General features: G+C 61.5%; 55 protein-coding genes and 2 pseudogenes (1 of these 57 running past the window's edge). 18 read left to right on the top strand and 39 right to left on the bottom strand.

Annotation, left to right across the window (positions count from 1 at the left end; translation table 11 throughout):
- From AB1576_10960 to AB1576_10920, 9 genes and pseudogenes are all read left to right on the top strand, one after another.
- Positions 1-1514: the 3' portion of a hypothetical protein gene (locus AB1576_10960; protein MEW6082270.1), read on the top strand. 1024 nt of this gene lie to the left of the window's left edge; 1514 of the gene's 2538 nt are visible here — the last part of the coding sequence; its start codon lies off the left edge, out of view; the stop codon is at positions 1512-1514.
- Positions 1511-5095: a helicase C-terminal domain-containing protein gene (locus AB1576_10955; protein MEW6082269.1), complete on the top strand. Its 3585-nt coding sequence runs from the start codon at positions 1511-1513 to the stop codon at positions 5093-5095. Before AB1576_10960 ends, AB1576_10955 begins: the two co-directional genes overlap by 4 nt.
- A 15-nt stretch (positions 5096-5110) precedes the next feature.
- Positions 5111-6976 carry a hypothetical protein gene (locus AB1576_10950; GenBank protein ID MEW6082268.1) on the top strand — a complete coding sequence of 622 codons (1866 nt, stop codon included), beginning with the start codon at positions 5111-5113 and terminating at the stop codon, positions 6974-6976.
- Positions 6977-6982: 6 nt separating this feature from the next.
- Positions 6983-7531 carry a phospholipase D family protein gene (locus AB1576_10945; protein ID MEW6082267.1) on the top strand — a complete coding sequence of 183 codons (549 nt, stop codon included), beginning with the start codon at positions 6983-6985 and terminating at the stop codon, positions 7529-7531.
- A gap of 304 nt (positions 7532-7835) precedes the next feature.
- Positions 7836-8732, top strand: a complete 897-nt coding sequence (locus AB1576_10940; GenBank protein ID MEW6082266.1) for an IS1595 family transposase — start codon at positions 7836-7838, stop codon at positions 8730-8732.
- Positions 8733-8734: 2 nt separating this feature from the next.
- A pseudogene (locus AB1576_10935) lies at positions 8735-9130 on the top strand (hypothetical protein).
- A 251-nt stretch (positions 9131-9381) separates the two neighbouring features.
- The gene (locus tag AB1576_10930) at positions 9382-10344 is read left to right on the top strand and encodes an IS1595 family transposase (protein ID MEW6082265.1); all 963 of its coding nucleotides are present in this window, start codon (positions 9382-9384) and stop codon (positions 10342-10344) included.
- 31 nt (positions 10345-10375) lie between these two features.
- Positions 10376-10540: pseudogene (locus tag AB1576_10925) on the top strand (helix-turn-helix domain-containing protein).
- A gap of 446 nt (positions 10541-10986) precedes the next feature.
- A complete protein-coding gene (locus tag AB1576_10920; GenBank protein MEW6082264.1) occupies positions 10987-11253 on the top strand; it encodes a hypothetical protein in 267 nt (88 codons plus the stop codon).
- A 20-nt stretch (positions 11254-11273) separates the two neighbouring features.
- On the opposite strand, the gene AB1576_10915 is transcribed toward AB1576_10920, so the two are convergent.
- Entirely contained in the window at positions 11274-11408 is a 135-nt protein-coding gene (locus AB1576_10915) for a hypothetical protein (GenBank protein ID MEW6082263.1), read from the bottom strand.
- Positions 11409-11524: 116 nt separating this feature from the next.
- Here AB1576_10915 and AB1576_10910 point away from each other — a divergent pair, with 116 nt between their 5' ends.
- Positions 11525-11707, top strand: coding sequence for a hypothetical protein (locus tag AB1576_10910; protein ID MEW6082262.1), 183 nt, complete (start codon positions 11525-11527; stop codon positions 11705-11707).
- Positions 11708-12157: 450 nt separating this feature from the next.
- On the opposite strand, the gene AB1576_10905 is transcribed toward AB1576_10910, so the two are convergent.
- The 7 genes from AB1576_10905 to AB1576_10875 all read right to left on the bottom strand — a co-directional run bounded on the left by AB1576_10905 (position 12158) and on the right by AB1576_10875 (position 19071).
- Positions 12158-12850 (bottom strand): RodZ domain-containing protein, encoded by a 693-nt coding sequence (locus AB1576_10905; GenBank protein ID MEW6082261.1) that lies wholly within the window; start codon positions 12848-12850, stop codon positions 12158-12160.
- The gene (pilO, locus tag AB1576_10900) at positions 12847-13422 is read right to left on the bottom strand and encodes a type 4a pilus biogenesis protein PilO (protein MEW6082260.1); all 576 of its coding nucleotides are present in this window, start codon (positions 13420-13422) and stop codon (positions 12847-12849) included. The genes AB1576_10905 and pilO overlap by 4 nt, the downstream gene beginning before the upstream one ends.
- Positions 13419-13976 (bottom strand): PilN domain-containing protein, encoded by a 558-nt coding sequence (locus tag AB1576_10895; GenBank protein MEW6082259.1) that lies wholly within the window; start codon positions 13974-13976, stop codon positions 13419-13421. The genes pilO and AB1576_10895 overlap by 4 nt, the downstream gene beginning before the upstream one ends.
- Complete coding sequence (gene pilM, locus AB1576_10890; GenBank protein ID MEW6082258.1) at positions 13973-15001, bottom strand: type IV pilus assembly protein PilM; 1029 nt, start codon at positions 14999-15001, stop codon at positions 13973-13975. The genes AB1576_10895 and pilM overlap by 4 nt, the downstream gene beginning before the upstream one ends.
- A 77-nt stretch (positions 15002-15078) precedes the next feature.
- On the bottom strand, positions 15079-16296 hold the full coding sequence (locus tag AB1576_10885; protein ID MEW6082257.1) for a type II secretion system F family protein: 1218 nt from the start codon (positions 16294-16296) through the stop codon (positions 15079-15081).
- Positions 16297-16306: 10 nt separating this feature from the next.
- Positions 16307-17374, bottom strand: coding sequence for a type IV pilus twitching motility protein PilT (locus tag AB1576_10880; protein ID MEW6082256.1), 1068 nt, complete (start codon positions 17372-17374; stop codon positions 16307-16309).
- A 14-nt stretch (positions 17375-17388) separates the two neighbouring features.
- A complete protein-coding gene (locus tag AB1576_10875; protein MEW6082255.1) occupies positions 17389-19071 on the bottom strand; it encodes an ATPase, T2SS/T4P/T4SS family in 1683 nt (560 codons plus the stop codon).
- 383 nt (positions 19072-19454) lie between these two features.
- Between AB1576_10875 and AB1576_10870 the strand changes: the two genes are divergently transcribed.
- The 4 genes from AB1576_10870 to rbr all read left to right on the top strand — a co-directional run bounded on the left by AB1576_10870 (position 19455) and on the right by rbr (position 22357).
- Positions 19455-19844: a type II secretion system protein gene (locus AB1576_10870; GenBank protein MEW6082254.1), complete on the top strand. Its 390-nt coding sequence runs from the start codon at positions 19455-19457 to the stop codon at positions 19842-19844.
- Positions 19845-19882: 38 nt separating this feature from the next.
- Positions 19883-20284 (top strand): hypothetical protein, encoded by a 402-nt coding sequence (locus AB1576_10865; protein MEW6082253.1) that lies wholly within the window; start codon positions 19883-19885, stop codon positions 20282-20284.
- A 6-nt stretch (positions 20285-20290) separates the two neighbouring features.
- Positions 20291-21319 (top strand): hypothetical protein, encoded by a 1029-nt coding sequence (locus tag AB1576_10860; GenBank protein MEW6082252.1) that lies wholly within the window; start codon positions 20291-20293, stop codon positions 21317-21319.
- Between the two features lie 468 nt (positions 21320-21787).
- Positions 21788-22357 (top strand): rubrerythrin, encoded by a 570-nt coding sequence (gene rbr, locus AB1576_10855; GenBank protein MEW6082251.1) that lies wholly within the window; start codon positions 21788-21790, stop codon positions 22355-22357.
- A gap of 793 nt (positions 22358-23150) precedes the next feature.
- Here the strand turns inward: rbr and AB1576_10850 are convergent.
- The 6 genes from AB1576_10850 to AB1576_10825 all read right to left on the bottom strand — a co-directional run bounded on the left by AB1576_10850 (position 23151) and on the right by AB1576_10825 (position 29353).
- The gene (locus AB1576_10850) at positions 23151-23537 is read right to left on the bottom strand and encodes a prepilin-type N-terminal cleavage/methylation domain-containing protein (GenBank protein ID MEW6082250.1); all 387 of its coding nucleotides are present in this window, start codon (positions 23535-23537) and stop codon (positions 23151-23153) included.
- 1155 nt (positions 23538-24692) lie between these two features.
- Entirely contained in the window at positions 24693-25193 is a 501-nt protein-coding gene (locus AB1576_10845) for a hypothetical protein (protein MEW6082249.1), read from the bottom strand.
- A gap of 297 nt (positions 25194-25490) precedes the next feature.
- A complete protein-coding gene (locus AB1576_10840) occupies positions 25491-27167 on the bottom strand; it encodes a hypothetical protein (protein ID MEW6082248.1) in 1677 nt (558 codons plus the stop codon).
- The gene (locus AB1576_10835) at positions 27164-27889 is read right to left on the bottom strand and encodes an ABC transporter ATP-binding protein (protein MEW6082247.1); all 726 of its coding nucleotides are present in this window, start codon (positions 27887-27889) and stop codon (positions 27164-27166) included. Before AB1576_10835 ends, AB1576_10840 begins: the two co-directional genes overlap by 4 nt.
- Positions 27890-27914: 25 nt before the next feature.
- Positions 27915-28622, bottom strand: coding sequence for a DUF3108 domain-containing protein (locus tag AB1576_10830; protein MEW6082246.1), 708 nt, complete (start codon positions 28620-28622; stop codon positions 27915-27917).
- Entirely contained in the window at positions 28619-29353 is a 735-nt protein-coding gene (locus tag AB1576_10825; protein ID MEW6082245.1) for a hypothetical protein, read from the bottom strand. The genes AB1576_10830 and AB1576_10825 overlap by 4 nt, the downstream gene beginning before the upstream one ends.
- A 491-nt stretch (positions 29354-29844) precedes the next feature.
- Here AB1576_10825 and AB1576_10820 point away from each other — a divergent pair, with 491 nt between their 5' ends.
- Genes AB1576_10820 through AB1576_10810 form a run of 3 tightly spaced genes read left to right on the top strand, consistent with a single transcriptional unit; the run spans position 29845 to position 34146 of the window.
- Positions 29845-30552, top strand: a complete 708-nt coding sequence (locus AB1576_10820; protein MEW6082244.1) for an ABC transporter ATP-binding protein — start codon at positions 29845-29847, stop codon at positions 30550-30552.
- A gap of 10 nt (positions 30553-30562) precedes the next feature.
- Positions 30563-32908, top strand: a complete 2346-nt coding sequence (locus AB1576_10815) for an FtsX-like permease family protein (protein ID MEW6082243.1) — start codon at positions 30563-30565, stop codon at positions 32906-32908.
- 14 nt (positions 32909-32922) lie between these two features.
- A complete protein-coding gene (locus AB1576_10810; GenBank protein ID MEW6082242.1) occupies positions 32923-34146 on the top strand; it encodes an HlyD family efflux transporter periplasmic adaptor subunit in 1224 nt (407 codons plus the stop codon).
- A 134-nt stretch (positions 34147-34280) separates the two neighbouring features.
- On the opposite strand, the gene AB1576_10805 is transcribed toward AB1576_10810, so the two are convergent.
- Positions 34281-34628, bottom strand: coding sequence for a helix-turn-helix transcriptional regulator (locus tag AB1576_10805; GenBank protein MEW6082241.1), 348 nt, complete (start codon positions 34626-34628; stop codon positions 34281-34283).
- Positions 34629-34819: 191 nt separating this feature from the next.
- On the opposite strand from AB1576_10805, the gene AB1576_10800 reads away from it, so the two are divergent.
- Complete coding sequence (locus tag AB1576_10800; protein ID MEW6082240.1) at positions 34820-35065, top strand: hypothetical protein; 246 nt, start codon at positions 34820-34822, stop codon at positions 35063-35065.
- A 19-nt stretch (positions 35066-35084) separates the two neighbouring features.
- Here AB1576_10800 and AB1576_10795 read toward each other — a convergent pair whose 3' ends face one another.
- The 24 genes from AB1576_10795 to AB1576_10680 form a co-directional block, all read right to left on the bottom strand.
- Positions 35085-36557 (bottom strand): 4-hydroxyphenylacetate 3-hydroxylase N-terminal domain-containing protein, encoded by a 1473-nt coding sequence (locus AB1576_10795; protein ID MEW6082239.1) that lies wholly within the window; start codon positions 36555-36557, stop codon positions 35085-35087.
- A gap of 124 nt (positions 36558-36681) precedes the next feature.
- The gene (locus AB1576_10790) at positions 36682-37647 is read right to left on the bottom strand and encodes a leucyl aminopeptidase (protein MEW6082238.1); all 966 of its coding nucleotides are present in this window, start codon (positions 37645-37647) and stop codon (positions 36682-36684) included.
- A 53-nt stretch (positions 37648-37700) separates the two neighbouring features.
- Complete coding sequence (locus tag AB1576_10785; GenBank protein ID MEW6082237.1) at positions 37701-38939, bottom strand: pyridoxal-phosphate dependent enzyme; 1239 nt, start codon at positions 38937-38939, stop codon at positions 37701-37703.
- 9 nt (positions 38940-38948) lie between these two features.
- The gene (locus AB1576_10780; protein MEW6082236.1) at positions 38949-39266 is read right to left on the bottom strand and encodes a 2Fe-2S iron-sulfur cluster-binding protein; all 318 of its coding nucleotides are present in this window, start codon (positions 39264-39266) and stop codon (positions 38949-38951) included.
- Complete coding sequence (locus AB1576_10775; GenBank protein ID MEW6082235.1) at positions 39267-40940, bottom strand: FAD-binding protein; 1674 nt, start codon at positions 40938-40940, stop codon at positions 39267-39269.
- A gap of 31 nt (positions 40941-40971) precedes the next feature.
- Complete coding sequence (locus tag AB1576_10770; protein ID MEW6082234.1) at positions 40972-41766, bottom strand: putative hydro-lyase; 795 nt, start codon at positions 41764-41766, stop codon at positions 40972-40974.
- Positions 41767-41790: 24 nt separating this feature from the next.
- Positions 41791-42564: a 5-oxoprolinase subunit PxpA gene (locus AB1576_10765; protein ID MEW6082233.1), complete on the bottom strand. Its 774-nt coding sequence runs from the start codon at positions 42562-42564 to the stop codon at positions 41791-41793.
- Between the two features lie 39 nt (positions 42565-42603).
- On the bottom strand, positions 42604-43554 hold the full coding sequence (locus AB1576_10760) for a biotin-dependent carboxyltransferase family protein (protein ID MEW6082232.1): 951 nt from the start codon (positions 43552-43554) through the stop codon (positions 42604-42606).
- Complete coding sequence (gene pxpB / locus AB1576_10755) at positions 43551-44297, bottom strand: 5-oxoprolinase subunit PxpB (GenBank protein ID MEW6082231.1); 747 nt, start codon at positions 44295-44297, stop codon at positions 43551-43553. Before pxpB ends, AB1576_10760 begins: the two co-directional genes overlap by 4 nt.
- Before the next feature lie 47 nt (positions 44298-44344).
- Positions 44345-44752: a methylmalonyl-CoA epimerase gene (gene mce, locus AB1576_10750; protein MEW6082230.1), complete on the bottom strand. Its 408-nt coding sequence runs from the start codon at positions 44750-44752 to the stop codon at positions 44345-44347.
- Between the two features lie 41 nt (positions 44753-44793).
- The gene (locus tag AB1576_10745) at positions 44794-45654 is read right to left on the bottom strand and encodes a 3-hydroxyacyl-CoA dehydrogenase NAD-binding domain-containing protein (protein ID MEW6082229.1); all 861 of its coding nucleotides are present in this window, start codon (positions 45652-45654) and stop codon (positions 44794-44796) included.
- 54 nt (positions 45655-45708) lie between these two features.
- Positions 45709-46731 carry an electron transfer flavoprotein subunit alpha/FixB family protein gene (locus AB1576_10740; GenBank protein MEW6082228.1) on the bottom strand — a complete coding sequence of 341 codons (1023 nt, stop codon included), beginning with the start codon at positions 46729-46731 and terminating at the stop codon, positions 45709-45711.
- Positions 46728-47531: an electron transfer flavoprotein subunit beta/FixA family protein gene (locus AB1576_10735; GenBank protein MEW6082227.1), complete on the bottom strand. Its 804-nt coding sequence runs from the start codon at positions 47529-47531 to the stop codon at positions 46728-46730. The genes AB1576_10740 and AB1576_10735 overlap by 4 nt, the downstream gene beginning before the upstream one ends.
- Positions 47528-48664, bottom strand: coding sequence for an acyl-CoA dehydrogenase family protein (locus tag AB1576_10730; protein ID MEW6082226.1), 1137 nt, complete (start codon positions 48662-48664; stop codon positions 47528-47530). Before AB1576_10730 ends, AB1576_10735 begins: the two co-directional genes overlap by 4 nt.
- A gap of 63 nt (positions 48665-48727) precedes the next feature.
- The gene (locus AB1576_10725) at positions 48728-48946 is read right to left on the bottom strand and encodes a 4Fe-4S dicluster domain-containing protein (GenBank protein MEW6082225.1); all 219 of its coding nucleotides are present in this window, start codon (positions 48944-48946) and stop codon (positions 48728-48730) included.
- Positions 48943-49494, bottom strand: coding sequence for a 2-oxoacid:acceptor oxidoreductase family protein (locus AB1576_10720; GenBank protein MEW6082224.1), 552 nt, complete (start codon positions 49492-49494; stop codon positions 48943-48945). The genes AB1576_10725 and AB1576_10720 overlap by 4 nt, the downstream gene beginning before the upstream one ends.
- 31 nt (positions 49495-49525) lie before the next feature.
- Entirely contained in the window at positions 49526-50260 is a 735-nt protein-coding gene (locus AB1576_10715; protein ID MEW6082223.1) for a thiamine pyrophosphate-dependent enzyme, read from the bottom strand.
- Positions 50257-51345, bottom strand: coding sequence for a 3-methyl-2-oxobutanoate dehydrogenase subunit VorB (gene vorB / locus AB1576_10710; protein ID MEW6082222.1), 1089 nt, complete (start codon positions 51343-51345; stop codon positions 50257-50259). The genes AB1576_10715 and vorB overlap by 4 nt, the downstream gene beginning before the upstream one ends.
- A 32-nt stretch (positions 51346-51377) precedes the next feature.
- Positions 51378-52175, bottom strand: coding sequence for an IclR family transcriptional regulator (locus tag AB1576_10705; GenBank protein ID MEW6082221.1), 798 nt, complete (start codon positions 52173-52175; stop codon positions 51378-51380).
- A 141-nt stretch (positions 52176-52316) separates the two neighbouring features.
- On the bottom strand, positions 52317-53495 hold the full coding sequence (locus AB1576_10700) for a CaiB/BaiF CoA-transferase family protein (protein MEW6082220.1): 1179 nt from the start codon (positions 53493-53495) through the stop codon (positions 52317-52319).
- Positions 53495-55174 carry a methylmalonyl-CoA mutase family protein gene (locus AB1576_10695; GenBank protein MEW6082219.1) on the bottom strand — a complete coding sequence of 560 codons (1680 nt, stop codon included), beginning with the start codon at positions 55172-55174 and terminating at the stop codon, positions 53495-53497. The genes AB1576_10700 and AB1576_10695 overlap by 1 nt, the downstream gene beginning before the upstream one ends.
- Before the next feature lie 36 nt (positions 55175-55210).
- On the bottom strand, positions 55211-56704 hold the full coding sequence (locus AB1576_10690) for an acetyl-CoA hydrolase/transferase C-terminal domain-containing protein (GenBank protein MEW6082218.1): 1494 nt from the start codon (positions 56702-56704) through the stop codon (positions 55211-55213).
- A gap of 1 nt (position 56705) precedes the next feature.
- The gene (locus AB1576_10685) at positions 56706-57302 is read right to left on the bottom strand and encodes a 2-oxoacid:acceptor oxidoreductase family protein (protein ID MEW6082217.1); all 597 of its coding nucleotides are present in this window, start codon (positions 57300-57302) and stop codon (positions 56706-56708) included.
- The coding region (locus tag AB1576_10680; GenBank protein ID MEW6082216.1) for a transposase at positions 57299-57671 on the bottom strand (373 nt) is incomplete at its 5' end. The genes AB1576_10685 and AB1576_10680, both read right to left, overlap by 4 nt.

Genomic DNA, 57671 nt, shown 5'->3' with positions numbered 1-57671 from the left:
CCCACTCGCCGAGTCTTCACGCTGTGCTTCAGGACGCGGCGGATGCGCTTGCCTCCGCCCACGATCTACTCGGTTCGTCCGGGTCCCCCCTGTGGCTGGGATTGGCGAATCTCTGCGTCGAGTCCACAGAGCAGCGCAGGATCGTGTTCGCCTCCAAGTCGAGGCGAGAGATGTTCGCCCTCTGCCTACTGGCACGCTTCAATATCAGCGAGGACGATTTGAGAGACGTCGGGGTCGAGCTGGCTTACTTGAAGGAACTCACTGAGGTTGATGTTGATACTCTCGGGGAGCAGCCCCGTGGCCAGCACGCGGCCAACAACCCGTCGCCCTTGTTGGTCGGCATGCCGAGCCGATTTGCAGAAAGACACCTCGACGGGCTCCTAGACTCAGGGCAGCTCGAAGTTCTCCTCTGGCCGCACCAGGAACCAATCCTCGAACGCCGCATACGCCATCTTTCCTCAAAGCTGAGTCTCTCCTCTCGCAATCTCGGCCACTGGCTTCCGATTTTGGACGAGCCCGAGCAGCGCACGCTTGAACCGCCCACGTCTGCGAGACGCGCCCTACGACTTGGCGGACGGCATAGCGCAACCGCAGGCGCTCTTGGCGAGGAGCTTCGTCGCAAGGCGGAAACGGTGAGCCTCTGGAAGCGCCCAGATGCAGCAGAAGCGATTGCAGATCTGTTCGGAACGGCACCGCCGGTTGAGGACGACGAAGGCTATGTGCCTCAAGCTGTGCTCCCCGAAGCTGCTGCGGGTTCTGAAACCTGGGCATCTCCCGAAAACCCATGGGTCCAAGAAGCGCTTGAGATATGGCTGGAAGGTGGCTTGCACGTCCTCCTTCCCACTGACGAGACAGTCAACGTCATTGTTCGCGTTCAGGGAAGCGCTCAGATCGAGGAAAGGTACGTGCGCTCATTGCGGGTCGGAGATGAGATTCTGCTCATTTCAGGGCAGCGTCGGCAGAGCCTGTACGAACTTCTCGTCTCGAGGGTTCATCGTGACCCGGTGATTGCACAGTACCTTGCCCTTGTTCGACGGTGGCAAGATGACTTCGTGCGTGCTTTCACGGAGGCCGAGCGTCTAGGCCGAACCACCCCGGAAGGCCTGCTCCAGGATCTGCAGGCGAAGGGTAGCCGGCTGACTTCGCCTCATACAGTTCGCTCGTGGTCGCGTCGGCTCGTCCTAGCACCCAGCGATCCGGAAGACCTGAAACGCATTGCCGAGGTTCTCTCCCTCGGATTCGTGAAGAGCTATTGCAGGCAGATCAATACCGCTGCTAAACGCCTTAGGGGGCTACACATCAGTCTCGCAGCGCGCCTTAATCGTTGGCTCACGTCCAGCGGTGCAGGCACAGTAGCCGTTGGCACGGCCGACGAAGTGATCGACGTTGAGCTCGGACTGACTGTAGAAGATTTCCGACACTCTTTGCTCCGTGCCCGAGTTCTCGAAGTCAGGCAGCAGAGTGGGCCGTTCTACCGACCGCACTTGGGTCGCCTCGAGGGAGGAAGGTCATGACGTTCGTGAGTCCCGACTGGGTGACGCGTGATGAGGAACCCCGCCTCGCAGAGTACCTCGTGAAGCGGGTGTGCGGCCGCGCTGCAGGAACCTTCGAGGCGGAGTGCACTCACAGTGCACCAAGGGACAAGTACTTCATTGGTTCGTTGAGGCCGTGTCCCCCTGATCCTGAGCGGGAACCTGGCGCTGCGGTTTACCGTGCGGGGTTCCCCGACGAACTCCTCACGAAGCTGGCCCCCATGGCCATTGGCGCCGAGTTCCGAGTGAAACCGGAGGGATCCGACTTTCTGAGCCGCATCCGACTCGAGTGGAGTTGCTACTATCGAGTGTTTCCAGCCCTAGACGAACAGCGCGAGCACCAGCGGCACGCCTCAGCGGTCGCGGGCTCCACGGCGTCCGGAGAATCAAGTCAGCCGACAGAGGTATCAGAGGGACGTTCGACTGACGTTGAAGAGGAGGCCGACGGGGATTCTGATGACCCCGTGCAGAGTCCTTCGGGACCTGCTCCCACGCCCCCTGGCCGCAGAGGCCGTCGGCCGACGGACGTGCTCTTTCCGAAGTACCGCAAGATCCGATGCTCTGCTCAGGGTTGCATAGCGCTCCGGAAAGCCAGCGCCGCGGACGAGTCATGGTCCATCGACGTCGCTGACCTTCAAAGAGCAACTGAGCGCGAGGTTGCGGGCGTACGTGACGTCATCCTGGCCGACCCTGATCACCTTCGGACAGGACCGAACCCCGAAGAACGAGTGCGGGTGCCACCCGAAGCTCTTGAATCAGGATCTGCCTATGCTGAGTTTAAAGAGCACCTATCGACGGATCTCGCGCCACCATGGCGCTGGGCCATTGGCTCACAACTCCGGCCCGCAGACGAGCCGGATGAGGTTATCTTCTCGCTTGAGGCGACCAACTCGTCGCCGATCGACACCCGCGCTTGGCACAGCGAGGGTTTCTTCTTCGATGTGAGGGCCACCCTGACCTTCGAGCATGCAAACGTCCTGCCCTTCGAACTCGACGTAGCTCCGCGGAGCTTCCGATACGATCGCCAACTCTGGGGGCGCGGCTTTAACTGTGCGGTCGTGAGGACCCAGCCCGACAGCACGCAGTGCGCTTTCGAAACAACAAACGTGCCGGTCTATTCGCAGGCTCGCTACAGCACCAATACCAAGCCACGCGCATCTTTCCAAGACTTGAGCACCAATCCCGTCCCCGTACTCCAACGCGTTCTCGACGCGATGCAGGAGTACAATCGCGAGTGGATTGCCCAGCGGGACCGGTATGTTGCCGAGGACCCAGCCTGGAAAGCTCGGCACGGTGACGAGTACGAGCGCGACCACCGCTTGTTCCGTGCTGAAATCGAGCGATTCGCGCAAGGGTGTCGTCTCATCGAACAGGACGCAGACGCTCGGCTCGCCTTCCAGCTGGCGAATCAGTCCTTCGCGCTCGGCGGCCAGAAGACTGAATGGCGTCTCTTCCAAGTCATCTTCATCGTGTCTCAGATTCCGGGCATTCATGCACTGAAGTCTAGTGAGCAATCAGCCATGCTCGACCGAAGCGTGGTGGACATCATCTATTTCCCGACGGGCGGTGGTAAGACGGAAGCCTACCTCGGCGTCATTGTCTTTCACTGCTTTTTTGACCGCCTCCGAGGGAAGGCATCCGGCATCACTACATGGACGCGCTTCCCGCTCCGGTTGCTTACACTGCAGCAGACACAGCGTGTCGCAGATGTTATCGGCGCCGCGGAACTAATCCGCCGGGCGCACTCTGATCCTCGGCTCTCTGGACGTGAAGTCGATGGTTTCGCCGTAGGGTACTTCGTTGGCCAAGAGGCCACGCCGAATGAATTGACTCCTCCCCGTCGAGGGGAGCCGCCGGACCTCAACTGGAGCACTGCCAACGATCCGGACGCTCGCCAACGTTGGAAGAAGATTGTCAAGTGTCCCGCATGTCGGACCTCGAGTGTGGTAGTGGAATTCGACCCGGATCGGGTCCGGTTGACCCACAGGTGCTGCAACCCAGGATGCAGATTTCCAGGCGGAATTCTTCCTGTCTATGTGGTTGATAATGAGATCTACCGTTTCCTACCAGCGGTGCTCGTGGGAACAATCGACAAGCTCGCCGGCCTTGGCAATCAACGAAAACTGTCTCTCGTCCTCGGTCAAGTTACGGGGCGTTGTGTACAGCACGGGTACTACAACGGCAAGTGCTGTCAGAAGGACTGTTCGGATGTGAGCCGGCTTCGCCCCGGATCTCCCCCCGGCGTGAGCGGACCCACCCTGTTCATTCAGGATGAGCTGCATCTTCTGAAGGAGGGGCTGGGGACATTCGATGGACACTACGAAACCTTTCTTCAAACTCTTCTCCAAACCTACGGTCAACATGCACCGGTCAAGATCATCGCGTCCTCGGCAACAATCGAGGCGTTCGATCGTCAGGTCCGCCATCTCTACGGCAGAGAAGCCCGAGTTTACCCTGGCCTCGGCCCGACATTGAGTTCGTCATTCTATGCCAGGACCCTCGACTACCCACAGCGGCTCTTCGTCGGCTTGCTGCCGCACAACAAGACGATCTTCAACGCTGTCTTGGAACTCGTGCAGTATTACCATGAGGAGACCGAAACGCTGGTTCGCTTACCGGCAGCTGCCGTGAATCCCTTCGGGGGGGGGCAGTGCAGGCCCGCCACTCCACTCTGGCGCAGCCTGGTCGACTCATACGCCACCTCCCTCTGCTACTTTTCTGCAACACGAGAGCTGAGCTCCATCCGCACAGATCTCGATGCTCACGTGAACAATGAGCTCGAAAGGGCCGGGTTTTCGCCTTTGAGGATCGCGGAACTCTCCGGGAGTACGAGCACTGACAATGTTACGCGAACCTTGGAACTCCTCGAGACCGCTCAGCCCGGTCACCCCACGGCACCGAACGCGATCTTAGCCACCAGCATGATCGCTCATGGTGTCGACATCGACAGACTCAATTGTATGATCCTCTATGGTATGCCCAAGCAGAACGCCGAGTACATTCAATCCTCGAGCCGAGTCGGTCGATCCCACGTTGGCATCGTCTTCACGTGTCTCAAGCCGGCTCGCGAACGAGATCAGAGTCACTTCGCGTATTTTCAGAAGTACCATGAGTTCCTCGGCCAACTCGTCGAACCGGTTGCCATCAACCGGTGGTCGAAGTTCAGCATTCAACGTACATTGCCAGGCCTCTTCATGGCGGTCCTCTTACAACGAATTGCCAACAACTCCGGCCAGGACAATCCCAATCGCTACTACATGGTTAATTTCGTGAAGAGACTGATTAGCGAGGGAACCCTTCGCGCGGAGAACTTCCTGGGAATGCTCGACGAAGCTTACCTGATAGACCGCTGGCCGGGGCCGGGCACTGCGGCGTTTCAGGAGGAGATCGGTAGACGTGTGCGCCAGTTCCTGGATCAGATCCTTGGTGCTGGGGACCATGCCAAATTCGTTTCCGAGGCATTGGTTCCTCAGCCTATGCGTAACCTTCGAGATGTCGACGAGCAGATCGAGATTGAGCTGGATCCGAACGGCAGTGCGTGGGCCTCAAGAGCGGGGCGATAGGCGGGGGGCTTAGCGATGGGGCGCCGGATGAACCGTGGGAAGCAGCAGGTCCTCCTGAACTACCTTCCGGGGAAGACCTTTGACTTCGAGAAGATCGGCACTATCGCCCGAGTGGACCGGATTCGCGGCGTTCCGCGGACAGACCTCAACACGCGCCTGATCTTGCGAGCGGTCGAGGAGCAGGCTCGCGCATGGTCCGAAGAGCATCGCCCCGTATTTCGCGACCTCGAGCAAACTGCCGATCGCTTCGTACTCTTGGAACCTCGGGGCGCAGAGGCGGCCATGTTCCCCCTCGTGTTCTGGTGCCAGAATCCTTGCTGCGGCGTCATCGTTGAGCCGCGAGACGGCGTGCCGAACTCCGAGGGCTGCAGCGTTTGTCGCGTCGGGCGGCTCGTGCAACTGCGCTTCGTAAGGGTTCACCGCTGCGGCGCTCTGGAGCCTCTCTCAAGTCAGCACTGCAAGAACTGTAACGCCCGACAGAGGATGGCCCTGGACACTCGAGGAAGCGAGCGCGTCTCCGATTTCCAATGGGTCTGCAGATCCTGCGGCGCAACCGCGTCCGTCTTCGCGGGCCGATGCTCGTCGTGCAACTGGCCAGGCGGTGATCCATCGCTGAAGAATATGAGCGTGGAGGTTCATCGCGCCGGGCGAACCTTCTATCCCCACTACACCGTCCTGCTCAACCAGCCTGGCAGGGAATGGAGTGCGTTCCTGAGGATCTCACAGTGGCAGGCGGTGGCGGCGTCGGTATTCCTTGGAATACCGGAATCCCGAGGGCGCCGCTTGGTCGACTTTGCCGCATCGACAGCCGCCCCAGCAGTTGCTCCATTCACTCTTAGCGAAGCGGAGCGGGCTCGTCTCCGAGCACAGGGGAGAAGCGAGGAGATGATCGCGCAGTTCGAAAAGATGCAGGCCGACCTCCAAGCATACCGAACTGAGGCCGAGGTCGCTGGATCGCCACAGGACCTCGCGGCTGCGCTGGTCCGACGGTCCGGAGTCCCAGGGGACGTCTGGGCAAGATCTGGGCAAGAGATGCTGGAAGCTGTCATGCTACTCGAGTCAGGTAACGTCGTAGAGCTATTCGCAGAGCAGGAGGCGGAGGCTGAGGATCGCACCCGCGCACGTGAGGTTGCGCACCGTCTTGGTATGAGTGGCGTGACCCTCGCAACGGATTTCCCCATTACTACTGCAACGTTCGGATATAGCCGCGCTGGCTACCAACCTGATGAATGCAGGCTCAATCCTTTCCCCGCCGAGCGAGACCATGGAGGAAAGTTCCCGATCTTCGTGGACGTCGTACAGGCGGACGCCATTTTGCTTCGGTTGAACCACGACGCGGTGCTGCGGTGGATGTCAGCGAATGGTCTCGTGCCTCGAATCCCTCGAGGCGAGGAGCCTACCGTGAGCGCCAGGGCCTACTTCGTTGAACTTCTCGACGGAGTCCCACTCCGTCATACGGTCCAGGTGCCGGAGGCACGGCTCGTCTTCGGTCTGCTTCACACTCTTAGTCATCTCGCGCTCAGGCGTGCCTCGCTCCTGTGCGGCCTAGAGGGAACAAGCCTTTCCGAATATGTGCTTCCCCGGACCCTCACGTGCGCCATCTACTGCAACCATCGATACGGCGCGACGATCGGCGCCCTATCTGCCCTGTTCGAACAGTCCCTGGCCGAATGGCTTGCAGAGATCCGCTCTAGCCGGAGATGCGTGTACGATCCGGTCTGCATCGACAGAGGGGGCAGCTGCCATGCCTGCTCGCATCTCGCCGAGACGAGTTGTCGATTCTTCAATCTGAATCTCAGTAGGTCCTTCTTGTTCGGCGGCCGCGACTCTGTTGTGGGGGAGATCCGAACTGGCTTTCTCGATTTCGTGGTGGGGAGGTGACCGAAAGTGGCCGTCCGCCGCCCCGAGCTGGTGGTTGAAGTCGTCGTGACCGTGCCGGAACCGTTCGGGGCCGAACTCGCTTCCCGAATCGGCGCCAGGACCACGTTAGGCGTGCTGACTGAGCTGTTGGCTTCAGCGCGGAAGCATGTCGTGATCGCTGCGCCGTTCATCCAGGGAGCGGAGGGACTACAGGCTGGGCCGTTGGGCATGGCGCTGATGGCCGCTCTGAAGAGAGGCGTAAACGTCGACCTGATCACTACGGGGACAAGCCTCGCCGGACTGGCTCTTGGGAGTCTTCGGGAGATGGCGGGGACACGCTTCCGCACCTTCCAACCCCGTGGAAATGTCGAAGATCCCCGGATGCTCGGGTCCCACGCGAAGTTTTGCCTGTGCGACTCCGAGCACGCGTACATCGGGAGCGCCAATATCACCCAGAAAGGAATCTCGGGCCACCTGGAGATCGGGGTGTTGCTGCACGGGAAGCCGGCGCGGCAGATTTGGGACCTTGTTCGCGCGTTGACGGAATCCGACTACTTGGTGGAGTGCCGTCCGTGAACACGTCACCCGGCAGATGCTGCTAACGCTCTTTGGCGCTCGTAAGGGGAGATATGGTCACGCTCAGTGACAAGGTGTGGGTGAAGGGTTGGCGGAACCAGAATCAGGTGACCCCGGTTTTTGTTTGCGTGTGAGAATGAGCGGAACCCCCGGGTAAAGAGTTTCGCTGCTGGACCCCCGAGGGTTCCCCACCGGCCCTATCCGCTGACATGACTATCCAGCTAGCTCAGGAAGTCCTTCCCCGAAGCGAACATATGTGCTATCATGAGGGGAGAACGCCCGTTCGCTGAGGGGGGAATTGTTGATGGCCCGGCAAGAATCCTTGACTCTGTTGGATTTCCAGCAACGTTTCCCAGACGAACCGGCAGGTGAGAGATACCTTTTCGAGGTCAGGTGGCCCAACGGATTCTGTTGCCCAGTGGGTCAGAATAGCCGGTACTACCACATCAGCAAGCGGGACCTCTACCAGTGTACCACCTGCAGATATCAGGCCTCCGTCACTGCCGGTACGGTGATGTACCGCACCCGGACCCTGTTGCAGAAGTGGTTTTGGGCCATCTACCTGGTCGCCAGTGACAAGCGCGGTTGCTCGGCCCTGTCACTCAAGCGACATCTTCGTGTCAGCTACCAAACGGCCTGGCACATGCTGCACAAGGTCCGCCATGCTATGGCGGCGCGGGATGGACGCTATCGACTGGGAGGATTGGTGCAACTGGACGATGCCTTCGTCGGCGGTCCGAACGGGAAACAAGGGAGAGGCACGGAGAAGACGCCGATCTTGGTGCCTGTGTCCGTTACTCCCGATGCAAAACCCCTGTACGCCAAGATGGCCGTGGTCGACACCGTCAACTGCCAGCATGCACATGACTTCCTGCTTGAAGCAGTCTTACCCGGCAGCCACCTGATAACCGACGGGCTTAGCGTCTACTCCACGCTTACAGCCGCAGGCTACACGCATGAACGGCACGTGGGGAGCAGCCAAGCCCAAGAGCATCTACACTGGGTACATACCATCGTCTCCAACCTGAAGGCTTTTGTGGCCGGGACCTACCATGGGCTGTCAGAGGACCACTTGGCAGCGTACTTGGCCGAGTTCTGCTATCGGTTCAACCGCCGTGCCCGGCCAGACCAGCTGTTCTCACGACTGCTGTCTGCCTGCACCGCGTGCCCAGCACTGACTTGTGCTGAGTTGACTGGATAGTCATGAAAAGCGATTACCTTAGGGATATGCTGGAACAAGACTATCTGTCGGATCATGAGCTCCAAAGGCGCACGGCGCTCTTGGGTATCAACGCATCCCTGCCAATCGTCGTACTGATCGCAAGTTTTGACTCGGACATCGCCCCCCAGATCCACTTTAAAATCGAAGCACTGGTAAAGCAGTACGATTCGCAGGCAGCGCTGATCAGCCGGACGAACGAAATTGTTATCTTTCTTCACTCAGCGAATGGGCCTAAGGTCCCGGTACTCCAGGCAACCCGGTTGGGGCAATCAACAGTCTCCATGGCGCAATCAGAAGGATGCACCTGCAGGGTAGGGGTTGGCCGGTCGTATGAAGGCGTGCGCAAGCTCAAGGAGAGTTACGCCGAGGCCAAGCGGGCACTATCAGTGGCTGCAAGCATGGGTAAGAGCGTACTTGCGTTCAGTGAAATGGGCCTACATAGACTGCTGTCTTTCATCCCGGACGATGTAGAGCTGGTCGCATTCTGCCAAGATGTGCTCGGGGATCTCATAGAATACGATACGCAGCATGGCGCTTCCCTCATGGAAACGTTATCTTGCTACCTGAGTCTTGGATGCAAAGGGGGTATTCCCTTGACTCCAGTAACCCCAACATGTAGTGGTGTGGTATGGAGGACTACCCCCGAACTCTGCGGGAGCTGGAACAGCGTTTCGCCACGGAACAGGCCTGCCGTGACTATCTGGCGCAGTTGCGGTGGCCACAGGGCTTTGTTTGTCCCGCGTGTGGGGCGGGAGAGTCCTGGCTGACCAGCCGTGGGCTTTGGATGTGTGCAAGCTGCGGGCACCAGACGTCGGTGACGGCGGGGACCATCTTCCAGGACACCCGCACGCCGTTGACGGTCTGGTTCCGGGCGATCTGGTGGGTCGTGAGCCAAAAGAAGGGTGTCAGTGCCCTTGGACTCCAGCAAGTGCTCGGTCTGGGCAGCTATCGAACCGCCTGGACGTGGTTGCACAGGCTGCGCCGCGCGGTGGTCCGGCCCGGCCGCGAGCGGCTGTCGCAAGTGGTGGAGGTGGACGAAACCTTCGTTGGAGGCGTAGAGCCGGGGACTGGACGCCGACGAGTGGGGAACAAAGCATTGGTCGCCATTGCCGCCGAGGTACGCGGCCGGGCCGTCGGCCGTATTCGCATGCGCCGGGTGCCGGACTCCTCCGGAGAGAGTTTGCTGCCCTTCGTAGAGGAAGCCGTGGAGCCCGGTACAGTTGTAATCACTGACGGGCTGCAAAGCTATCGCGCCCTTCCCAGCCTTGGCTACGTGCACGATCGCCGGGTTCTTCTCGGCAGCGGAGAAACGGCAGCTGCGGTGCTGCCTCGTGTTCACCGGGTGGCCTCGCTCCTGAAGCGCTGGCTACTGGGTACTCATCAAGGCGCTGTCAGCCGTGAGCATCTCGACTACTACCTGGATGAGTACACCTTCCGGTTCAACCGTCGGACTTCGCGTCACCGCGGCAAACTGTTCTACCGGCTCCTCGAGCAAGCGGTAGCCGTGGACCCGGCACCCTATGCCGCGATGGTCAAGGGCGTGCGCGGCCGGAAAAGGAAGCGACCACCACTACCGGTAGTAGGTACTTGAGTGAAGGGAATACCCCCTTGGATGCAACCGAGCGGAGACCGCTCGAAAACTACACCTCCATGTAAACAGTCTCCGTTATCGTCTGGAACGTATCAGCACAATACTCCATTCTGACCTGGATGATACAGATTCCTGCTTCCTCCTGCACCTTGCCATCAGGCTATGGGAACATGTCACCCGGCCAGTCCCTAGATGAACACGATGCGACACCTGGTCAGCAGTTGCCCTACATGGAAATTCGGTCAAGCCCCGAAAGCCCCAGTACGTGGTAGTGGTGCCATATTATGCACGGGAATTGGCAACCAGGGGGATTTGGGCAACCCATGTCTGTCCTCAGGCGGAGAAGTGGGATGTGTGAAAGAGTATGTAATCGAGATTCCCCACGCAATAGAAGAGATGTCCAGTAAGATGTCCAGCCCCGAGCGGCTGCGGGAGACAGCTTCCAAGGTGTCAAATGCAAACACGAGATCGATCCGGTTGCGTTTTTCTGGGTGCTGCGTTTTGTGACTGGAGTGGAAAGGACCTTGGCTTCTTTGCACCAGGCCTATAAAACGGCGCCTGTGAAGTCCATCGCGCCTTCGGTCTTTACGACCGTTTTTGCCGCAGCTGGTGGCCTTCTTAAAGGAGTGCCTGACCCATGACATGGCCGAGTTGGCCAAGAGCAGGAGCCTGGCCCTGTCCAGTAAGCTGCAGGGGTTTAAAGACCCGGTGATAGCTGGTGGGACACTGATCAGGCTTCATAAGAACCTTGCGCCCCGTTTCCTGGTGCCACGAGTGAGGCCCAGAGGTAAAGACCATGCGAACAGGGCCATGGGTCAAGGATATAACCCCCTATTTGACCTGGGCTACTTCAAGTACCAGCTGTTCAGCCGTATCACGCGTAATGGGGGCCACTTTGTGAGTTCTTGAAGAAGACCGCCAACCCACCGTTATCTCTGTACTCCAAAGATATCGCGGGCGTGCCGTTGACCTGGGCCGGTAAGAGCCTCAAGGAGATACTGCCTCAGTTGAAGCGACAGGTCGACCTCGCTGGTGGAAATCTCCTTCAAACGCTGTTCCTGCAACGAGATTGCCTCTTTGGCCACTGAGACCTATCGCCTTGTGGGGGTATTGATCAAGGAAACCGGAGAATACCACCTGTACTTCACAAGTTTCCCCGGACGAGTTGGGCGCGGAGGATGTGGCCCTCTGGAGCGATGGAGCACCGAACTGGGCATTCAAGGAACTAAAACGCGTCTACAAACTGGACGTTATCCATAGCGGGAAAAGAGAGATGGTAGAGGCCCTGGTACTGGTGGCCATGCTTGCCCTGGTGGTAAGCCTCCGGCATACTAAACTTCTTAAGGCAAGTCGCTCCCGATAAAGCCTCTTGCCTCACAAACGGCGGTGGGCGGAGATGTTCCACTTCAGCGCAGGCCGGCTGCTAGAAAATACCCTCAAACCAGGCATCACAGAAGACCATTCTTCCTCGTGCTGTTCTGCCTATTTGATTCCAGACCCCCATATTAACCGCAAACGATCGACCCCCTGCGCCAACACCTTCCGCCGGTGCTTCTAGCACCAAACCACGAGGTGCTTGCACGAATTCGACGTAGCTGTTACTCTTTTCTGCTGCTCCTTACCCATATCATGCAACACGAGGTGGTGCAAGGGAACCCAATGGGACGGCATAACCCCAGCGCTAAAGCGCGAGGCTTATGCCGCCGCAGTTTCGGGTCGGAGAACCCTGAAGCACGAAACGACCTGCCAGGTTTTCCAGCGTTTCAGAGGCTTCAGCCAACTAATCGTCATCGAGACATGATCTGAACCCTGTCTACCCGCTCATAGCAAACTTTAGGCCCACCAGCACCCGGCTCTCAAACCGCTGCCCCAGAGTCACATCTATCGGGCCGGGTGATGTCTCTATGGTACGCTTTCCCTCCTCGAGGCTGGCAGCCACATCCTGAGCCAAGCCTAAGGGCTGGCCGTTGAGGAAGATCTCCAGCGCCCACTCTCGTCCTACCTGTTCCACGGTAATCTCTCGCTCCGCTGACCAGACCAGCGTTGTGCCACCCTCCACGTTGGTCCGGGTTATACGTACACCATCAACCCAGACCTCGAGCCAGCATCGATCGGTTGTCCTCACGGATAGCTCAAACCCGCCTTCAACTGGCCCCATTACCTGCGCGCCTTCCCCTTCCTCCTCTTCCTCGGGTTCCTCTAGAGACCTTCCACGGTCAGGAGCCCGATAGGGAGCCACAGCAAAGGGGTCGGGCCGGCCCTGAGGCGCATTGGCCGGAACCCCCAGGTTCACGGCGAGCCGCTGGTTGAGCAGAACGGTGATCTCCTGCAGGTCATTTGCTGATGCTGGAGGTTCTACGGTCTTCTGAGGAAGGATGGCTTCAAGAGGTGGAGCGGCAAAGGGTTTCAGGAACCACAAGGCACCCGCTGCCGAAGTCGCCAGGAGCAGGAACACCAGCCATCCCACCAAGCGGCCGGGCCCACTCTTCTCCTCGCCCCTACTCATTCGTCAACCCCCTCAGGAAACACGAATGCTCTCATACTGATCCCCACAGTCAGGTTGGCTAAGTCATCCGAGGCCAGAGACAGGTGGTCTATTGTAAGCAACCGGCCCCAGGACTGCAGGTCTGCTATTACCTGGTGCACCGCGCTGTAGGAGCCCGAGATGCTGGCATTCACCAGCATCTCGAAGTAGGGCGGTGTCTCCGTCATCTTGGGATCTGGAACGGTTACCGGCGGCATGGCGCTGAATTGGGCCAGCTCCGCCCCGTGGGTGCGGCAGAAGCCGTTAATCTGTGCCAGCACTTCTCCGGTCTCCGCATCAAGAGCCACCGCCTTGCGCAGGTTGGGAGCCACGGCCGCCAGGGCGTCCCGTCGTGCCCGGAGGCCCGGTAGCGCAGCCACGGTGGCCTCGCCCTGCGCCAGCCTCGCCTCCGCATCCTCCAGCTCAGCCACGGCTTCTACTACCGCATTACGCTGCGGCACCATAACGAAGAAGTACAGAAGTCCGCCGAGGAGGCACGGGACCAGGACGGCGATCATGAAGCGTTCTCGGACTGTCAGGCGCGAAAGGCTCATCGCACTACCTCCTTCTGCTCGGAGGGAACGCCGAGCAGTCTCAGCGCGATGCGGAAACTCACCAGTGCTTCTTCCTGGCTGGCAGAAAGGAGATCGGCGTCCACGAACAGCGAAGACCGTTCCATCTCTACGACCACCTGCGCCGCATCCTCGTAGGTGAAGGCCGCGCCGTCCATGAGTATGCTCCCGTCAGCACTGGCCGTCAGGCTGGATACCCAGGCGTTTTGCGGAATCTGGGTAGCCACCTCGCTCAAGACATCGTGCCAGGGTATCTGGGCGAGAAAAAGACTCTGGAATACCTCCATCTCGCGCGTTATCGTCTGTATCTCCCGTTCCAGGGCCTTGGCCTCAGCCTCGTGCTGGCTCATGCTGGCAATGGTAGCCTCGGTTGCCTTGAGCTGCGCTCTCACTTCTTGGGTCTTCGTGTACATCAGGTAGGCCTGGGCACCCATGTAGAGTACCCCGGCTACCAGTGCGGTGACCACAGCGAACTGGAGCGTGCTCAGGTGCTTCTTTGCCCGTCGTTCCCGGGGGGTAAGATCTATGTAGATCATGCCTGCTTCAACCCCCTCATGGCCAGGCCTACAGCCACAGCAAGCCGCGGAGCCAGGACATCCAACGCCTCATTGGCGATGTTTGCCTCATCCACTCTGATCTCCGAAAGGGGATTAGCTCTCTGGATGTCCCCCACTACGTTCATCTCTATGAAGTCCTGCACACCAACGATGGCAGCCCCCCCGCCTGTAAGGTAGACGCCATCAATGTCCCGCCGGAGCTGGCTGCGGAAGTAGTTCAGGGATCGGTTTATCTCCACGCATATCTCAGACAGGATAGGCTCAATGGCTTCGGCCACAACTTCCTTCCGGTGCATAGCCTCGGACATCACCTGCTGGAATTCGGCGGTACCTGTGCCCAGCGCCCTGTCGATCCGGTCCATCAGGTGGAAGCCAGCCATGTTGATGGACCGGTGGATCCTGAGGTACGGGCCCTCGAAGAGGCTGATTGCGGTGTGGGAGTGACCGATGTCCAGGAGGCAGAAGGCCTCATCACTCGCACCAGCGATGACCCTGCCCGCCGCTAGGGCCTCCATGTCAACTCCCAGCGACGTGAGCCTGGACTGGGACAGGGAGTCCAGAACCGTGACGATCGGGGACTTCCGCGCGGCCACCACCAGGGTCTCCAGCTTCGTCCCGTCAGCCTCAACCTCCTTGATCACCCTGTGCTGCGTAACATAGTCGTTGGCACCAAAGGGGACGAACTTCTCCATTTCCCAGTGCACAGCCTGCTCAATCTCGGATGAGGGTATCTTGGGAAGGTAGAGTATCCTAACGACGCAGTCCTCATTGGAGGCTGCCACCATCACCTCCTTCTTGGAAAAGCTCCCTAGCTGTAACAGGCGGCTAATAGCCCGGGACATCTCGTTGATCTTGAGCGGCCCCTCGCCGAAGATGGGGGCCCTAACGGTGGCCACGGCCCCCAGGGAGATGTTGCCTCCCGCCTCCATGAGCTGGACCGCCTTGAAGGTGTGTGCCCCCAAGTCTAGCCCGATGGGTCCAGACTTCCAGTTATGACCGTTCATCTCTTCACCCCTGTCTCAGCTGGCCGGTGTGCCGGCCCTAAGAACGCGGTTGCCTGCCGAGAGCCCTGCCTGGTACTTTAGAGGGTGTTTATCATGTTCACCAGGGGCAGGAATATGGCGGCCACGATGAAGCCGATGCCGACGCCTAAGACGATGATGATAGCGGGTTCAATAAGGGAGGTCATGCCTCTTACTGTGGCCTCAACCTCAATTTCGTACATGTCCCCCAGCCTGTTGAGCATGTCCTCCACCGCCCCGGTCTCCTCGCCAATGGTCACCATCTGCCCAAGGAGAGCCGGGAACACGTCGTGCCGGGAGAGGGCAGGGCCAAGCCCCTCTCCCCTCTGCACCGCCTCAGCCACCTCGGCCAGGGCCTCCTGGCACCGGGAGTTCCGGACCACCTCTGCGGTGATCCGGAGGGAGCTCATCAGCGGGACGCCGGCGGACAGGAGCATAGCCAGGGTTCTGCTCATCCTGGCCACCAGAACCTGGCGGATCAGGATGCCTAACAGCGGAAGGCGCAGGAACAGCCTATCCAGGTAGCGCCTGGCCCTGGGATCCTTGAGTATGAGGCGAGCCAGCACTCCCATAAGAAGGAGGACCGCGAAGATCAAGGGCCCCCACACCCTGAAGCCCTGGACTCCCTTGACCAGGATTCTTGTGAGAAACGGCAGCTCCATGCCGGAGGATACGAACATGTCCACGAAGGTGGGGAGAATGAATATGCTCATGACTACTACAAGGATGATGGCGACCACTATCACGGTGGCCGGGTAGTACAGGGCAGACCTTACCTTGTTTGTCAGTTCGAGGTCACTCTCCAGGGACTTGGCCAGCTGGTCCAGGACACTGTCCAGGGAGCCTCCGGCTTCGCCCGAGAGAACAGAGTTGATGTATAGAGCCGAAAAGACCCTTGGGTGCTTGGACAAAGCCTCTGAGAAGGAAGAGCCCCGGCTCACACCCAGCCGCACGTCCTCCAGGACCTGCTTCAGGGCCATGTTGCCGGTCTGCTTCGAGAGGCTGTCCAGGGCTACGGCCAGGGTAAGGCCGGCTGATAGCACCGCGCTGAGCTGGCGCGTCAGGACCGCCAGATCCTTTAGCCGAACACCGCCCAGCTTGGTCCCCTTCAGGCGGGACAGGGACTCAGATGCCCCCATCCTCTTGGCGGTCAGCGCTGTGACGGTGTAACCCATCGTCCGGAGCTGCTGTACAGCCTCCTTCTCGGTGCTGGCCTGGATGGAGCCTGTAGAAGGCCTCCCTTGCTTATCTCGCACCCGGTACGCGAACTCGGTCACGGCTATCCCCCTATGACGCCAAGAGCTTCGCCAGTTCGTCGGGATTGAAGGCGTGACTCATGGCCTCCTCGTACGTGATGATGCCATGGAGGCACAAGTCCTTAAGGGCCTGATCCATGGTCTGCATGCCGTATCGAGTGCTTGTCTGTATCACATTGGGGATCATGTGGGTCTTACCCTCCCTGATCAGGTTCCTCACTGCTGGGGTGGCAATCATGATTTCCAGGGCAGCGACCCTGCCATTGCCGCCCCGTCTCACCAGGAGCTGCTGGGAGATGACAGCCTCCAGGGTGACGGAGAGCATGGTGCGGATCTGCTGCTGCTGGTAAGAGGGGAACTGGTCGATGACCCTGTCAACAGTGGATGCGGCGTCCCTCGTGTGCATGGAAGCCATGACCAGATGCCCAGTCTCTGCCGCGGTCAGCGCAGTGGTGGTGGTCTCCAGGTCTCGCATTTCACCCACCATTATAACGTCAGGGTCTTCGCGCAGGGCGCTTCTGAGCCCTGAAGCGAAGGTCTTGACGTCTGTGCCCAGCTCTCGCTGGTTGACGATGCTTCTTTCATGGGGGTGAAGGTACTCGATGGGGTCTTCGACAGTGACAATGTGGATGCACTTGCTCCTGTTGACTTCCTTCACCATGGATGCCAGGGTTGTGGTCTTGCCCACACCCGTGGGGCCCGTCACAAGCACAAGGCCCCTAGGCCTCAGGGCCAAGCCCTTTAGGGTGCTGGGGAGCCCCAACTGCTCGATGGTGGGCACATCCTTGGGAATCGTCCTGAAGGCGATGGCGTGGCATCCGCGCTGGTGATAGGCATTGATCCTGAACCGGGAGACACCGGGTATGGTATGAGGGAAGTCCAGGTCCCTTTCCTCGTCCAGCCTGTCCATCTGCTCCTGGGTGAGGAGGCTCCTCAGGAACCCAAGGGTGTCCTCGGGCTTCAGCACAGGCAGGGCCGTGAGGAACCGAAGCTGCCCATCGATCCTCAGGGCAGGCGGGCAACCCACGGTAAGGTGCAGGTCGGACGCTCCCTCTTTGATGGTCATCCGCATCAGGTCTTCAACGCTCAGGCTATCCATCCTCCTCACCTCCGTCAGAGTCTCGCGACCCTCAGTACCTCATCGATGGTGGTCAGGGACTCCATGGCCTTCATCACACCGGATTCCAGGAGCGTGGCCATCCCCTGTGAACGAGCTATGGCCTCTATTTCAGAAGAGGACTTCCTCTGCAACACTGCTGTATGAACCTCAGCGGATACGGTCAGGACCTCGGTTATGGCAAGTCTCCCCTTGTAGCCCGTGTTGGAACACCTGATACAGCCCTTGGCCTTGACAAACCTGCCATCCTTGATGTTGGCCATGGAGGCTGAGTTGTTAAGGATAGCCTCCACGAACTGCTCGGCTAATGCCTGCGGCTCAGCGCAGTGGGAACACACCTTCCTCACCAATCGCTGAGCCATCACTCCGATGACCGACGATGCCACAAGGAAGGGCTCAATACCCATCTCCACAAGTCGGGTGAGGGCCCCGGAGGCGTCATTGGTGTGGAGGGTACTCAAGACCAGGTGGCCCGTAAGGGCAGACTGCACGGCGATCTCAGCGGTCTCGCCGTCCCTGATCTCCCCCACTAGAATGATATCGGGATCCAGGCGTAATATGGAACGGAGCCCGGCGGCAAAGACCAGTCCCGCCTTCCTGTTCACTGAGATCTGGTTAATCCCCTTCAGGTGGTACTCCACCGGGTCCTCCATGGTGATTATGTGCTTCTCCGTGTCCGTTATGTCGACGAGTGCTGCGTACAGCGTGGTGGTCTTGCCACTTCCCGTTGGACCCGTGACCAGGACCATGCCATAGGGCTGGTGGGTCATGCCCCTGAAACGCTCCAGGTCCTTTTGATCCATCCCCAGGGAAGTTATCCTGAGGAGGGCAGCACTCTTGTCCAGGATCCGTATGGTGGCCTTCTCCCCGTGGACCGTTGGCATGGTAGCAACCCGGAGGTCCACATCGCGCCCCTCTACCAGCATTGTGCAGCGGCCATCCTGGGGGAGGCGCCGCTCCCCGATGTCCATGCCTGCCATGACCTTAATGCGGGAGATGACGGAGCCCACTACACGCTTGGGCAGTCTCATGAAGTCAGAGAGCACCCCGTCTACTCGAAACCTTACCCGGACCTCGGTCTCCTGGGGGTCGATATGGACGTCGCTGGCCTGCTGCCTCACCGCCTGCGTGATGATGGTATTCACCAGCCTCACGATGGGGGCCTCGGCCTCCACCGGTCTTGACACCGGTCCTATCGTCTCTGCTATCTTCTCAGTGCTAACCTCCCGGAGAGTCTTCTCCACGACCTCTTCCAGGCGGTAGGTCTGGTTGACTATTTCGAGAACCTGGCTCTCGAGGGCCATCAAGGGTTCTATCTCCAGGTTTGTTGCCATCCTGAGGTCGTCGATGGCTACTACGTTCAAGGGATCCGCCATTGCCACCCTTAACCTCGAGCCCGCCCTCTCCACGGCAATTGCGCGGTAGCGGCGGGCCATCTCCTCGGGAATGAGCGTGGCCACATCGTCGTCGCACTGTACCTCCATGAGGTCTATGTAGTGCAGCCCCATCTGCTGGGCGACGGCCTTAGCCACAGTCACGTCATTGGCGAGGCCACTGTCAACAAAGGCCTCGCCAACCTGCTTGCCCGTGGTGGAGAAGTACCTCGGGGCGTGATTTGGACCATTTTCGTCGATGACTCCGCCGTTCACATAGATCTGTCCCACAGCGACCTTTTTCACGGCATGGATTCCACCTTGGCAATTAGTGTTACACCCTGAACCAGCTGCCCCTCGTTGGATACACAAAACAGGCCCAGCTGGTCAATTCTACACTCTACTGGAGAAAAACCGAGCCTCTATCAGTTACAATCGTCGAGGCATCTCTTCCTGTTAACGGGTCTTGGTGATGCCAAGGCGTCTCTTTGCGAAAACCCCGCCCAGGAATGCCATCTATTGGCTAGAGACGTCCATTTTCTTGCTTCTTCACCGCAAAAAAACGCCTGCCCAGAATCGATCCCTTGGCCAGTTCCGGAAGGAGAATTCGTTAACAGGAGCACTACTAGGGGGACTCAGAATCCTCGATAAATAGGGTATAGAGTGTCTTCAGGGAGGGACCCGCCCTGGTGCTAAGGCTCAAGCGCCTAACCAAGGGAAAGACTGGGTTCACGCTTCTTGAGGTGGTGCTGGCCCTCGTCATCTTCGGCCTGGTCTTGTTGCCCCTGGCCCTCACTTTTGCCCTTGGTGTCAATGTGGCGGCAGGCGCCAGCCTGATGAACCAGGCCACCGCTGTGGCCGAAGGCAGCATGGAGAACCTCAGGTCGCAAGGTTTCACGGCCTTGACAGACCCTGCTCTCTACAAGAACGAGTGGGCTGATGGACCCTTCAACGTTCAGGTTCAAACCGCCTACCACAAAGGGCCCAACCGGTTGCTGGTAGTAACCGTGGAAGTCACCTGGGAGAACAGGGGGAAACCACAATCGCTAGTACTGGAAAGTTTCATTGGACCAGAATAGCCAAGGGACGTTCTGGGCTAAGCCTCGTTGAGGTCGTGGTGGCGATTACGCTGACCTCCACGATAGTGCTCTTGATAGCCATAGTCTACACGGGGATCACAAACACGTGGTTTGCCATTGAGGACCGGCTGGACCTGAACCAGGACACTCGCCGGACCATGAACCACATAGTGCAGGAGGTCCGCATGGCCAAGTCAGTCACGGTTCCCGCCGCAGGCAAGGTGGACCTGGTGAGCTTTGAGAACGAACCCATCAGCTACGAGCTGAACCGCGGAGAGATCTTCAGGAATAACAAGTCCCTGGCCTCCGCAGTGACTGGTTTCGAGGTTGAGTTAGAGGCCAAAGATGTCCTGAGAGTTAAGATCCAGGCCGAACAGGGAGACCAGTCATACGTGTTAGAACAGCGGATCAAGCTGAGAAACAAAGGGAGTCAGGGGTGACCGGTGTTGAACAGGCTGGCTAGTCAAAGGGGGTCTGTCCTCCTGGGCGTTCTGGCCATGGCCTTGGCCCTGGCCCTCCTGTGCACAACCCTCGTTGCGGCGATGGGCGGGGAAAGCAGGTCTTCCTCCCGCCAGGTGTCTTCCGCTCAGGCCTTGGCCCTGGCTGACGCAGGGGTCGAATACGTCTACGCCCGCCTTGTGGGTGAAAACATCAAGATAGACAAGGTTAAGAACGTTTTCAGCGAGCCGGTGATCCTGCACGACGACTGGACAAAGGGGCGGACCGAGGTCGTGGTGGATAGCCCTGCCCCCGGAACGAATGTGGTGGTGATGACGTCCCAGGGCATCATCGAAGCACCCGAGTACAGACGGACTGTTAAGGCAAGCTTTTTCTACGCACCGGCATTGTCATTCTCCAGGACCGCGGTTTCCTACGATAACGACGGCAGGATCGAATTGGATGGAGGTGTGGTACTTTCCGGGGGACTTCATGCCAACGGTGATATCAACACTTCGGGAAACTCGCAGGCACTGGATGTTACCGGCACCATTACGGCATCGGGTTCCATATCTCCCCTTCTGGGCGGGCACTACTCACATCCCTGGGATGCTCCCACCCAGGCTGACATCGAAGCCCTCAAGGAAAAGGCCATTGCCGATGGAAGGTACTACCCTACTGGCCTGACGGTGAAGCCACCTGGCAATGACCCCAGGGTGTATGAGGGGCTGATCTTTGTTGATGGAAACCTCAAATTCCAGGGCGGCCTAAACGTCTCGGGCTATGCTATATGGGTGGTCACAGGAACCATTGAATTTAGGAACAGTGGGTACGTGCATGGCTTCTTCTACTCCACCTACAGACACCCCAGCAATCGTAGCATAACCGTGACCGGCAACACGCAGATAACCGGGGCGCTCTTGTCCAATGGGAGTATCAAGCTGAGCGGCGCCATAGGAGCGGGAAGCCCGAAAGAGGCGGATGAGAATCTGCTTCCGCGGAGGTGGACTAGACATACCTGGGAGGAGATCGGGTAGAACTCGTGACATCGTCCCCTCATTGAAAGGAGGGGGATCTGGGTTCGGGGACCATAGGCCTTCGCCAGACCACAGGACCTGTCACCGCAGCACTACTCCGCAGGCTGTGCCCCGGGGAGATACCTTGTGGGGTTAAGGTTATCGCAAGGCTCAGGTGCTCTACGGTAGGAGAAACGACGGAGTCTTACAGCCACGTTACAGAGAGGGAATATGGGTGTTCCCTCATGCAGTCTGAGTCAGCTTCGGAGTCTGATGCCCCGTTCTTCCTTTACTTTCCCGAGAGCCATGGCCAGCATGACGCATAAGGCCAAGCCGCATCTAACTTCATCTTTCCAAGGCCCCGTATGAAGTGCCGCTGGACGCCGGAACTCACGTCAAGACGACTGTTGGCCCTCTCTACAGCGCGGTTCTCCTTGAGGGGCAGGCAGTTCCTACCGTATAATTGGCAAGAGAAAGGAGTGATTAGTTTTGCCTAAGGGAAGCAGGACTGAGAAGAACCTGCTCGCCGCTTTTGCCGGGGAGTCACAGGCCCGGAACAGGTATACCTACTATGCGAGCCAGGCCAAGAGAGATGGGTTCGTACAAATCTCCAATGTATTTGAAGAGACGGCCGCCCAGGAAAAGGAGCATGCCAAGAAGCTCTTCAAGTACCTGGAAGGTGGTGAGGTGGAGATCCGCACATCCTTCCCCGCCGGAGTCATCGGCACCACAGCAGAAAACCTGAGGGAATCCGCAAGGGGAGAGAACTACGAGTGGAACGAGATGTACCCCGGCTTTGCCAAGGTTGCCCGGGAAGAGGGCTTTAGCGAGATCGCCAACACCTTCGAAGCCATTGCGGTGGCAGAGACACAGCACGAGAGGCGTTTTTTGGGACTGCTTGAGAATGTAGAAAACGGCAGGGTATTTCGGAAGCCCACCCCAGTTACCTGGCGTTGCTTGAACTGTGGGTACGTGACACAAGGCAAGGAGGCACCTGAGGTATGCCCCTCGTGTGACCATCCTCGCGCCCACTTTGAGATGCTCTGCGAGAATTGGTGATACCCAGCACGAACGAGGAGAGAGCCTGAAAACGGCATTCTCTCTTTGTTCGTTCCCAGGTCAATTCCGGGAAAGGGACATTTTTGGAGGAGCATCCTGTGGTTCACACGAGCGGGGATTATCGACGGTGACCAGTTGTTTTTGGATGCCAGCCTGATAAGAGCCAATGCTGCCATGTCATCTCTTTGTAGCCGGTCTTCTTGGCAGCAACTGGACTACAGTCGCGATGAGTATGTGAACCGGATATGGGCTGATAACGAACCCGATAACGAAGAGCCGCTTCAAAGGGACTGGTACCCATGGTGATCCTGCAAAACCCAAGCGGTACCCCTGAGGAAAAGCCATCTAAGAAACAACGGTCGAACGAAAATGGGTATGTAAGACTCACCGGGGGGCGGCCCGTAGCGCCGCCCCCTCCACCAAAACGTGACATCCTGCAAGTCACCTACCCTCCAATTGACCTAAGATCCTTGGCCAACAACATCGAATAGGTTTGCACGTTCACCCCACCCCATCTTCACTGCAAAATCAGCGGACATTTGTGCAAGACAACATCGCACCGGGAGTGGTCTACGCCTTGGTCCCAGTCCGTTCCCCCTCTTTCGAGGGGTGCCTCACTCTACCTACCCTACCTCTCTCCTTCTACTGAAGCGAGAACCTCTTGTTCTTGGCTATGCCGCTTCAACCGGGGCAAAGCGGCGGCAGGACTTTAACCTGCTGGTCTACCGAACTGCGAGACACACGGAAGAACGAGGCGGCCCCGGATGGAGCCACCCCGTTACTGTAAAAAAGATCAAGGACTGGGATCTACATCAGTAACTCCCGCCTCTGTTGCCCAGTATGTCTTTGGGGTACTACCTTGGCCGTCGACCCGAATTTCGAACCCATTAGCTGTTGCGCTGTTCACGGTAATTGAGACCGGGGTTGTGCCCAGGCTAGGTTCAATATTCGCAAGGTCTGTCTTGTCTAAATTCAGATAGCTTAATTTATTCTGAGCGTAGTACACCTGGGCCGCCAGCACGCAGTTCCTCGCCACCGTCAACGCTTCAGAGTCATAGGCCGCCTGCCTCGCCCCTACCCACTGCACGATCAGTATTGCCGCCAAAACGGCGATAATCGCAATGACAATCATCAGCTCGATAAGGGTGAAACCCTTCTTCTTCCTCCGGAATATCTTCACTGCTCGTTCCTCCTTATTCAAGGTCTAACCCAGTAACAACCAGGAACCTATGCCACCCCCAGCCGTTTAACTATTCTCTCCCAGGTTCTCCACTTTTTTGCTTAGGAGTAACCTAAGTAGATTTTATACTAGCCGCCAAGACTGCTTACCGGTGCCGTCTCCGATACACCCATCTCCGTTACACGATAGGGTTTCCCACTCACCCCCTTCGCGGCGACTATCACGCGAGACTCCTCCCTCCTAGGTTCCGCTCCCCGGGACACTGTACTGCGCCGTCCCTATTAAGACTCAGCCCAATCTTGACCAGCTCATCAAGGAGGCTCGCCCCAGAACGGGAAAACGCCACAGGTCTTTCCCGGCGTAGAATGATATGGACAGCCAGCGATGCATCCCTTGCCGTCGTGAGTGCCTCTGAGTTATGTCGCCTGGCGGGCTCCTACCCGCTGGATCACCCAAACTGGCTGCCATTTTATAGACAAATCAATTAGTTCAAGAAGAGCGACCCCTTCCTATTCCTGTCTACCAGCCTGCACCGTCCACCTTAGGACACACACAGATACTCGGGCCTCTTAGCTGGAATCATCGCGATTACCAAGCCAAGGCTGAAGACCCTAATCAACATAATACGGGAAGCGCCAGGACCTATCGCACCCAGCGTTTCCCCCATTCCAGGGACTAAGCCTTTCCATTGGTCCTCGTTTCACCAAATTGAGTCAATCCCATAATCCCATGCAGTTTTCCGTAAAGGATCCGTAGATGTGCTGAATGCCTGGAAAAGAGGTAGGTCTGGGCTACCATCGACGGTGACCAAACCACCGTAGGGCGATAACGCAGCGAGAGACCTTTCAGGATGAAGCACTCAGGCAAGGAAAAGAGGCAGGGGATCTGACGGGCGAATTAATGCGGGTAGGAGCGCAAAAGTTAGTCCTGGAACTCTTGGAGTCGGAGGTAACGGAATGCCTGGGGCGCCATAGGACGAGCGCGAAGGAAAACCGGCTTCGCTACGCGAACGGAAGGATAGGTACCCGAACCTGAGCGCGTGCATCTCAGCTATGCCTTCTATGCCTTCCATTTCTCCATGTGGTCTCTATCGTAGACCCTGGAGGGCATGACAAGACCCTCACAGCTGGGTTCGTTTCGGGAGGCCGGACTCAGTTAGTCGCATTTGGCGTCAGACTTCTTCTTGAGGACGGGCTCCCAGGACATGGTGCTCTCCCACTCCATGAGCTCGTCATCGGATACCTCGCACTCGAAGACCTCTGGAGCCTCGTCCAGCTTTTTTCGAAAGATCTCCTTCCACGTGGGTATGTACTCAACACCGGCGCCCAGCTGGTCAGGGGCCTTGAGGTGTTCGGCACAGCGGCAGTACAGGTTGTCCTTCTTGGCCATGCCACCGGGTTTGATCTCAGTGCCTGGCAAGGTCCCGTGCACCAGCTGGCCGTGTTCTGGGCAAAACCTCTTTCTGCACTTGGCGCACCTGTAGGTGGTCTCCTCGGTCTCCTTCTCACAGAAATCACACCACTTCTGGCGCATCCGAATGCTCTTGGTTTTCGCCCAGTCACTGCAGTTCGTGCAGGCCAGGTGTTCGGTACATACCTTCCGGTGGCATATAGGGCATTCCACCACAGCCTCTTCACCACACAGGTAACACGCCATCGATTTGCACCTCCCGCAGTGGAAGGCTTATCCGCTCCGGCGCCCCAGGGCACCCTCTATTCTTAGGGAAACATGCTTCTTGTGGTTTAGATAAGTTTCCACTCAGAAGAAAGGAATCCTGCCGTTGGGAGAGGTTTTTTGCTGGAAGGCGGGACATTTTCCCGGGTCTTGGCGCCTGGCGATCTCAGTCTAGGCGAGGAACCTAGATGGGGCGCGGCTTTGCGGGGAAGCCACGCCACTGAGGGCACGGGTTCCCCGCCTCAGAATCCCTTCGCGGTCTTCACAATTCCCGGCGGTCTAGACCCGGACCTTCAGGTACATGCGGCCAGCTATGGAGGTCATGGCCTTGTACAGCACTCCGCCGGTAATCACTGATACAACCACAATGGCTGCGTGTATCCCCATCCCGGGCCAGTCGTTCCTGAGCCCCCAGTAGGCCGCCAGGCCAGGCGGCACCAGTATCGCCACACTGGCCACCATGCCCAGGAGAACGTTGATGTTCTGCTTAATGGCACGCTGGGGATTGTCCCAGTCCATGTAGGGCCTGAGAAGGTCCAGGAGGAGACTCACCACCAGGGTAGGAAAGGAGGCCACCGTGCCCACCACGGATATGATGATGATGTCCGCCAGCGTCCACGGGAATACCAGGGCGGTAAGCACGACCAGGGCAATCGTCAGGGAGGATATGAGGCAGCCCGAGAGGAGCTTTCCCTGGAGTTGCATCACAGGGTCAAGGGGCACAACCTTGGATATCCAAAAGGTACGGCCCTCGCGGGATACCGAGCTGGACAGCGCTGGAGTGAAGATGGACATGAAGGCCACGAACCCCGCTGCAGCCACGACCACCGTGGGCCGGACTTCGGGGTTGGCAAGCAAGGGCAGGAGGGTGCCCAGGGAGTCACCGGAGATCAAGGGGAGGATCAGGGCTGCGGGTGCGATGACGAGCACTGCCAGGCTGTTGAAGAGGAAAACCGGGGTCCTGACAAGGATCTTGATCTCCCTGGCGGCAATCGCCCACACGGGGTTGGAGGAGCGGGACAGGCGCCGGTCCACCTGGGTCTGGGACAGCTGGCGGGAGCGCTGGACCTCCTGGCCTCTCACCCAGGACCGGAAGTAGACGCGGTGGGCCACCGCCATCATGACCCACACCCCGAAGACAGCCACGGAGGCTAATCCCAGGAGATTTGACAGGGCAGCGACCCCTCCCCCCCCGACCATCGCCCGGGTGGCCCAGAGGGCCGGTGGGTAGATCACGGATACCCTCCGGGAGAGGCCGTCCGGGTCGCGGAGGACCTCCTGGAGGAAGGACGCCTCTTGTCCCTGGGGTATCCTGGTGAGGAAGTAGTTGAGCCCCAGCGCGAAGGCGACCAGCAGTATCATGCCTGCAAGCCTCAGGGCGTCCCGCTTCCGGGCGGCGCCGGTGGCTGTCATGATGAAGAGCACAGCTACGGCGGCAACGGTAAGGGGCACCACCGGCAAGAGCGCGTACACGGCAACCCCTGCCAGCCAGAAACCAGGGCCCACCTGACTCCTGGTGCCGTACACCCAGAGGGCCGGCACGATGAAGGGCACCATGGTCAGGTACTCGCTGGCCAGCACCGGGACGAACTTGGCGCCCAGCACCACTTGGGGCTTGACAGGCAGGGACATCAGGAAGGGAAGGTCATCCGAGAAAAAGAAGGTCGACGCCACGAACACGATGCCCAGGAAGAACACCAGGACGGTGGAAAACACCACTGCCATAGTAAGCACCACCTGCTGCTGGCCAAGGACAACGGCGACATCAAAGGTTGCGTTCAGCACCACGATATACAAGCTAAATATGGGCAAGATGCCCAGGACTATGAGGGCGATGATCCCCAGGGATGACCAGATCTTCCGGTCTCTCTTTACCCAGTAGTACCTGAGGGCCGAAAGCCCAAACCCCATTTTCATCTGAAGCTTGGCCAGGGTCCAGAATGTGCTGTCCATCATTCCTCAGTCATCTCCAGGAATATCTTTTCAAGGGACTCCTTGTTCTGGGCCTGCTGCCTGAGCTCATCCAGCGTGCCGCAGGCTATCAGGCGGCCCTGGTGTATGATGCCCACACGGTCACACAGGCGCTCAGCCACCTCCAAGATGTGGGTGGAAAAGAAGACAGTGCCACCCCGGGAGGCCTGGTCGTGCATGAGATCCTTGAGCCTGGCGGAGGACCGGGGATCAAGCCCCACCATGGGCTCATCCATGACGAACACTGCAGGGTCGTGGAGGAGGGCGGCCGTTAGCACTATCTTCTGGCGCATCCCATGGGAGTAGCTCTGGATGAGATCGTTCACGGCCCCTCCTAGTCCGAACATCTCCAGGAGGTGGGATGCCTTCTCCCTTCGCACACCGGCAGGAACCCCGTACACGTCTGCCATGAAGTTCAGGTACTCGATGCCAGTGAGCTTCTCGTACACCACGGGGTTATCCGGCACGAAGCTAAGGGACCTCTTGACCTCCAGGGGTTCTCTGGAGATATCGTGTCCGTTCACCTCAATGATGCCCTCATCCGGTTCCAGGAGGCCCACCATCATCTTGATGGTGGTGGTCTTGCCGGCGCCGTTGGGTCCTATGAACCCGAAGATCTCGCCGGACCTCACCTCCAGGTCAAGGGCGTCCACGGCTTTCACGGCTCCCCTGCTATAGCTCTTGGATACTCTGGACAGCCTGATCATGACCCACATCCCTTCCGGGGTTTGTTCAGCCCCCGCTGCGATACTCAGCCAGGAGGCTCACGGTTTCCGCATTACCGTTCACGTACTTCACCAGCCGGTGGGGCGGTTCCACCTCCACCCAGGCAAACTGGTTTGCACCCTCCAGTTCCACCTTCCACGCCTGGAGGGCTCCCACCGGGGTTTCCACGGTCTCCCGGTCCACTACCTCCAAGGCCAGCTCGGTCTTGCTGGCGGTGCGGGTGACTATGATGTTCAGCCGGCCCTCCCAACCAGCCTGAAGCGGGAGAGCCCTTACCAGCATGAGGAACTGTTCATTTTCGAAGTAGGGGGGCGAGGGCAGTTTCACCTGGGCCGACTGTGCGCCACCGGCCTTCCTGGCGTTGATGACCGCCTTCCCCTCCTGGTAGACTGCCTGATAGGAAATCTCCGTATCCTGGGTCTTTGCCAGGAAATCCACCCGGAATGGCACCAGGCTCTCCTTGCCCGCCAGCACCCTTACCTCCTCAATGAAGCCACTCACTTCGGTCACGCTTCTGTACTCCCACGCTCCGTCCTTCTCTTCCAGGGAGAGCCTGATGGTCCCCACTGCCTCGCCCCTCTGGCTCAGCTGGTAGGCACTAATCTCCCCGTCCGTCCAGGGGACGGAGAGGTCCACCTCTGCAGGTTTACCACACCCCAGCAGGGTCAGAGCGGCAAGGAGGAAAACACCTCCTATGAGCCATGAGAGCCTCACCTTATCTCCCTCCCCACGTATCTTGCATAGGCCGTCGTCGCGCCTGCGGTCAAGAAAAGGTAGATGTATACCGTTGCTAGGCTAATGGTGCCTGCCTGGAAGAGCACAGCACTGTAGTTCACCATGGAGTGGATGAGGCCGCCCAGGAATAGGCCTGCCAGGCCCGGTCCCGCCCCTCTGTCCCAGAATGCGTACACAATGGCACCCAGGGCAGCGTGGAGGGGCATCACGGCGAGACGCTCTAGGAGGGCCGGGAGTACCTGGAGCCCGGGAATCCCTGAGGCAAGGACGGGGGAAAGTACCACCCATGCCTCCAGGCCGCCGTAGCCGAGCCCGGTGAGGGCCCCCACCATCCAGCGGGACACGGCCCTCGGGCCAAGGGCTCGGGAGAGACCGGCGGTCCCCAGCTTGACACTCTCCTGGATAAGACCGGACAGCAGGATGGGGGGTATGGACAGGATTAGTGGGTTCGCCGTGGAAAGGGTGGCCATGGCCAGGTAGGACACCTGGACTTGCAGAGGTATCTGGATGTATGCGATGGATGGCACGAAGGTCACGGCCCCGAGGACCGCTGGGACGAAGAGGGCCAGTGCACCTGTCCTGCCTCCCGGTCTCCTACTCCGGTGGGTCCCGAAGAGCAGTCCCAGCGTAAGGGCGGCCATGGTGGCCATGGCAACAAAGCCGCGGACCTCCATCGTCGCCAGGAGGGACAGGGGATCGCCCCAGTTCATGCTGCTTCCTCCCTTCACCCGGGCAGGGCACCTGCACAGGGGTTGATCTGTAGAGCGTTGAACACCAGCCCATGTAAGAGGCGGAGGGCTAGGGCCAGCCCCCCATTATGGTATCACCCGAGCAACCCCGGGGCAACAGGCACCTGGAGTCACGGCACATTGAGGCCTTCCTCGAGTCGAACCCCCTGTGATGCCCGCGGGTCAACGCCGGGATACAGGTCGCTTGTGCACGGCCACGCGACGTAGACTTCAAAGGGGGACGGTCATGATTCCCCTTTTTTTGACGGCCATCGCCCCGGGGAAGTTCCCCCGACCCTCCCTTGCCTACCGGTCTGGGGCATCCAGCAAGTCCCTTGAGTCACCGTGCCCTGGGCAACAACTTCATCCCCCCGGGAAGGGAACAGGGATGAGGGGGTGAATACACTCCAAGTGTCATGATTCAACCAGGGCCCGAGGGGCCCCCAGGACAGCCGGCGAAGGAGGAATCTTCTGTGCCCGCCATCATGGTCGTGGAGGATGTCCGGAAGCACTACCAGCTGGGGGATGTCACCGTAAAGGCGCTGCGCGGTATTGACCTTAGTATTGCCCAGCGAGAGTTCCTGGTAATCACCGGCCCCAGCGGTTCGGGCAAGAGCACGCTCTTGAACATCATGGGCGGCATGGACTTCCCCACGTCAGGCCGGGTCATATACAAAGACCAGGAGATCACCGCATTGACCGATGCCGGGCTCACCGCCTACCGGCGGAGGGAGGTAGGGTTCGTGTTCCAGATCTACAACCTCATGTCCTTCCTCACTGCCCGGGAAAACGTGGAACTGGCCACGGAGATGGTTCATGACCGGGCGCTCCCGGCAGACGAGGCCCTGGCCAGCGTTGGACTGTCAGACCGCGCCAGCCACTTCCCCTCCCAGCTCTCCGGGGGGGAACAGCAGCGCGTCGCCATTGCCAGGGTCATCGCAAAGCGCCCAGGGATACTCCTGTGCGACGAGCCCACTGGGGCGCTGGACTACGAGACGGGCAAGGGCATCCTGGCGCTCCTGAGAAACCTGAACACCCAGTACGGCACCACTGTTGTCTTGATTACCCACAACGTGGCCATCGGCCGCATGGGAGACAGGGTGATTAGGATGCGAAGCGGCAAGGCGGTGGAGATCATTGAGAACCCCCACCCCGCCACAGCTGAAGAGATAGAGTGGTAGGTGGACAGTCTTGAAGACACTGGACCGTCTCCTCATACGCACCGTGGGGGCCACGCGCTCCCAGTTCGCCGCTGCGGCCCTCACGCTCCTGGTGGGCCTGATGATCTTCGTGGCGATGAGGACCACACACTACAACATGGAGACGGCGCTGTCAGAATACTACAGGCAGTATGGGTTCGCGCACCTCTTCGCGGACCTAAACTCGTCGCCTGAGACCATCACCCGGGACGTGGCCTCCCTGCCTGGGGTGAGCCGGGCCGAGGGACGCCTGATCTTCGATACCCGTGCTGAACCCTCACCGGGCGTCCGCGCCACCGTCCGGGTGGTCTCCTACCCCGCCGACCACAGGATAAACACTCTCCACATCATCTCCGGTTCCCTGCCGGACCCCGTGGGAGGCGTGGAACTGGCCCTCTTGAAGCAGTACGCCGACGCCAACAATCTTGCGCCCGGGGACCCCCTTACCCTCTTCATGCATGGGGAACCCGTGAGAGCCACCGTGACAGGCGTGGTGGAGAGTCCCGAGTTCGTGTATGCCATCAAGGACGCAAGGGACATGTTCCCGGACTTTGAGAGGTTCGGGATAGCCTTCATGCCCCTTAAGACAGCCCAGAACCTCCTGGGCATGGAGGGCCGGATCAACAGCCTCGTGGCCACCCTGGATGATGAGGGAAGGGCGGCCGATCTCCGAACGTCCATGGAGGAGGACTGGAGTGACCTTGGCATGCGGGTCACCGAGAGAGACAACCAGCTGAGCCACGCCGTGACCATGGAGGAACTCAACGGCATCGGGCAGTTCTCCACGCTGCTGCCCACCATGTTCCTGGGGATAGGGGTGGTCGTGGTATACCTCATGGTGTCCCGGATGGTGGAGGCAGAGCGCATCCCCATCGGGATCCTGATGGCCCTGGGATACTCCAAAGTGGCAGTCATCGCCCACTACGTGAAGTACTCCATTCTCATCGGGTTCTCAGGCTCCCTTTCCGGCATAATCACCGGCTACCTCCTTGCCCTCCTGATGCTGCCCTTTTTCACCCAGTTCTACCGCATCCCGCTGATGCAGTCGTCCCCCCGGCCTGGGCTCTACCTGGCCGGACTCATAGCATCCTGCCTGGTCTCAGGGTGTGCCGGCCTCCTGGCGGCTCTGAAGACCACCAGTATCTCCCCGACTGAGGCCATGAGGCCTCCGGTGCCCCAGGTGGGGCGAGCCATCTTCCTAGAGGCCTTCACGGCCGTGTGGAGGCGCCTGGCGAGCACCTCCAAGATGATGCTCAGGAGTCTTATGCGAAACCGGAGGCGGCTAGCCTTCGCCGTAGTAGGGATCGGCCTTACCTACGCCTGCATACTGGTGCCCCTTCACTCCACCATCATCTTCACCTCACTTCTGGAGAAGCAATTCGGGGAGCTCGAGGCCTACGACTACTCGGTCAGCCTTACCTCCCCCGCCGGGTACAGCGTGCTTGCGGAGGTGGAATCGGCGGCGGGTGCATCCAGGGTTGAACCCTATGCCGAACAGTACCTGAGGATCAACTACGGGTGGAGGGAGGGGTTCGCGCTGGCCAGGGCAATCCCGGTGGACACGGAGCTCTTCAGGCTGGAGGATGCGGGGGGAAGGAACCTCCCCATACCCACCCGGGGCATACTCATCCCGGAGTACCTCGCCGGCAGGCTTGGCGCGTCTCCCGGGTCTGTGTTGCGCATCACCTCCTTCACCGACCGTGACCGGGAGCACGATGTGCCGGTGACTGGCATCGTCCGGCAGTACCTGGGCTCGACCATCTACATGTCCCTGGAGCAGATGGAGGAGATCCTCGGAGAGAAGGAGATCCTCACAGGCGTAGCAGTGAAGACCCACCAAGACTTCAGGCTCTCCCTGGATGACGTGCCCCGGGTGGAGGCTGTGCACTCCCCCGCGGACCTCATAGAATCCTACCGCAGCATGATGGAGATGGGCATCTACTCCCTCAGCATCATGGTGCTCTTGGGCAGCGTGTTCGGGTTCGCCACACTCTTCAGCACCGCTTCCATCAGCCTCTCGGAGCGTCTCAGGGAGTTCTCCACCCTGAGGGTTCTGGGCTTCTCCAAGGCCGAGGTCTTCTCCATCGTCTTGAAGGAGAACCTCACGGCGCTGGTGGGCGGTATAATCCTGGGTGTGCCCCTGGGCCACCTCTTCTGGATACTCCTGGCACGTTCATTCAGCACGGAGATCTACTACCTTCCCCAGGATGCACTCTTCTGGCCCCATGTCTGGACCCTGGGCATAACCCTGGGGTTCTTCGCCAGCGTTATGGTGGCCATGTGGCTAAAGGTGAGGAAGGTTCGCTTCCTGGACGCGCTGAAGATCAGGCTCACATAAGGGGTGAGAAGGCCGTGAGAAAGAGACTCTACATCGTTGTGCTGGTCCTTGTGGTGGGGGCTGTGCTCTTCCAACTCTCCAGGCCCAAGGCCCTGGAGGTGGAGGTAGCCATGGCTGAGACCGGGCCGGTGGTCAAGTCCATCTCCGAGACAGGCTACCTGGCTCCAGTCCGCGAGCAAACCCTCTTTGCCGAGACGCAGTTCCTGGTGAAGCAGGTAGCAGTGGAAGAGGGCGACCGGCTGCCCGAAGGCAGCCTCATCCTCGTGGGTGATACCGAAGACCTCAGGCTCGAGCTGGCCATGGCCGACGCGCGGTTCCATGCCGCCAGGGCCAGGTTTCTCACGGCATCTGAGTTCGACGTGCCGCTCGAGATAAGGAGCGCCGAGGCGGAGCTGGAGGCAGCCAAGGTGGAGTACGAGCGGGCCCTGGAGGACTACAACGAACTCCTGGAGGTCAACCACATCGGGCTGGTCAAGGAGGAGGAGTGGAACCTCACCCGGGACCGCTACAACATAGCCGCGGCCAGGCTCAAGGGAGCCGAGGCCGCTCTCCGCCGGGCGGTGGGCCAGGCCTCCCCTGAGGGGCTGGAGCGGTACCAAGCTGAGATGGACGCTATTTCCCTGGAAATGGAGAGCCTCCGTGCGGAGATGGACAAGTGTGTAATCCAGGCGCCCTTCGACTGTGTGGTGGCCAGCCTGGAGGTAGACGAGGGGAGCCTGGTGTTGCCGGGGGCCCCCCTGGCCAGCGTTTACTCGGGCGAGCTTATGGTAAGGTGTGAGGTCCTGGCCCGGGATATGCCCCAGATCAGGCTGGGCCAGGAGGTGGTGGTCTCCGGGGATGCCCTGGGAGGGCAGGTGATCCCAGGTAGGATATCCAAGATCTACCCCCAGGCGGTGGAATCCCTTTCAGAACTAGGCCTGAGGCAACGGCGGGTGCCTGTGGAGATACTGCTGAATGCGCCCAGTGACCGAGGGGCGCTCCCCGGCTACCCGGTAGACGTGGACATTGTGGTCCACAGCTCCACATCCCTCAGGGTGCCAAAGCGCGCGGTATTTGAGATAGATGGCACCAAGCATGTCTTCGTCGTGGTTAACGACCGCGCCCAGCTGGCTCCAGTGGAGGCTGGGGCCGAGGGAGGAGACTATGTGGAGGTGATCTCGGGCCTATCAGAGGGAACGGCTGTCCTCGTATCCTGGCCTTCGGAGATCGCACCGGGAGCCAGGGTCACCCTGAAGTAGCCTGGTGGGAGGTCCTGGCCTGCAGGTCGAGTGGGCTCACCAGACGGTGACATTGATGGCCAGCCTGGAATGGGAAAAGGTGTACCTCTGCAACCTGGAGGCCACTGAAAGAGGGAAAGGAAGGAGCAGAGATCCTAGTCCTTCTTCCTCCCGTACTTCCTCTTAGTGTACTCTATGAAGTCCTCCACGGACTTCCTTGCCTCTTCAGGCAGGTCTGACAGGGGGTCCGGGCGGTCCGCCGCCATCGAAGCCCTCTTCTTCCCGGCAGCTGGGTCATCACTCAAGCCGAGGAGGTAGTCCGAGGTAACATCCAAGATCTCGGCAAGCTTTGACAGGAAGGCGAAGTCCGGTTCCCGTTCCTTGCTGGGCGCCTCGTAACCGGCCACGGTAGACCTAGACACGCCCAGAAAGGATGCCAGGCGTTCCTGGGTGAGGCCTCGAGATATCCTGGTCTGTCTTAACCGTTCAGCGAACCTGCTCATTGGGCCTCCAATGCCTCTTTCGTCAATTCCAGTGTAGCACGGAACCCCACCTTAAGGCACGTTCCTAGCCGCCACTGTCATTTGCCCATTGACATGCCCGGATGCCAGCGAATAGACTTGAAGAAGCGATGCTGTTCCTTAGCGGAAGCATACCCCTATTCCCCCGCAGGCAGACAGGAGAGAGAAACTCAATGGGTTCTCTGGCAGAAGAGGGGCTGGGACTACTTGAGGTGGGAGCCTTGCTGGAGGAGATGGAACGCGTGAGGCGGGAAATCACCGCCGCTGTGGAGAGGGTGGGCGGGAACCTAAGGCACCCCGAAGTGTTATGTCTATCGGGGCACTTCGACAGGCTTCACACCGTCTACCACAGGCTGAAGCGGGCAAGGCCAGGCGGTGAGGCCCCCCGGCACCTGGCCCTCATGTCCTCGCGGAAGTAGGCCTGTCCCGGATCAGGGTTCAAGGGCGCACCCCAGGTGCTAACCCTGGGCTTGGGCCATCTTGGATCCCTGCCAGCCTCCGGGCAAGCCTCGCCTTCGCCTCGAGGTCCGTTTCCCTGAGGATGGTTAGGCGGTGGGCCTGGGGCGAGCCCCCTCCGTGGACCGCCGACACAAGGTCCCGGCTCTCCATGGCCAGTTTCTCAACCAGCCTGAACATTCTCATGCGGTCTCGAGTCTGCACCCCCTCCACCCCTTTCAGGTACTTCTCTAAGAAAGCCCCGGTGGCGGGGTTCTGGAGGTCAAGTTCCGAAGGCATCGTACCAACGAGTCCCCCTGCTATATCCAGGAGAAGCCGCATGGCCTCCACCAGATCGCGCCCCTCGTGTATCTTGGCGGCGTTGGCCAGCACGCTGTTAACCGCGTAGGTGCCCGAGGGTTCCCGGTGCCCCTCGTAGGAGGAGGCCAGGGTACAGGCGTAGATGGTCTCAGCCCTGTGGATGATGTCGGTGAGCTTCTCCCTGATGTGGGACACCTTGGCGGTACCATTGTACTCCGCCATGGTGTAGGCGGCGCCGGACACCACGTCCAGGAGCCCGCTCTTGCACCCCCCGTGGGACTGGCGGTGGTAGGAGGAGAAACGAGACACCATCTCCCCGGCGAACTCCCACTCCCCGCACATGAAGACCCTGTCCCATGGTACGAAGACGTCATCGAAAACCACAAGGGTGCAGTACTTGCCGTAGAAGCAGTTCCCCAGGTCCACCCCTTCAACTTCCCTGCTGTCAAGGGTACCCCGGCCGTAGATGTGGACCAGCCCTGGCGTGTCCACGGGGATGCTGAAGGCCACCGCATAGTCCGTGTCAGCCTCCTGGAGGGCTGTTGTGGGCAGCACTATCGTCTCGTGGGAGTTCAGGGAGCCTGTCTGGTGAGCCTTGGCGCCCCGCACAACAATGCCATCCTCATTGCGCTCCACCACCCGCAGATAGAGGTCGGGGTCCGCCTGCTGGTGTGGCCTCTTACTCCTGTCACCCTTGACGTCGGTAACGGCTATGTGGCCCGAGTAGTCGTTCTCCTGCATGTAGCGAAGGAACCCGAGGAAGCGCTGGTGGTACTGGGTGCCATACCTCCTGTCCATGTTGTATGTGGTAATGGAGAGGGCGCTCAGGCCATCCAGCCCCGTGCACCGCTGGAAACAGGTTCCCACCCTCTGCCCCAGGACCCTGTTGATCTTGACCCGGGCCACCAGGTCCTCGATGGATGAGGCCACGTGGTTGAACCTGTTTATCATCCCCCCCGTTAGGGGAGACTCCACCAAGGCTATGTGCCTGTACTCCTGGTCAAAGGCCAGCTCGTAGGTGGCGGCGGTGGCGTTGATGGAGGCCCTTATGTGAGGGTCCTCCGTGGGACTGTCAACCCTCTCACCCAGGATGTAGACAGTGGGCTTCATCCGCCGCAGGCTATCCAGGTACTCACCAGCGGTCATGAGAGGCATGGGGTACTCCTCCCCTGCGTGTTTCCCCCGGGACCTTGCATCGTCACCCCAGGGGTTCTTGGACCATGGATTGGCCGTAGTGTGCTTTGCCACCCTCCCCCCCGGGAAAGGGGAGGGCCTTCTCTCACTGGAAGGCTATTAACCCCTCCTTGAAGATCACCTGGCCGTCCACCTCCACGGTGGGGTGCCAGAATACCACGTCCAGGTGGATGGGGGCCTTACTGGCCCCACCATGCCCTATATTGTCTCCGAACCCCACATGGCCTGTGAGGTAGGCGCCCTCGTCCTCTATGATACGACCCACCACAGAGGCCTCGGGGTTGAGCCCCACCGCCAGCTCCGCCACAACGTAAGAGGCCGGGTCCCCAGTCTTGTCCAGCACTTCCTTCATGGCCTTAGCCTCAGGGCCGCCCTGGATGGACACAGCCCGGCCCCCATCGATCTCGACCACCACTGGCTGGCTCAGGAGACCGATCTGGCCGATGCTCGCGTCTATCACGAGTTGGCCCTGGGTGGTGGTCTCAATGGGAGGGGAGTTCACCTCGATGTCGGGAACCCCCATCCTCATCCCGGGCCTTTGGCACACACCGGTGTTGGCGTTCCCCGGTCTCCCCTCAATGCTGGCACTGATGTCCGTGCCCGCGGGTGTCGTTATCCTGATCCAGCTGCCCTTGGCCAGTATCCCGGCAGCCCTCTGCACAACAGGCTCAAGCCCCCGGAAGTCCGCCATTATGCCGCCCTTCATCAGGGTGTCCTCCAGGCACTCCGTTATGGCCAGGAGCCTTGCCCCCCTCTCGCACGCCTCCCTGCACGCCTTGGTGTGATAGAGACTCCTTGAGGTGGGCGCCAGGATCACATCGCTGGATAGCATGGCCGCGGCCACCGGCTCCGGCGGTTCCTCCCCCATGGGGAAGCCCATCACCGCCAAGACCGGAATGGCGCCGAGGTTCAGGGCTGCGGAGAACAGCGCCTGGCTTACGCTCAAGGGCATGCTAACATCCGTAGCCACCAGCACCCTCTCGCCAGGCCTGGTGCCGGCACACACCTCCAGGAGACGCCTGGCCCCCTCCATCATGGCGATCCTCTTCACCCCATCAACCCCTTCCCGTTCTCGCTGCAAACCCCATTCTCCAAGCCCTTGGATCAGTGCACCGGGAAACCATAGGCATCCCTGAGGGCCTCCTGCAAGCCATGCCAGCCGGAAACCAGGGGGACGGGAGGAGAGCCTCCCTCCGGGGGCTGCTTCAGGCCTCCTGATGTGAGTAGGCAGGCCACCCGGTCTGCACCCCTGATCTCCCCTGCCTCCCGGAGCCTGGCCACCCCAGCCAGGGAAGCGGCGGAGGAGGCCTCAGCATAGAGGCCCTCCCGGGAGGCCAGTGCCTCCTGGGCTGCGAGGATTTCTGGTCCGGTAACCCTCACTGCCAGCCCACCTGACTGCCGGATGGCGGCCAGGGCCTGGTAGGTGCTTGCCTTCACCGCTATGGAGTAGGCGACGGGATCAGCCCAGGGCGCCTCCTCCACCCGGTCGCACCCCCTCCCCAGGGCCACACCCAGGGAGCCAGACACCTCCACCGCCACCAGCCTGGGCACCCTCTCCACCAGGCCCAGTCGCTCTAGTTCCCAAAACCCCTTTCCGATACCAGCCAGCCCGTCACCGTAGGCCACGGGAACCGCCACGAACTCGGGGCAGTCCCAGGAGAGTGCCTCCGCTATCTCGTAGGCGATGGTCTTGTGCCCCTCAACCCCAAAGCAGGGAGAACCCACGGGAGGGTCAAGGTAGTTGCTGGCGGGAAACCACCCGTGGAGCCTCACGCCGGTTTCCACCAGCGCCCAGCGCTCCGCGGGGGCCCTGGTGGACACAACCATCGCCCCGCAGGCCCGCATTAGGCCCTTCACGGCGGGGGGAGCCCCCTCCAGGGTGAGCACTAGGCAGGAAAGCCCCGCCCTGGCTGAGTAGGCTGCAGCGGAGATACCGTGGTTTCCTGTGGATGACACCACCACCAGTGAGGCCCCCGTACCCTTGGCCCTGGACACCGCCACGGAACACAGCCGATCCTTGAATGACCATGTGGGGTTCTGGGATTCATCCTTCACGTATAGGTGGTCCAGGCCCACCAGGGCGCCCAGGTTCCCGCAGTGCAATAGGGGGGTCATTCCCTCCCCCAGGCTCACCCGGTCCTGGGCAGCCACCGGTAGGAGCTCCTGGTACCTCCACATGCTGTGCTCCCGGTCCCGGAAGGTCTCCCTGGTCCAGGGGACGCTCGGGTAGTCATACAGTACCGTGAGGTTCGAGGGCGCACCTTGGGCCCGGCAGGCACCACAATCGCCGTGGCCGCTGCTAAAAGGATACACCCGGCCGCACCTTGGGCACTCCAAGGACATGACCAAGGGTCACACCTCCCCAGGCGCGGGGCCCCCGCGGCCCGTGACCAGGTCCCTGATGGCCCTGGCACCTGACACGGGAGCCACCACCATCCCTTCCTCGAGCATGGTGGCACACATGTACCTGGGCTCACCGTCTATGGAGGCCAGGCACAGCCTGCAGGCCATCCCGTTACGGCACGCATACTCCAAACCCAGGTCAGGGGTGGTTAGTCTCGCCTTGATCAGAGCGTCCAGGACAGTCATCCCCTCTTTGCCCATAACCTCCTGGGGCGATAGCCGCCCTCTTGCCCCCCTCATCACGAAGAAGCGGACCCTTTTGTCCATTCAGCCCACCTCCGTGGTCATCCTGACGGGGACGTGGTCCCTAACCATGCGGCCCTTGCCGTCCATGCGAACCCTGACGTGCTTTTCCCAGGCCACATCCCTGTTGGGATGGTCCCTGCGCACGTGGGCCCCGCGGCTCTCCCTTCTTTCGAGGGCGGAGAGGACCACCGCCAGAGCCACGTTGAGCATGTGGCCGAACTCTATGGTCTCCAGGGCTTCCAGGTTCCAGGGGGGCTGGCCACCCGGGGCGACCCTGGCGAGGAGTCTCTCCCTCATCTCCTCCAGGGCTCGAAGCCCCCTGGCCAGCCCCCCTCCGTCCCTTACAGGCCCTGCGCAGTCCAGCATGAGCGCCCTGAGTTCCTCCCTGGCCCGGGCTGGGGATTCCCCAGGCCTGGGTTCCAAGAGCCCCTCCAGGGCCCTCCATTCTCCAAGCCAGTCCTCCCTCCTAGGGTCTTCCCTGGCGAAGGCTGCGGCGGTCCTGCCCGCCCTGCGGCCAAATACGGTGACGTCGGAGAGGGCGTTACCGGTGAGCCGGTTGGCACCGTGGATCCCGCCTGTAACCTCTCCCGCAGCGTAGAGCCCGGGCACCCCGGTGGCGCCACAGGGGTCCACACTCAGGCCACCCATGAAGTGATGGGGCATGGGGCAAACCTCCACGGGCTCCCTGAGAACATCCAGGCCTGCTTCCAAGATCTGCCGGTAGAGATCCCCCAGTCCCGCCAGGACCTTTCCCCTGGGTTCCTGGGTAAAGTCAAGGTTGACCCCTCCGTGGGGGGAGCCCCTGCCCTCCTCCACCTCCCGGGTTATTGCCAAGCACAACATGTCCCGGGTAGCCGCGGCGCCCTGGGCGTACCTCTCCAGGAACTCCTGGCCAAGGCCGTTGCGAAGCCTGCCCCCCAGGGTGTAGCGCACCGGCGCCCATATTGCCAAGGATATGCCCGGGAGCCGGGGGGCCAGCGTGCATGTGGGCAGGAACTGCACGAACTCCATGTCTACCAGGCCAGCACCGGCCTGGAGGCCCAGGGAGTAGCCGTCCCCCGTGAGGCAGGCGGACCCGGTACTCAACGGGTAGACCTCCATGCCGCCCCCGGTGGCCAGGATAACGCTGGAGGCCCTCAATCGAAGGCCGAGGTTTCTCCTGTAGTCATAGGCGAGGCAGCCCCTAACCTGCTGGCCCGCCTTGACCAGGCGCCAGGCTACGGCGTTCTCTACCAGGAGTATCCCGGGGTCCCTCTTCACCTGCCCAAGAAGGGCCCTTATCATGGAGCGTCCCGTGTGGAAGTTGACATGGGCGGCCCTGGGCCTGGTATGCCCAGGGCCGGGGCCCTGCTGGATCCTCCCGTCTTCCCTGTCAAAGCCCGTCCCGATCTCGTCCAGCCAGCGAAGGGCATCCGGGGCCTCCCTGGCTAAGACCTCGGCCATGTCCCTGTCGTTCAGGCCGTGGCCGCTCCTGACGGTATCCTCCATGTGAATTGTCCAGTCATCGGGTCCCGCCTCCCCCAGGGCCGCCGCCACCTGGCACAGGGCCATCACCGTGGCACCGCCCCGCCCGGTCCTGCTCTTGTCCATTAGGACCACCCTGGCGCCCGCTTCCCGGGCAGCTAGTGCCGCACATAGCCCTGCCCCGCCAGACCCCACCACCAGGACGTCGGTGTCCACGCACTCCCAGTCCACAGGTACCCCCCCTTGCCGGGCTCCCGCTCCATTACAGGACTGACAGGGATTCGTTTAAGATGTCGGTGATGAACATTCGCCCAGGCGAGTGGGTGAGCATCAGGTCAGGCTTGCTGTTCAAGGCCACCGCCTGGGGCGTGACCCCGCAGGCCCAGAACACAGGCACGTCCCCGGGCTCCATCCTGGGGGGATCCCCCCAGTCAACCTTGAACACGTCCTTGATGCCGATAGCCTCCGGGTCTCCCACGTGCACCGGAATGCCATGCACACCGGGGAACCGGCTCGTCACGGTGACGGCCCGGGGCACCAGGCGTCCCGGTATGGGCCTCATGCTCACCACCATGGTTCCGGAGAACCGCCCGGCGGGCTCGCACTGTATGGTGGTGTTGTAGATGGCCACATTCTCGCCATGCTCTATGTGCTTCATGGGTATTTTCGCCTCCAGGAGGGCGTCCTCGAAGGAGAAGCTGCAGCCCAGGAGGAAGCCCACCATGTCGGGCCCCCAGTAGGCCGCGATGTCCCCCGGCTCCTCCACGAACTCGCCCTTCCTGTACACCCTGTACTGGGACAGGTCGTAGCGGATGTCAGCGCCCGGAGCCGCCCGCCTGGGCTCCGCGGACCCCGCCTCGGTGACATCCAGCACGGGGCAGGGCTTGGGGTTCCTCACGCAGAACAGCAGGAAGTCATAGGCGTCCTTCCTGGGCATGACCGCCAGGTTCGCCTGGGCATAGCCACGGCACCATCCCGCCGTGGGGCCCTGGGCCTTGCCCTCACGGAAGAGCCGCCTCGCCTCAGGCGGCCTCACGCCGCCAATGTCCACCCTCATCACCTCCCCAGGCTCTTGGGCCTCCTAGCGTCCCTCGAATGCCCTCACCTCGATGCCCTCCTGGTCAAACCGCTCCTTCAGCTGCCTGGCAAGGTCCACCGCTGTGGGCGTATCCCCGTGGATGCAGATGGTGTCCATGGGGACGTCCTTGACCACTCGGCCGTCTACAGCCATTATGCTCTTGGTCTTCACCATGGCTAAAACCCGGGCCACAACCTCGCCGGGGTCGGTGATGACCGCGCCGGGCACCCTCCGGGACACCAGGGTGAGGTCGGGGTTGTAGGCCCTGTCCGCGAAGATCTCGTCCGCCGCCTTCAGCCCCATCTCCCGCCATATGGCCACCATGTCCGAGGCCGCGAAGCCCACCAGGACTATATCCGGGTCGAACTCCAGCACCGCCCGGCCCACGGCCTTCACGATTTCCTCCTTGCCTTCCCTGGGGAAGCGGTGAAGGTCGTTGCCCAGGGCACCGTGGCACTTCAGGTGCCTTACCCTGACACCAGCCGCCTTTGCGAAGCCGGCGATGGCCCCCAGCTGGTAGAGTATGAAGTCCTCCAGCTCCTGGGGGGTCATGTCCATGCTCCTGCGGCCGAAGCCCTGCAGGTCCAGGTAGCCCGGGTGGGCCCCCACACCCACGTCGTTCTCCTTGGCCCACTGTATGGTGTGCCTCATCACAGACGGGTCACCCGCGTGAAAGCCACAGGCTATGTTGGCCGAGCTGATGTACTTCATGAGTACCTGGTCATTACCCAGAGTGTACCTGCCGTAGCTCTCACCAAGGTCACTGTTGACGTCCATCACGAAACTGGCCACCTTAACTCCCCCCTCGCACCTTGTTTATTCCAGCAAGGCTGAGCCCTTCTGGAAGAGGGCCTCCCTCTCCAGGAGGAGCCCCCTGGCCTCATCCACGCCGGTGGCCGAGAACCTCAGGGTATCGCCAGGCCTTCTCTGGGCCGCCCTGTGAATGTCAACCGACGCAACCACAGCTATCTTGGTGTAGCCGCCCACGGTCTGCCGGCCGGCCAGGAGCACAATGGGCAGGCCGTTCTTGGGCACCTGTATCGCCCCCACAGTAATCCCCTCGGAAAAGATGTCAGCACCCTTGCCGTGCTCTATGACCTCGCCCTCAAGCCTAAGGCCCATGCGGTCTGACTTCATGCTCACGGTGTAGGGGGTTGTAAGCAGCGTCTGGATGCCGTTGTCCGTGAAGTAGTCATCCTGCGGTCCCATTATCACCCTGACCGTGGCCTCCCCAGAGAAATCCGGTATGTAGGCAGGCCCGAGCCGCCGCCCCGCCATTTCCCTGAGGGGCACCAAGGGCGTACCCACCGGGAGAACGCTGTCCTTCTTCACGAGACCACCTTCAAGCCCTCCCATCATGCCCAGGATGTCCGTGGACCTCGACCCAAGGACAGGGGGAACGGCAACCCCCCCGGCCACGCAGATGTAGGAGGCAAAGCCCGTCTTGAACTCCTTGACCTCGATGAGGTCCCCGGGCTCCACAACGAGGGCCTCCCACATGGGGGCCTCCTCGCCGTTGATGAAGGCCCTGACCTCCCCCCCCACCAGCGCGACGGCGGTCTTTACCGTAACCTCCAGGGTGGGAGCCCAGAGAACCATCTCCACGGCAGCAGATCTTGGGTCATTCCCCAGCACAATGTTGCCCATGCGGAAGGAGTAGTCATCCAGCACCCCCGAGGGAGAGAGCCCCATGCCCTGGTACCCGTAGCGCCCCAGGTCCTGAACGGTGGTGAGCGCCCCCGGGTGAACAACCCTCAGCCCTGTCATGACACCTCACCGCCTTCCGTGAGGGTCTCCATGATATACTCGCCGGACTTTACCCTCCGGCTGATCTCCTGGTACTCCTGGTCGCTCATGGGACGAAACCTCACCTTGTCCCCGGCCCTGATGAGCACGGGCTCGGGCCGGGCGGGGTCGTAGAGCCTCACTGGGGTGCGCCCTATCAGCCTCCAGCCCCCGGGGCTCTGGATGGGATAGACTCCTGTCTGGTTGCCGGCGATCCCCACGGATCCCGCGGGAACCCTGGTCCTGGGGTTCTCCAGCCTTGGGGTGGCGATCCTGGAGGACATGCCCCCCAGGAACAGGAAACCCGGGGTAAATCCAGTGAAGTAGACGTGGTAGTCCACGGAGGAGTGGATGGACACAACCTCCTCCACTCCCAGCCCGGCGTGACTCGCAACGTCCTCCAGGTCCGGTCCCATCTCTCCCCCGTAGAGGGTGGGAATGATGAACACCCTGGGGGGAGATAGCACCACCTGCTCCAGGCGGCCCTCGATGCCCCTCAGGCCTTCCAGCACCTGGCCGTAGGACACCTTGAGGGGGTCGTAGAACACGTAGAGCACACTGTAGCTGGGAAGCGTCTCCGTGACCCCCTCAAGCCTGCCGCTCTCGATTTCCTGGGCCATGGCGCGTACCCGGTGGTTCACCTCAAGGCCTATCTCATCTCCAAACTGGGCCACAACCGCCCGGTCTCCTGCTGTCCGGTAGCGTGCCTCGCGATAAAGGCCCAAACGTCCCACCTCCCTCTTAGTGCGTGATCCCAGGAGACTGCCCGTCTTCAGGGCTGCTCCTCATGGCCTTCGCACAGCTCCACAAGACATCCCGAGGCTCCCCTTGGGTGAAGGAAGGCCACCTCGGTCCCGCCGGCTCCCCTCCTGGGCACCTGGTCCACCAGGGGAACCCCCTTGGCCTTCAACTCATCCAGCGTGGCCTTGACCCCTTCTACACTGAAGGCTATGTGGTGGATGCCCGGTCCCCTCTTGGAGAGGAACCTAGCTACAGGGCTCTCCGGGCCCATGGGCTCCATAAGCTCGACGCGGCTATGGCCCGCCCGGAACAGGGCCACTCGAACCCCGTGCTCAGGGGCTTCCTCCATCCCCAGGAGCTCGAAGCCAAGGCATTGCCACTCCCTGACAGCCTTGGCCAGGTCCTCCACGGCGATGCCAACGTGGTCGATCTCGGGCACAGTCTATCTCCCCCCCTCCGCTACAGGCGCCCCCAGACCTGTCACTGGTAGTCATAGAACCCCTGGCCTGTCTTCCTGCCCAGGGTGCCGGCTGCCACCATCTTCCTCAGGAGGGGGCACGGCCTGAACTTGGGGTCCCCCATCTCCCTGTGGAGCACCTCCATGATGTAAAGCACCGTGTCCAGGCCTATGAGGTCCGCCAGTTCCAGCGGCCCCATTGGATGGCTGGCCCCCAGCTTCATGGCGGCATCCAGGTCCCTAGGGGGGGCCACCCCCTCCATGACGCAGTAGATGGCCTCGTTCAGCATGGGAATGAGCACCCGGTTTACGGCGAAACCCGGGAAGTCCTCCACCTTGACGGGGGTCTTTCCCAGGGACTCCACCAGCCCCCAAGCCGCATGGAAGGTGGCGTCGCTCGTCTTTAGTCCCCTTATAACCTCCACGAGTCTCATGACGGGGGCAGGGTTCATGAAGTGGAGCCCTATGAACATCTCCGGGCGTCCCGAGAGAGCCCCCAGCTCCGTTATACTGATGGAGGACGTGTTGGAGGCAAAGATGGTCCCAGGACTGCAGGCCCCGTGAAGCTGGGTGAAGAGTTCCCGTTTCCTTGGCCTGTCTTCCACAATGGCCTCAATGACCATCCCCGCCCCGGCTGCCCCCTCTAGGCCCTGGACGGGTCTTACCCTGGAGAGCACCTGGGAGGACTCCCCCTGGGCCAGGAGGCCCTTGTTCTCCAGGCGAGCCAGGGAACGTTCCATGGCCCCCAGGCCCCGCTGGACCTGCGCCTCGTTCACATCGTAAAGGATCACATCCAGGCCGGACTGGGCCAGCACCTGAGCTATGCCGGATCCCATCTGCCCGGCCCCTGCCACGAACACCGTCTTGAAACCATGTACACCCATCAAGACCCTGCGCGGTCATTGCCCGCCAGGTTTCCCCCCCTCCCTTTTGTCATGTTACCCCTGAAGCCCCCTGAGCCCCGCCAGGAGGGCAGGGAGGACCTCCCTGATGTCTGCCACCACTGCAACATCGGACACCCGCAGGATGGGCGCCCGGGGGTCGTCAGTAACGGAGAAGATGAAGCGGGAGCCGGAAAAACCCGTGACGAAGTGCATGGCGCCGGAGGCCCCCAGGCTCATGAAGAGATGGGGCCTCACGCTCCTCCCGCTCTGGCCGATCATGCGATCCTGGGGTATCCAGCCCTTGTCCACCGCAGGCCTGGTGCCCCCAGTCACGCCCCCCACGAGGCGGGCCAGCTCCTCCAGGGGCCAAAGGCCCCCCAGGCAGCCCATGCCCCAGCCTCCCGCCACCACCACCTCGGCCTCCTCCAGGTCTGCCCCCTCGTCCTCCCCGGGGAGGACCTCCAGGACCTCCACCAGGCCATCCTCCGGGGCAGCGGTCACCGCCTCTTCCAGGAGGGAGAGGGAGGCGTCCTCTACGGGTTCAGGCACGGGAAATACCCCGGGCCTCACCGTAGCCATCTGGGGCCTTCTTTCTGGGCACACGATCTCCACCATCAGGTTCTCACCGAAGCCCGGTACCACCTGGATAAGATGCCAGGATTCCCCTGCGGGTTCCAGGGCCAGGTCCGTACAGTGGGCCGTGAGTCCCGTGCCTAGCCTTGCCGCAACCCGGGGTGCCAGGTCCATGCCGTCGCCGGAGGCCGGGAGGAGCAGCACCTCCGGGCTGTGGCGCCGGGTGGCCTCGCACAGGGCCCTGGTGAAGAGGGCGGAACTGTAACCGGGGAAGGGCCCCGGTGCCCTCAGGACCAGCGCATGGGAGACACCATGGGAGGCCAGGCTCTCCATGGCGCCATCCAGGCTTTCCCCCCGGGGGCTCACCAGCACCGCCTCGGACTGGATGCCCGGTGAGGCCGCCAGCTGGCGCGCCTTCCCGGCCACCTCCAGGGAGGCCCTGGTGGGCCTTCCTGATTCCACCTCAACCCAGTGCCATATCCCGCCCATTTTCCCATCGTTCACAGCGCGCCCAGCTCCTTCAGTCGCTCCAAGGCCCTGCCCACGGCCTCCCAGGCATCCCCCGAGTAGACCTGGCCCCCCTTCCGGTGGGTCCCAGGGCGCACACCCCTCACCCGTGTGGGAGAGCCCGCGAGCCCCGTCTCCCCCGGCGCTAGGTCCAGGGATGCCGAATCCAGGGATACCACGCTCTTTTGGGATCCCCTGAGGATGTCCAGGGCTGAGGGTATGCGGGGTTCCGCCGCCTGCCTCAGCACTGAGACCAGGCCGGGCAGGACCATCCTCAGGCTTATCCTGGCCTTCCCTGATCTCCTCTCCACCAGGAGGCAGCCCTCCTGCATCATTAGCCTCTGGGCAAGGGTGACGTGGGGAACCCCCAGGAACTCGGCAACCTGGGGAGGCACCTGGGCCGTGGCGCCGTCCAGCGTCTCGGATCCTGCCAGGACCAGGAGGTAGGGGCCGTGTTTCTCAAGAAACCTGGCCAGGCAGCGTGCCGTCGCCAGGGTGTCCGCCCCCGCGAAGGCCCTGTCCGAAAGAAGGTAGGCTTGGTCAGCCCCCATGACCAGGGCCTCCTCCAGCACCTCCATGGCGGAGGGCGGGCCCATGCTCACCGCGGCAACGCTGGCACCCTGGAGGGATGGCTTGAGGCCGAGCGCCACCTCCAGGGCCACCCTGTCATGGGGGTTCATGATGCTGGGCATGCCCTGGCGCTGTATGGAGTTGGTCTCCAGGTCAATGCAAACCCTGTGGAAGTGCCCGGGGTCGAGCACCTGTTTCACCAGGACCGCTATTCTCGGCGGCTTCATCCCACCAACCCCTTGGCTATAGTCACCCGCATGATCTCCTGGGTTCCCCCGGCCGCCAGGAGTTCCAGGGCGTCCGCCATGCGCCTCCCCAGCCCATACTCGGGGGTGGTGGCGCAGGCGCCGTGGATCTGGATGGCCCGGGTGGCGTTGGCCATTGCTGCCTCGCAACCAAAGACCTTGGCCCTGGATATCTCCAGGGCGATCTCCTTGCTCTTCTTGCCCTGGTCCAGCAGGGAGGCAGCCAGGTAGCCCAGGAGGCGGGCGGCGTGGTACTGGGTGTCCATGTCTGCCAGCATGAACTGGATGCCCTGGAAGCTGGCTATGGGTTTCCCGTAGAGCTCCCGCTGCCTGGCGAAGCCCAGGGCCATGTCCAGGGCGCCCCGGGCGATGCCCAGGGCTACTGCGACCGCGCCGGTGCGGCCGATCTCGGCTATGACAGACAGGGCTGCGCCCAGCCCCCTGCCCTCAGTGCCCACCAGGTTCTCCCCAGGGACACGGCAGCCATCGAACTCCATCTCATAGACCGGGACAGACCTCATGCCCATGTGAGCCTCCCGCCGGGTCACGTTAAAACCGGGCGTGCCCTTCTCCACCAGGAACACGCTGAAGCCTTCCTGGCCTGTCCTGGCCAGGACCAGGCAGACCTCGGCCTCCTTTCCCAGGGTGATGAACGCCTTCCTCCCGCTGAGCACCCAGTCGCCCCCGCTGGGCCTGGCCCTGGTCCTCATGTTCGCAGGGTCAGAGCCCCCGGTCTGCTCCGTCACAGCCATGCAGGAGACGGTGTCCCCGCTGACCAGGGAGGCAAGGTACCTTTCCTTTTGCCGGTCGCTCCCGTACTGCTCGAGGGCGTAGATCCCAAGGTGGGCCGCCTGGTAGAAGAAGCCGAAGGGAGGGTAGACCCGGGAGATCTCCTCGATCATCAGCATCCTGGCCACATGGCCCAGAGCGGTTCCCCCATGCTCCTCCGGGGTGACCACCCCCAGGTAGCCCATGGACCCCATCTCCTTGACCAGCTCGCGGGGGAGCTGGCCCCCATCGTCCAGGGCCACGGCCCTGGGGGCAAGACGGCGCTCCGCGAACTCCCTGACTGCCTTCTGCCATAGCTGCTGTGTCCTGGTAAGCCCAAAATCCATGAGACACCCTCCCATCCCGCGCCCTCCCTGGGGAAAGACGCCTGCATGTCACTACCGGGCGGTCTAGGGCGTGTAGACCCCGAGGGCCACATCGGGGCACATCAAGGCACACAGCCCGCAACTGGTGCAGTCATCCCCTGCCCTTAGTTCCACAACGAAGTAGCCCTTCGGGTTCAGTTTCTGGCTCATGGCCAGGGCGTTCCTGGGACATACCGCAAGGCAGATCTCACAGCCCTTGCATCTCCCGGCCTCCACCACTACTCTCTTGGTCTCCAGGTTCAAAGCGAAACCCCTCCCCGGGCTACCTGGGCACCCCTGAGGATGGCCTGGCGGTTGGGCTCCAGATTGTCCCTCCTGTGGGGGGGTGTAACATCCTCCAGGGCCGCCAGGGCTGATTCGAGGCTCACCAGGGAGCCCGCTACTATCGCGGCGCCCAGCATCACCATGTTCACCACCTGCCGGCCCGCCACTTCCAGGGCTATGCCCTCGGCAGGCACCCCCAGCACCCTCAGGTCCCTCCGGGAGGGGGGCCTGGGTACGAGACCGGTGTTCACCAGCAAGAGCCCCCCGGGGACCACGGAGCCCTCGAACCTGTCCATGGAGGGAAGGTTGAATACCAGAGCTGTTGTGGGTTGGTAGACCAGGGGCGAACGTATTGGGCCGCCAGATATCACAACCATGCAGTTGGCGGTGCCCCCTCTCATCTCGGGCCCGTAGGAGGGCAGCCAGGTGACCTCCCTGCCCTCCAGCATGGCAGAATAGGCAAGGACTTGCCCGGCAAAAAGAATGCCCTGTCCACCAAACCCGGCCGTGATCACTTCCTCTTTCAATGGTGCCGCCTCCTGGCATGGTTTTTGCCTCCTACCGTTCCTGGAACACCCCCAGGGGGAAACAGGGAATCATGGCGTCGTCAATCCACTTGAGGGCCTCAACCGGGCTGAGCTTCAGGTTGACAGGGCAGGCCGAGAGCACCTCCACGATGCCGAACCCCTCCTTATCCATCTGCGCCAGGAAGGCCTTCCGGACCGCCCTGGATGCCTCCCGCACCCGGGCCGGGCTGTTCACTGCCACCCTGGCGCTGTAGGTGACCCCCTCCAGGGATGCCAGGAGCTCCGCCACCCTGATGGGGTAACCGGTGTGCCTGGCGTCCCGGCCCTCCGGGTACGTGCTGGTCTTCATGCCCAGGAGTGTAGTGGGGGCCATCTGCCCGCCTGTGGCGCCAAACACCGCATTGTTTACGAAGATGACGGTGACCGCCTCACCCCTGGCCGCCGCGTGCAGGGTCTCAGCCATTCCTATGGCCGCCAGGTCCCCGTCTCCCTGGTAGGTGAAGACAACGCTCCCAGGCGAGGCCCTCTTTATCCCGGTGGCCACCGCGAGGCCCCGGCCGTGAGCCCCCTGGCATGCATCGATGTCCAGGTTGGTCCAGCACCGCACGGAGCACCCTATGGATGTCACCATCACCGCCTTTGCGGCGATGCCCAGTTCATCAATGGTCTCGGCCACCAGGCGCAGCACTATCCCGTGGTGGCAGCCCGGGCAGTAGAGGAAGCCAGCGCCTGTCAGGCACCTGGGCCTGCCCTTCACCAGCCTCACGCGGGGACACCCCCCAGCATGGAGAGGGCCCTCTTTGCTATCTGGGCGGGTGTGGGCACGAAACCCCCGCCTCCTCCCAGGAACCCCACGGGCGCCCGCCCCAGGGAGCAGGCGCACACGTCCTCCACCATCTGGCCCTCGTTCATCTCCACGACCAGGAAGCCCAGGACCCTCCCTGACAGGTCCTCCAGGGCCCTGGAGGGGAAGGGCCATAGGGTTATGGGGCGGAGCAAGCCCGCCCTCACCCCCTGATCTCTCAGGGAATCCACCGCCTCCATGGATAGGCGGGCCGCGATGCCGAAGGCCACTATGACCATCTCGGCGTCTTCTGTCCTGTATGCCTCGTAACGGGTCTCGGCCTGGGCGATCCTGTGGTACTTCTCCTGGAGGTCCAGGTTCATCTGCCTGAGCTCGGGGTCAGTTAGGGGTGCCGAGAGCACCAGGTTCCTCCTTGCCCGGGGCCTTGACCACTCCCCCACCGCCCACCTGGCCACAGGGGTCTCCCCGGGGTCTACCGGGCAAGGCAGCCTCACCGGCTCCATCATCTGGCCCACTATGCCGTCCCCCAGGATCATCACGGGGGCACGGTACCTCTCAGCCAGCTCGAAGGCCTCGCAGGCGAAGTCCGCCATCTCCTGCACACCCACAGGGGCCAGGACGATGAGGCGGTAGTCCCCGTGACCCCCTCCCTTTACCGCCTGGAAGTAGTCGGACTGGGCCGGGGTTATGCGTCCCAGGCCGGGACTGCCCCGGGTTATGTTAACGATGAGACAGGGCAGCTCAGCAGAGGCCAGGTAGGATATGCCTTCCTGCATGAGGCTTATCCCCGGGCTCGAGGAGGAGGTCATTGCCCTCCTCCCTGTTGAGGCCACACCGTAGACCATGCTGATGGCCGCCAGCTCGCTCTCCGTCTGCAGGAAAACGCCGCCACACCGGGGGAGGTGTACCGCCATGTACTCCAGGAGCTCGTTCTGCGGGGTGATGGGGTAGCCAAAGTAGAAGCGGCAGCCCCCCCTTAGGGCCCCCTCCGCCAGGGCCTCGTTGCCCTTCATCATCGTCCTCGGCGCAATCTCAGGACCCTTCAACTAGAAACCGCCCTCCTCATGAACTACATGAACTACCGGTGGGTTGTCGCCGCCAGGCACTGGGGGGACCACCCCAGGTGCTCCGAGACTGCCCTGGCCGCCTGGATCACCTCGGGACCCAGATCCAGGATGCGGTCCTGCCTGAGCCAGGAAACGGGGCCCGAGACGCTGACGCCAGCTATGACCAGTCCCAGGTGGTCAAAGACAGGGGCGCCAACGCAACGCATCTCTATGACGTTCTCCCCCCTGTCGAGGGAGTAGCCCCTCTTCCTGGTGGAGGCCAGGTCCTTCAGGAACACCTGGGGGTCAGTGATGGTGTTCCTGGTGAAGGCTGTGAGGGTGTTCTCCCTGAGGAATCTCTTGATCCTGGACTCCGGCGAGTAGGCCAGGATGGCCTTGCCCAGGGCGCTGCTGTGGGCGGCAATGCGGGAGCCCACGCCGATCTCCATCCTCAGTCCCCGGGCGGTCTCCGAGCGGTAGACGCACAGCACCTGCCCGGAGTCATACACCCCCAGCTTGACCACAAGCCCGCACTTCACGGCGAGTTCCTCCAGGAGGCAGGCCACCTGCTGTCCAAAACCCATGCCCCGGATCATCTCCGTGCCCAGATGGAACACCTTGAAGGTCAGGTAGTACTTGCCCGTCTGCTCGTTCTGCATGGCGTAACCCAGCTGCTCCAGTGTCCTGATGAGCCTGTGGGCCGTGCTCTTGGCCACTTTGGTCCTGTTGGCCATATCGGTGATACCGCACTCCCTGGAGGAGGCTAGGTGCTCCATGATCTCAAAGGCCTTGGCGACAGATTGCAGTGACCCTTGGGGCTTCGATTTCACGAGTCTACCCCCCTGTCTAGGTGAAGGGATCCCCAGTCACTCCTAAAGGGGAGAATTGTACGGCGTGTCTGATAAATCCTTCCAGGCCTGTACCGCCAGGAGGAAAACTGTTCCCCCGGGGGATGCCTCCAGGCCCGCAAGCTAGGGCCCGGTGGCACCCGCCGATCTCAGTTCCTGGACCTCCTGGGCGGAGAAGCCCCCCTTCATGAGGACCTCCTCGGTGTGCTCCCCCAGGTGGGGCCCCCTCGTCTTGACCCTGGGGGGCGTCCCTGACGCCTTCACGGGGGAGTTCACCAGCGAGAGCATGCCGTAGAGGGACTTGACCTGTGTCACCACTTCGTTGTGGAGCACCTGGGGGTCGGAGAACACCTCGTCCAGCCTGTTCACCGGGGATACGCAGGTATCGCGGCGCTCCAAGGTCTTTATCCAGTCCTCGAGGGGTCTTGTCCTGAAGTGGGCATCCAGCTGGGCAATCACCCCAGGGTGTTTCTCCTGGGGCCAGTCGAAGCAGGGGATGAGGTCCTCCCGGCCGATGCCCAGGCAGAGTTCCTCCCAGAACTTCCTCTCCAGGGCTCCCACGGCCAGGTACCGGCCGTCTTGGGCCTCATACAGGCGGTACCAGGGGAGTGCCCCTGTGAGCCTGATCCCCCCTGGGCATGGCGACACCCCGGTGGCCAGGTAGTAGGCGGCGGATCCTGCCAGGAGGGCCACAACACTGTCAAGCATTGCCACGTCCACCCGTTGTCCCTGGCCCGTGTGCTCCCTGGCGGCCAGCGCCACCAGGATCCCCACAGCGGCGAAGAGGGCCGAACCCAGGTCCGCTACCTGGATGCTGGGGATCACAGGCCCTTGGCCAGTGGGCCCGGTAAGGCCCACCGCCCCTCCTAGTGCTGCGTAGTTCAGGTCATGGCCGGGCCTGCCCGCGTAGGGCCCGGCCGGGCCGAAACCCGTTATTGAACAGTAAATGAGACGGGGATTTGCCTCCTTTATTGCCTGGTAACCTATGCCCAGGCGCTGTGCCACCCCGGGCCTGAAGCCCTCCACCAGGACGTCGGCAGCCTGGGCAAGCCTTGCCACGACCTCCCTGGCCCTTGGGTTCTTCAGGTCCAGGGCGATGCTCTTCTTGTTCCGGTTGAGGAACTGGAAACTCGCCCCGTACTCCCCCATCATGGGCTCCAGCCAGCGGTAGTAGTCCCCCCTCCCAGGCTCCTCCACCTTTATGACCTCTGCGCCGAAGTCCCCCAGGAGCATGGTCGAGTAGGGTCCCGGCAGGAGCCTGGTGAAGTCCAAAACCCTGATGCCCTCCAGGGCCTCCCTCACTACTTGGCACCCCCCAAAGAGCTGGCCGGGTTCGATGGCCTGTATTCTCCGAATACCTCCCTGAACACCCCACATATTTCCCCCAGGGTTGCGCTGGACCTGACGGCCTCCATGACCGGGCCCATGAGGTTAGAGTAGCCCCTTGCGGCATCCCCAAGGGCCAGGAGGACCCGTTCCACCCTGGCCCCGTCTCTCCTACGCTTGAGGTCTGTGAGCCGTAGGACCTGGAGTCCCCTGACGTCCGGGTCCACGCGGGGCATGTTCTCCCTGGGCTCTTCCTCCACCCTGAACCGGTTGAGGCCCACGATGACCCTGGTGCCCGCCTCAACCTCCTTCTGGTAGCGGTAGGCGGATGCCTCGATCTCCCCCTGCATGTAGCCAAGCTCGATGGCCCTGGGGGCCCCCCCCATCCTGTCGATCCTCTCTATGTACTGCATGGCCTCTTCCTCTATGCGGTTGGTGAGGGCCTCTACGTAGTAGGAGCCGCCCAGGGGATCCACGGTGTCCGCCACGCCGCTCTCATGGGCGATTACCTGCTGCACCCTGAGGGAAAGGGTTGCGGACTCCTCCGTGGGGATGCACAGGGCCTCGTCATAGGAGGACACCGCCAGGGACTGGGTCCCCCCCAGGACTGAGGCGAGGGCCTGGATGGTCCCCCTGATCAGGTTCACCAGGGGCTGCTGGGCGGTGAGCATGGAGCCCCCGGTCTGGATGTGGATCCGGAGCATCATGGAGCGAGGGTCCCTGGCACCGAAGCGTTCCCTCATGATCCGGGCCCAAAGCCTCCGGGCGGCCCGGTACTTTGAGACCTCCTCGAAGAAGTTGCTGGTGGTGTTGAAGATCCACGATATCCTTGGGCCAAAGTCGTCGATGTCCAGGCCCGCCGCCAGGGCTGCCTCGATGTAGGCGATGGCGTTGGCGAAGGCGAAGGCCACCTCCTGCACGGCGGTGGAGCCAGCCTCCCTGATGTGATAGGCGCCTATGCTTATCACATTCCACTTAGGCACGTGACGAAAGCAGTAGGCGAAGGTGTCCGTCAGGAGCCTCATGGAGGGCCCCACGGGGAATATGTAGGTACCCCGGGCCAGGTACTCCTTGAGTATGTCGTTCTGTATGGTGCCGTCCAGGGCCCCGGGGGGAATGCCTTTTCTCTCCGCAGCCACCAGGTACATCGCCAGGAGCACCGCCGCCGGGGCGTTTATGGTCATGGATACGGTTACCTGGTCCATGGGGATCCCCTCAAAGAGCGCCTCCATGTCCTCCACGGAGTCAATGGCCACCCCCACCCTGCCCACCTCCCCCAGGGCAAGGGGGTGGTCTGAATCGTACCCCATCTGTGTGGGCAGGTCGAAGGCAACGCTCAGGCCTCGCTGCCCCTGCTCCAGGAGGTGCTTGTAGCGCCTGTTGGACTCCTGGGCAGTAGCGTATCCCGAGTACTGCCTTGGCGTCCAGGCCCTTCCCCTGTACATCGTGGGGTAGACCCCCCTTGTGTAGGGGTACTCACCGGGGAAACCCACGGCCTCCTCGTAGTCCATCCCCCCGAGGTCCAGGGGCGTGTAGAGCCGGTCAACCCTGATCAGGGAGTCCGTGAGAAACTCCTCCCGGGCTTCCGGCGCCTTCTCCAGGAGCCTCGCAGTGTTCCGGTCCCACTGGGCCATGGCCTTACTGAGACTTGCCATCCTCTCTGGGTCGAACACCCCAAGCCCTCCCCCCTCTCAAGTCTTCATGGAGCCGGTATCCTTCAGCCTGGCATGCCAGGACAGGGCCCTCCCCAGGAGATGCGGCTCGTGGCCGCCCTCCCTCCCGGCCTCCTCCAGGTACTCCAGTAGTCCAGGCCTAAAGCCTGGGTGGGCGCAGTGTTCGATGATGGCCGCTGCCCGTTCCCTGGGGTCAAGTCCCCTCAGGTCCGCCAGGCCCTGCTCCGTGACTATGACATCCACATCATGCTCCGTGTGGTCCACGTGGGAAGCCATGGGCACGACCCCTGAGACCTGGCCCTTCCTGGACGATGACCTAAGGAAGAAGGCGGAGACTAGCCCCTCCCGGGCGAACTCCGCTCCCCCTCCTATCCCGCTCACCACCTGGGTGCCCAGGATGTGGGACACGTTCACGTGCCCGTATATATCCACCTCTATGGCAGTGTTCGTAGCCAGGATGCCCAGCCTGCGGATGACCTCCGGGTTGTTGCTGACGTCTGATGAACGGATGATGAGGGACTGGCGGCACCTGGGGCACTCCAGTAGCCCCCGGAGGGTGGCCGGGGAGACCAGTAGCGCCCCGGTTGATGCCTCCCGGGCCTTCCCGGAGACTAGTAGCCTGGCGCCTCCTTCCTGGAGGACCCCAGAGAAGAGGGACAGGGGACCTGGCAAGGATTCAGAGAGGCCCGCCATGAGCCCGTTGGCCAGGGTTCCCAGCCCGGGCTGCAGGGGAGGCAGGGGATCCGGAAGCCTGCCCCGGGCCGCCTCCCTCCGGAGAAACGCCCCGAAGGCAGCAGCCATTGCCCGGGGATCCTCCCCAGGCTCGGGGAAGGCAGGATCTGGGTCAGGCACCTGGGACTCCACCACCGCCAGGATCCTCTCGGGGTCCACCTCAATCCAGGGCTTACCTAGCCTATCAAGGACCCCCCTGGCGGGCACCGGGCTCCCGTCAGGGGGATAGGCCTGCTGGTAGACATCGTGCATGCCCTCCAGGGCCAGGGGCTGGGCGAGGTTGATCTCCACAATGATTGCCTGGGCCTTGGAGAGTAGTGCTGGGGTAGCCCCAACGGATGTGGTGGGCACCAGGAACCCCTGGGCGGTCACGGCCAGGGCTTCCACTATGGCCACGTCTACCTGGCCGAGCCAGCCCGCCCTCACCATGGTAGGGAACCTGCCCAGCCTGAGGTCGATGTAGCGGAGGCTCCCCTCGTTGGCCTGGCGGCGGACAACGGGGTCCGCCTGCAGGGGGAGTCTCCGGGATATCACCCCAGCCTGGGCCAGGGCTGAGTCTATCTCCGGGCCCACGCTGGCCCCGGAGATCAGGGTGAGGTTAAGCCCGGGCTCTTCCCGGGCACGCCTGGCCAGGGCCATGGGCACCACCTTGGGGTATCCCGCCTGAGTGTAGCCCCCTACGGCAACGGTCATGCCCCTCTTGATGAGGGATGCCGCGCGCTCCGGGCTGGAAAGGCGCCTTCTTATCGCTCGGTTCCTGATGCATTCCCTGAGGGACATCTTAGCCTCCGCCTCTTATCGCGTGCTCCTGGATGTACCTGAACCCCGCCTTGAAGGCCTTGAGGTTCATCTGGACAGCGGCCTGGGGGACACGATGGGAGATGGCTCTGGCCAGGGCCTCCTCGGACACCGCCCGGGTGAGACCTGCCACCACCCCCAGGGCCACGATGTTGGCGGCAATGGCGTGCCCCGCCTCCCCCTCGGCAATCCCCGTAAGGGGAACCTCCATGAGCCGCACGCCAGGCCGCACCCGGGAGGTGTCCCGGACAAACCTGGGATCCACCATGAGGGTGGCCCCAGCCTTCATGCCCTCTTGGTAACGGTCAAAAGCCTCCTGGGTCATGGCCAGCACAAGGTCGGGGGCGGTGACCTCCGGGAGGTCGATGGGATCCCCGCTGATGATCACCTCTGAGCGGGAAGCACCCCCCCTGGCCTCAGGACCGTAGGAGCGTGCCTGCACAACATGCCTGCCCTCGTGGACCCCCGCCGCCTCGGCCAGGATGAGCCCTGCCAGCACCAGGCCCTGCCCCCCGGAGCCGCTAAGCCTGAACTCCCATTGACATACTCCCACGAATGAATTCGAGGGATTCCGGTTCATTGAGGGACGCCCGCCGAAGCAGGTCTTACTCCTTCTCCCCAAGGGTCGGATGCCCCCACCCTTAAAATATTCCGGGCAGCATTCAGATCCCGATCATGTTTTGCGCCACATACCGGGCAGGTCCACTCTCTCATATTGGAAGACAGATCATCCAATACGTGGCCGCAATCGAAGTAGGTCTTAGACGATGGATAGAATCTGGGAATTTCGACTACCCCCGCTCCAGTCTTGGCGCACTGGTGCTTGAGGATATTCACGAATTGGCCGTGGCCAAGATCGGAGATCTTTCTACCCCAGAGTCTTTGCATCGCCTTGAGGTTCAGATCCTCGACGCAGATCAGCGAGTACTTTTCAGCCAGTTCTTTTGCC

This window comes from Bacillota bacterium (assembly GCA_040754315.1).
In the GTDB taxonomy this organism is placed as follows: Bacteria; Bacillota; Sulfobacillia; order DUSP01; family JBFMCS01; genus JBFMCS01.
The sequence above is the reverse complement of the archived record's forward strand: the minus strand, read 5'-3'. Positions and strand labels throughout refer to the sequence as shown.

Excerpts from the sequence above, each read along its gene's own strand:
- AB1576_10880 (MEW6082256.1), bottom strand. The coding sequence starts at position 17,374 with ATGGATAGCCTGAGCGTTGAAGACCTGATGCGGATGACCATCAAAGAG.
- AB1576_10840 (MEW6082248.1), bottom strand. The coding sequence starts at position 27,167 with ATGATGGACAGCACATTCTGGACCCTGGCCAAGCTTCAGATGAAAATG.
- AB1576_10920 (MEW6082264.1), top strand. The coding sequence starts at position 10,987 with ATGGCCGAGTTGGCCAAGAGCAGGAGCCTGGCCCTGTCCAGTAAGCTG.
- AB1576_10735 (MEW6082227.1), bottom strand. The coding sequence starts at position 47,531 with ATGAAGCCGCCGAGAATAGCGGTCCTGGTGAAACAGGTGCTCGACCCC.
- AB1576_10770 (MEW6082234.1), bottom strand. The coding sequence starts at position 41,766 with ATGAGGGTGGACATTGGCGGCGTGAGGCCGCCTGAGGCGAGGCGGCTC.
- AB1576_10760 (MEW6082232.1), bottom strand. The coding sequence starts at position 43,554 with ATGACAGGGCTGAGGGTTGTTCACCCGGGGGCGCTCACCACCGTTCAG.
- AB1576_10905 (MEW6082261.1), bottom strand. The coding sequence starts at position 12,850 with ATGAGTAGGGGCGAGGAGAAGAGTGGGCCCGGCCGCTTGGTGGGATGG.
- AB1576_10730 (MEW6082226.1), bottom strand. The coding sequence starts at position 48,664 with ATGGATTTTGGGCTTACCAGGACACAGCAGCTATGGCAGAAGGCAGTC.
- AB1576_10695 (MEW6082219.1), bottom strand. The coding sequence starts at position 55,174 with ATGGCAAGTCTCAGTAAGGCCATGGCCCAGTGGGACCGGAACACTGCG.
- AB1576_10895 (MEW6082259.1), bottom strand. The coding sequence starts at position 13,976 with ATGATCTACATAGATCTTACCCCCCGGGAACGACGGGCAAAGAAGCAC.
- AB1576_10845 (MEW6082249.1), bottom strand. The coding sequence starts at position 25,193 with ATGGCGTGTTACCTGTGTGGTGAAGAGGCTGTGGTGGAATGCCCTATA.
- AB1576_10685 (MEW6082217.1), bottom strand. The coding sequence starts at position 57,302 with ATGAACCGGAATCCCTCGAATTCATTCGTGGGAGTATGTCAATGGGAG.
- pilM (MEW6082258.1), bottom strand. The coding sequence starts at position 15,001 with ATGAACGGTCATAACTGGAAGTCTGGACCCATCGGGCTAGACTTGGGG.
- AB1576_10825 (MEW6082245.1), bottom strand. The coding sequence starts at position 29,353 with ATGAACTGGGGCGATCCCCTGTCCCTCCTGGCGACGATGGAGGTCCGC.
- AB1576_10955 (MEW6082269.1), top strand. The coding sequence starts at position 1,511 with ATGACGTTCGTGAGTCCCGACTGGGTGACGCGTGATGAGGAACCCCGC.
- AB1576_10690 (MEW6082218.1), bottom strand. The coding sequence starts at position 56,704 with ATGTCCCTCAGGGAATGCATCAGGAACCGAGCGATAAGAAGGCGCCTT.
- AB1576_10930 (MEW6082265.1), top strand. The coding sequence starts at position 9,382 with ATGGAGGACTACCCCCGAACTCTGCGGGAGCTGGAACAGCGTTTCGCC.
- AB1576_10800 (MEW6082240.1), top strand. The coding sequence starts at position 34,820 with ATGGGTTCTCTGGCAGAAGAGGGGCTGGGACTACTTGAGGTGGGAGCC.
- AB1576_10765 (MEW6082233.1), bottom strand. The coding sequence starts at position 42,564 with ATGGACGTCAACAGTGACCTTGGTGAGAGCTACGGCAGGTACACTCTG.
- AB1576_10785 (MEW6082237.1), bottom strand. The coding sequence starts at position 38,939 with ATGTCCTTGGAGTGCCCAAGGTGCGGCCGGGTGTATCCTTTTAGCAGC.
- AB1576_10940 (MEW6082266.1), top strand. The coding sequence starts at position 7,836 with ATGGCCCGGCAAGAATCCTTGACTCTGTTGGATTTCCAGCAACGTTTC.
- AB1576_10805 (MEW6082241.1), bottom strand. The coding sequence starts at position 34,628 with ATGAGCAGGTTCGCTGAACGGTTAAGACAGACCAGGATATCTCGAGGC.
- AB1576_10835 (MEW6082247.1), bottom strand. The coding sequence starts at position 27,889 with ATGATCAGGCTGTCCAGAGTATCCAAGAGCTATAGCAGGGGAGCCGTG.
- AB1576_10950 (MEW6082268.1), top strand. The coding sequence starts at position 5,111 with ATGGGGCGCCGGATGAACCGTGGGAAGCAGCAGGTCCTCCTGAACTAC.
- pilO (MEW6082260.1), bottom strand. The coding sequence starts at position 13,422 with ATGAGCCTTTCGCGCCTGACAGTCCGAGAACGCTTCATGATCGCCGTC.
- AB1576_10795 (MEW6082239.1), bottom strand. The coding sequence starts at position 36,557 with ATGCCTCTCATGACCGCTGGTGAGTACCTGGATAGCCTGCGGCGGATG.
- AB1576_10745 (MEW6082229.1), bottom strand. The coding sequence starts at position 45,654 with ATGGGTGTACATGGTTTCAAGACGGTGTTCGTGGCAGGGGCCGGGCAG.
- AB1576_10780 (MEW6082236.1), bottom strand. The coding sequence starts at position 39,266 with ATGGACAAAAGGGTCCGCTTCTTCGTGATGAGGGGGGCAAGAGGGCGG.